Consider the following 55,997-nt stretch of genomic DNA (forward strand, 5'->3'; position numbering starts at 1 on the left):
CTCGGCGTCGTCCATGGCCCACCACAGCAGCTGCGCGCCGTGCCCGACCTGCGCCATCTCCTTGCCCGTCGACATGCGGAGGTCGGGATTGAGCCAGATCACGGCCCGGCCGGGGCCGATGTCACCGGCCGGCTCATCGGCGTCCTCCAGCTCCGTCCCCGACACCTGCAGCTTCGCCAGGTCCTTCGGCCAGCCGTCGAGCGGCACCGGCGGGAACACCCGCACCTCCGCGGACCCGCCCGTCACCGTGATGCCGTCGAGCGCCGACGCCTTGCGCCACTCCGCGCCGCGCGCCCGTCGCACCACCTTGCGGATCCGGGCGTCCTGCCAGTCCCGCACGGCCTGCGCCCACGGCCCGTCCCCGAGCGAGCGCTCGTCGGAGAGCATCACGAGCACCGCGCGCGCCGCGGTCTCCAGCGCGTCGGTACGGGACGGGGGAGCGGTCCTTTCGATCCGCACGACGAGCGGGAGAACGAACTGAGGGGCCTCGTCGCGCGTGCTGCGCTCCTGTCGGAAAGGGCTGTCGGGACGGCTGTCATGGCTGCTCACCCGGACAGTCTGCCAAAAGCTCATCCTGGAGGATGTTGGCGGAACGAAATCCTCCGGGCGACGATGCCCCGCATGAAGAGCGATCTTTTTGCCACCGAGAACATGGCGCAGCAGGCCTCCGTACCCGGCATGAGCCTGCAGAACGCCAAATCGATCAAGTACGCGGTCAACGGGGAGATGCTCGCGCGGCAGGGCTCGATGATCGCCTTCCGCGGCAATCTGCAGTTCGAACGCAAGGGCCAGGGCATAGGCGGCATGCTCAAGCGCGCCGTCACGGGCGAGGGCCTGCCGCTGATGGCCGTACGCGGCCAGGGCGAGGCATGGTTCGCGCACGAGGCCGCGAACTGCTTCATCGTCGACATCGAGCAGGGCGACGCGCTCACCATCAACGGCCGCAACGTGCTGTGCTTCGACTCCACGCTGTCGTACGAGATCAGGACCGTGAAGGGCGCCGGAATGACCGGTGGCGGCCTCTTCAACAGCCTCTTCAGCGGATACGGCAAGCTCGGCGTCATCTGCGAGGGCAGCCCCATAGTGATACCCGTGTCGGCGCAGCAGCCGGTGTATGTCGACACCGATGCGGTCGTCGGCTGGAGCGCGCAGCTGAACACCTCGCTGCACCGGTCGCAGTCCATCGGTTCGATGCTCCGCGGCGGCTCGGGCGAGGCGGTCCAGCTGATGCTCCAGGGCGAGGGCTTCGTCATCGTCAGGCCCAGCGAGGCCACCCCTCAGAAGGCCGCCGCCAGTTGAGACTGCGGGTCGCCGGCCGCCGTTGCGGACCGGCCGGGCCGTGGGTGCTGCGCGGGGTCGGCCTCGACCTGCCCGTTCCTGGCCGCCGGGGTCCGGTCCGGGCGGCCCGTCCTGGACTTGCTCGGGTACGCCCCCGCCGCGCTGGTGCCCGTCGCCGCGTGGGCGGTCCGGGTGTGCGTGAACCAGGAGCCCGCCGCGGCACGGGGCGTCGCGACGGCCACCCGGCAAGCCACGCGTCCACCTGGCCGCGCCGGCAACGGCCACCGGTTGGGCCGCGGCCCTCGGCTGCGTCGGTACCGGCGTCGTGGCGGTGGTCAGCGAGCCGATGAGCGGCGACAACCAGGTGCAGGTGGCCCTGCTGCCCGCGACCGTTGCGGGGCTGCCGGCCGCGGTGGTCTGCGTCCTGACGGGTGCCTCGGCGGGCGCCCTGTGCATCCGGCCGCTGCTGCCCGGCCGCGGCTGGTCGATCGCCGCCACCGCCCTGGCCTCGCTGCTGGTCCTGGTCGCCGCCGGCTCCCCGGCGGAGGCCGCCGTGACCGCCCTCGTCACCGGCTCCCGCACGGGCACCGTGCACCACGCGGTGGTGCCGCCGGTGCTGGTGGTCGCGGGCGGGGTGGCCGCGCTGGTGTGTCTGCTGAGCCCTCGACGCGACGACGGCGACCGAGGGCGACGGCGACCAGCGGCGATGGTGACCAGGGGCGACAGCGACGAGCGGCGATGGTGACCAGGGGCGACAGCGACGAGCGGCGACGGTGACTCGGGACGACGGTGACTAGACTCGTACGTATGAGCGACCTCTCTCCGTACTGCGAGCCCTCGGTCAGCGCGCCGTCCGCCACACCGGAACAGGCAGAAGGGCCGTTCGCGGACTGTGTGCTGTGCGGAGACCCGACCGAGTACCCCGAGTCGGTCAAGGGCGCCACCCTGTGCCCGGTCTGCGAATGGCGCGAGGCCGAGCGCACGGCCTGCTCCGGCTGACGCCTGCGGCGGGCCTGCTCCCCGGCATCCCCAGCCCTCGTTGCGGGGACGTCGGCGGGCGGGCCGGACCCTCTGGGGCCCGTCCGGCGATCGAGGACGGGCCGCCCGGACGGTGGCGTGCGTGCGCTGCCCTACTGTTCGCGCCCCGCCGCCATCAGTTCCGAGACCTTCACGAAGCGGTAGCCGCGCTTCCGTAGCACCGGCACGATGCGTTCGACCGCCCGCTCGGTGACCGGCGCCGCGCTGCGCGTGCAGTGCATGACGACCAGGGAGCCTGGCCTGACGCCTGCCAGGACCTGGTCGGCCACCGCGGCCGGGTCCTTGGCGAAGGCATCGCCGCTGATGACGTCCCACTGCACGGCGGTGACCTTCGTGGGCGCGAGGGCCCGCAGGGCGTCGTCGTCGTAACAGCCGCCGGGGAAGCGGAAGTACGGCACGACATTGCTCACCCCGGCCGTACGGAACACCTCGAACGCCCGCTCGACCTCCGTGGCCATCTGGTTCCGGTCGACCTCCGGCAGGCCGTAGCACGGGGACGCGAAGGCGTGGTGACTGTAGGAGTGGTTGGCGCTCTCGAAGAGCGGGTCGTTGCCGATGGACCGGGCCTGGCCGGGATACTCCTCCGCCCAGCGGCCGGTCATGAAGACGGTGGAGGGGACCTTCAGCCGGCGCAGCGTGGCGATGAGCGCCGGGTTGTCGAACCGCTCGCCGCGCGCGGCCATCGGTCCCTGATCCACCGTCATGACGGCATCGAAGGTGAGCGCGACGATCTTCTCCCCGGCCGCTGATCCGGCGGACGTCCGGTCGGACGTCCGGTCGGATGTCCGGTCGGACGTTCCGGCGGCCGTGCCGTCGGGGGCGTCGTCGGACTGCCGTGCCCGCTTGAACACCGGGGTCAGGCCCGCGGCTCCGGGCGCCATGGTGGGCGGCTGCGTCACGGCGACGGGCTGCTGCGTCGCTGACGGGGAAGTTCTGGCGGAGGGGCTGGGGGAGGGGACCGGTGGTGTGGCCCCCGCGGTCCCATCGGCCCCGACGGTCCCGCCCCCGCCTGTTCCTCCGCATCCGGCGAGCGCGACGACGAGCGCCACGGCCGCCGTCCACTGACGTGCAAAATTGGTCACTTGCGGAAAGTATACGATCATTCGCTGATGTCCTGAACGCCTCGCCCTGACATGCCGTCAAGAAGATTTCCCTGCCGCGGCGATGAACAGAACGACTGCCGCCATCCGTATGAAGGGCCGGACGCGTCCCCCGGTCGTCCCCCTCGACGACCGGAGTCCGTACCCCCCGCAGGAGGCGAAGAGTTGAGTCACAGGCGAATACCCAAGCGGAAGGCCATACTCGCGGGAGCCGGGGCGGTGGGCATCGCCGCAGCGGCCATACTGCTGCCGAATGCCAACGCCTCGCAGTCCGGGTCGGAGGACGACCGGCCGGGCTCTCCCGGAAAGATGAGCGCCGCGTCCGCCTCGGCGCTCCTCCAGCGGCTTGGCAAACAGCTCGGCGACTCCTACGGCGGCGCGTACTACGACGCCGCGGCGCAGCAGCTCGTCGTCAACGTCGTCGGCGACGACAGCGAGGCGGACGCCCAGGTCCGCCGGGCCGGCGCGGTGGCCAGGAGCGTGCAGAACAGCTCGACCGCGCTGAAGTCCGCCACCGACTCGCTGTCGCGCCGGGCCGCCGTACCCGGCACGGCGTGGGCCGTCGACCCGCGGACGAACCAGGTCGTGGTCACGGCGGACCGCACGGTCACCGGCGGGCGGTGGGACAGACTCGAGTCGGCGGTCGAGGCGCTCGGCGACGGTGTGGCCCGCATCCAGAAGTCCGCGGGTGAGTTCAAGCCGTTCCTCGAGGGCGGCGACGCCGTCTTCGGCGGCGGCTCGCGCTGCTCGCTCGGCTTCAACGTCACGACGCAGGACGGGCAGCCCGGCTTCCTCACCGCGGGACACTGCGGCGTCGCGGCCGAGCAGTGGTCGGAGGAAGCCGGCGGCGCGCCCGTCGGCACGGTCCAGGAGGCCGTCTTCCCCGGGGAGGGCGACTTCGCGCTCGTCACGTACGACGACCCGGGCACCGAGGCCCCGAGCGCCGTCGACGTGGGCGGCGGACAGCTCCTGGAGATCCAGCAGGCGGCCGACGCGGCCGTCGGCCAGGAGGTCTTCCGGATGGGCAGCACCACCGGTCTGCGGGACGGCCAGGTCACCGGCCTCAACGCCACCGTGAACTACCCGGAGGGGACGGTCACCGGCCTCATCCAGACCGATGTCTGCGCGGAGCCCGGTGACAGCGGCGGCGCCCTGTTCACCCGGGACGGGGCCGCGGTCGGTCTCACCTCGGGCGGCAGCGGCGACTGCACATCGGGCGGCGAGACCTTCTTCCAGCCGGTGACGACCGCGCTGGAGGCGGTCGGAGCGCAGATCGGCTGACATCGGTCACCACGAGGCGACCACGAGCGAACGAGGCGACCGCAAGGTGGCGCCAGTGTGCGCGAGTCGGCGGCCCCGGGCATCGGCGGATGCCCGGGGCCGCCGCCCACGTCCCGCCGTCACGGCTCAGGGCGCTTCCAGGAGCCCTTTCCTGCACTCAGCCACGTCGAAGTCCCCTGTCGGGTACCGCGGATCCGGCGAGGTGTCGGCCCATGGTGGCCGTCGCGGCGAGGCCCGCGGCCTTGCCCTCGGGACCGCCGGGTGTGGCCCGGGCGTCGTACGACGCCAGGTCGACGCTTTCGCCCGGTGGCACGCGGAGCAGGTCACGGAGCGGGCCGGGGTTCCGGCCGTTCTCCGAAGTCGACCAGCTCGTCGTCCCGCTTGTCGTCACCGCGCGCCCCTTCCCGTACCGGACCGATGCCTCGATCCTCTGCCGGAACGGGTACGCCCGCGAGCGGTGATGCTGAAGGACGGGATCTGACGTTCCATCGGCCGGGCGGGAGCAGGGATGTGACCCGCATGCGAGCAACACGCGTACTGCTGACGCACGCATGACGCATGACGCATGAGGTGTATCGCGTCACGCGTCACGCACGACGCGCATCGCATCACGCACGACGCCTACCGCAGCACGCATGCGGGCCACTCTGCCCGACAGGGCCCCTGCGTTATGCCAGCTTGGCGGTCAGGGTGATCGTCGTACCCGTCAGCGCCTGGCTGACCGGGCAGTTCTTCTTGGCGTCCTCGGCGGCAGCCTGGAAGGCCTCCTGGTCGAGGCCGGGAACCTGGCCCTCGACGGTCAGGTGGATGCCGGTGATGCCTTCGCCGGGCTGGAAGGTGACATCGGCCTTGGTCTCCAGCCGGGTGGGCGGGGTGCCCGCGCCGGTGAGGCCGTGCGAGAGCGCCATCGAGAAGCAGCTGGAGTGGGCGCCCGCGATCAGTTCCTCGGGGCTGGTCTTGCCGTTCGCCTGCTCGGCGCGCGACGGCCAGGAGACGGGCTGGCTCGGGATGCCCGAGGAGTCGAAGGTGACGACGCCCGAGCCCTTGAGCAGCTCGCCTTCCCAGACGGTGTGCGCCGTACGCGTGGTGGCCATGATGGATCCCTTCTCAACGAACACAATGAATCGGTTCCAACCGGCCCCAACCTACTGGTCCACGAGGCCCTTCGCGTCCCGGGCGAGGGCGGTCAGCCGAGAGATGGCGCGGAAGTACTTCTTCCGGTACCCGCCCTTCAACATCTCGTCACTGAACAGCCGATCGAAGGGGAGCCCCGATGCGAGCACCGGGACCTCCCGGTCGTAGAGCCGGTCGGCGAGCACGACGAGCCGCAGCGCAGTCGACTGGTCGGGCACCGGTTGCACGTCGGTGAGGCACACGGCGCGCAGCCCGTCGGTGAGCGCCCCGTAGCGGCTCGGGTGGACGCGCGCGAGGTGCTCCAGGAGCCTGGGGAACTCGTCGAGCGACGCGCCGTCGGTGGCGTACGCGGCCTTCGTGACCTGCTCGTCCGCGTACGGCGGCGGGGCCTCGGGCAGCCCGCGGTGGCGGTAGTCCTCGCCGTCGATGCGCAGGGGCCGGAAGTGCGCCGACAGGCCCTGGATCTCGCGGAGGAAGTCGGCGGCCGCGAACCGGCCCTCGCCGAGCTTCCCGGGCAGCGTGTTGGAGGTGGCCGCCAGCGCCACGCCCGCGTCGACGAGCTTGCCGAGCAGCGTCGACACGAGAACGGTGTCGCCCGGGTCGTCCAGTTCGAACTCGTCGATGCACAGCAGCCGGTGTCCGCTCAGCGTCTTCACCGTCTGCTGGAAGCCGAGGGCGCCGACCAGATTCGTCAGCTCCACGAAGGTGCCGAACGCCTTGAGAGCCGGCTCGGCGGGCGTCGCGTGCCAGAGCGAGGCCAGCAGATGGGTCTTGCCGACGCCGTAGCCGCCGTCCAGATAGACCCCGCGCGGCGCGGTCGGAGCCGCGGGCTTCTTCGCGAACCAGCGGCGCCTGCCGCTCCCGGTCGCGTGCGCACCGCCCAGGCCCGTGGCGAAGGCGCTCAGCACGGTGACCGCCTCGGTCTGGCTGGGCTGCTTCGGGTCGGGGACGTACGTGTCGAAGCGGACGGAGTCGAAGCGCGGCGGCGGCACCATCTCGGCGACCAGACGGTCGGCGGGGACGTGGGGCTCACGGGCGCACAGGGACAGCGGGACCGCTTCGGTCATGGGACTGGTCGACACAGTCCCCAACTCTACGGGCCGTGCCAGACTGCACGGTATGCGACGCCTGTTCCCTGTGACCGACCCGACAACCGACACCCGCGATCGGGAGTGGGGGCTCGACGAGCTGGCCGACGCCTACGCGTATCCCGCGGAGGACGGGGTGTGGCTGCGCGCCAACATGGTCTCCTCGCTCGACGGGGCCGCCCAGCACGAGGGCCGCTCGCAGCCGCTCTCCTCCGACATGGACATGCAGATCTTCGGCACCCTGCGGGCGCTGGCCGACGTGGTGGTCGTCGGTGCGGAGACGGTGCGCCAGGAGGGTTACCGCCCGGCCCGCGCCCGGGACGCCTTCGCGGCGCGCCGGGCGGCCGCCGGGCAGGGCCCCGCCCCGGCGATCGCCGTGGTCAGCGCGAGCCTCGACCTGGACTTCACCCTTCCGCTCTTCACCTCCCCGCTCGTGCCGACCCTGGTCCTGACCGGCGCCGCGGCCTCCCCGGACCGCCTGGCCGCGGCCGGGAAGGCTGGGGCCGAGGTGGTGATCGCGGGCGACGGTCGGGGCGTCGATCCGGCCCGAGCCGTACGGGCTCTGGCGGACCGGGGCCTGCGGCGGCTGCTCACCGAGGGCGGGCCGAGGATGCTCGGCCAGTTCATCGCGGCCGGGGTGCTGGACGAGCTGTGCCTGACCGTGTCGCCCACCCTGACCGCGGGGGACGCGCAGCGGATCGCGGGGGGCCCGTCGCGGGAGGTCCCTGAGCGCTTCGTGCTGGCATCGCTGCTGGAGGAGGCCGGGTTCCTGTTCACCCGCTACCGTCGGACCTGAGGGTCCGCGGAATTTGTCGTTCCGGTTATCTCGGGGCGGGCACTATTACTCTCAGGCCCCGTGCGTGCACGGGGAAGGATGGTTTCCGCAGAAGGGCTCCTGACGTGTTCACAAGCGTTCTGATGATCGAGAAGCCCCTCACGTCCACGGACGTGGAATTCGTCACGACCCTGCACGGTGACGAGTCCATCTCGTTCATCGTGCTCATGCAGCCGCGCGGCGACCAGGCGGATCTCCTGCTGCGCGCCATCGACGACGTCGCCATGGGCGAGCTGAAGGAAGCAGTCCGCGAGGGCGACGTGCCCGAGGGCGAGGAGGCCAGGAAGCCCGCGGAGCTCGCCCTGGAGCACTCGCTGACCGCGCTGCGGGCGGCCGGCTGCGAATCCGTCGGCCAGGTCGTCGAGGACCATCCGCTCAACAAGATGAAGTCCGTCGTCGAGGAGTCCGGCGCCGACGAGGTGATCGTGCTCACCGCTCCCCACTATGTCGAGGAGTTCTTCCACCGGGACTGGGCCTCCCGGGCGCGGCACAAGGTCGGCGTACCGGTGCTCAAGCTCTTCGCGCACAGCGAGTAGGCGCGGCGCCCGCCTCACTGCCCTGACTCGGAGCTGACGCGTCACGCTGTCGTCGTCGACGTCTCCGTTCCCCCCACCGCCGACACAGTGCGCCGACGCCGGGACACCGGCGGCACCGGGCCAGGAGCCGTCTCGACGAGGTGCCGGAGTGCGGTCGGCGACAAGCCGCCGCGCCCCGTGCCCGGCACCTGGGCAAGATCACGGTGTATGGGTGTCGCCTCCTGTTCGGCGCGGGCCTGGGCGGCAGCCGTCCGCCCGGCCCGGGGCGACTGCGGCGCCGTCTTCGGGCTGCCGCACCTGCCGTGAGCCCTGGCCACTGCCCTCGCCGCCCGCGCCCGCAGTGCGTGCGGGCCGCCTGTCTCTCCGCACACCTCTGGGGCCGCTGGACCGTGGGCAAGGAACTAGGCTGGGTGCCTCGCACGACGCCACACCGCACGACGCCACACCGCACAGTGCACCCGCACACCGCACGCTGCACACCTCGCACCCTGGGAGACACACGCATGGCATCCGGCATCCCCCACGCCATGGAACGGCCGCACTTCATCGGCATCGGCGGCGCCGGAATGTCCGGGATCGCAAAGATCCTCGCCCAGCGGGGCGCCAAGGTCGCGGGCAGTGACGCCAAGGAGTCCGCCACCGCGGAGGCGCTGCGGGCGCTCGGTGTGACCGTTCACATCGGACACTCCGCCGATCACCTCGCGGACGACGCCTCCTGTGTCGTCGTCTCCAGCGCGATCCGCGCCGACAACCCCGAGCTGGCCCGGGCCGCCGAGCTGGGCGTGCCGGTCGTGCACCGCTCCGACGCACTCGCGGCGCTGATGAGGACCGCGCGGACGATCGCCGTCGCCGGCACCCACGGCAAGACCACGACGACGTCGATGCTCGCCGTCGCCCTGAGTGAACTGGGCCTCGACCCCTCGTACGCGATCGGCGGCGATCTCGCGGGACCGGGGACGAACGCCCGCCACGGCGAGGGCGAGCTCTTCGTCGCCGAGGCCGACGAGAGCGACCGCAGCTTCCAGAAGTACGACCCGGACGTCGCGATCGTTCTCAACGTCGAGCTCGACCACCACGCCAACTACGCCTCGATGGACGAGATCTACGAGTCGTTCGAGGCCTTCGTCGCCAAGATCCCGGCAGGCGGCACCCTGGTCGTCGGCGAGCACGCGGGCGCCCGCGAACTCGCGTCGCGCGTCTCGGGCCGCGAGGACCTGACCGTCGTGTGCGTCGGCGAGTCCGCGGACTCCGACGTCCGGATCCTCGCGATCACCCCGAACGGCATGACCAGTGAGGTCACCGTCACCCTCCCGGACCACGGCGAGCTCACCTTCACCGTCTCCGTCCCCGGCCGCCACTACGCCCACAACGCCGCGGCCGCCCTCGCCGCCGGCGTCCGCACGGGCATCGACCCCGCCGACCTCGCCCGTGCCCTCACCGCGTACACCGGCGTCGGCCGACGCCTCCAGCTTAAGGGCGAGGCGAAGGGCGTCCAGGTCATCGACTCGTACGCGCACCACCCCACCGAGATGACCGCCGACCTGGAGGCCATGCGCGCGGCCGCCGGATCCTCGCGCCGGCTGCTCGTCGTCTTCCAGCCCCACCTCTTCTCCCGCACCCAGGAGCTCGGCACCGAGATGGGCCAGGCCCTCGCCCTCGCCGACGCCTCCGTGGTCCTCGACATCTACCCCGCCCGCGAGGACCCGATCCCGGGCGTCACCAGCGCCCTCATCACCGATGCGGCCACCGCGGCGGGGGCCCGGGTCACCGCCGTCCACGACAAGGCGACCGTCCCCGACGTCATCGCGGGAATGGCAGCGCCCGGCGATCTCGTTCTCACCATGGGCGCGGGCGACGTCACGGAACTCGGACCGGAGATCCTGACCCGCCTGGCGCCGTGACCCAGAGTGATTCGGAGCGAGGGAGAGCGAGCAATGGCGTACAACGTCGACAAGCCGGACGAGCAGTGGCGCGCGGAGCTGACACCGGCGGAGTACCAGGTCCTGCGCCAGGCCGGCACCGAGCCCGCCTTCCGCGGTGAGTACACGGACACCAAGACCAAGGGTGTCTACTCCTGCCGCGCCTGCAGCGCCGAGCTCTTCACCTCCGACACCAAGTTCGATTCCCACTGTGGCTGGCCGTCCTTCTACGACCCGAAGGACACGGACGCGGTCGAGCTGATCGAGGACCGCTCCCACGGCATGGTCCGCACCGAGGTGCGGTGCTCGACGTGCGGCTCGCACCTGGGGCATGTCTTCGAGGGCGAGGGGTTCGGGACGCCGACGGACCAGCGGTACTGCATCAACTCGATCTCGCTGCGGCTGGCGCCGGGCGAGGACTGAGGCTGCGGCCCGCTCCGGTCCGGCTGTCTGCCGGTGCCGTGCCGAGGCCGGCGACGCAGTGTGCGTCGCCGGCCTCGGCCATTCTTCACCTCAGCAGGTCGGCGGCCTCCTGGAAATCGGCGAGTGCCTCGGCGTAGCACTGGCCCGCGACGCGCAGCGTCGACCGGTCGGTCAGGGCTCTGGCCGGCATGGCGGAGCCGTGGTCCTTGTCCAGCTCGGCCAGTCGGCGTGCGAGCGTGACCCCCTCGTCGAACGGCGGACGCAGCGGTTCCATGATCAGGTAGGTCCGTGCCCACCAGTAGCGGGCTGATCGGATCGTCAGCCTGCGGTGCACGGCGACCAGCTCGGCGAGATGACGTCGTGGGTCGGTACGGGCAAGGGAGGCGAGGGCGGCGGCCTCGTGCTCGAGCGCGGTCCTACCGTCGAAGTACGCCTGCCTGAGGTCGGGAGACCAGCCGAGATCCGAGCCGAACGCCGGCGCCGGCTCGCGGGGCGATGCAGGCTGCTCGTCGGCTCGCCCCGACAAGCCCAGCAGGACCGCCCGCGTTCGCGCGGAACTGGTCCTGCTGCGATGGCAGGACCCCGCGACTCGTGGGAGAAGCCGCCCGACGTCTAACGCGGCAGGCGCGCCACCGCCCACTTCGCCTTCTGCGCCAGCGGCCCAAGAGCCTTGCGGGACGGCTCGGCGATCTCCCTGAGCAGCGTCCTGCCGTGGGACATGGCCTCGCGGGCGACGCTCGCGGCGTCGGAGCCTGCGCCGTCACCGGAGGCTGCGGAGGTGGCGTCGGAGCCCGGCTCGGCAGCGGCTTCGGCGGCGGAGAGGGCGAGGAGGAGGTACTCCTCCGTGACCCGTCCGCCGAACCGGCGTCGCCGCCGCCAGTCCGGCACCGCGTCCCGTTCCCGGGCGGCGGGCGGTTCGAGGCCGAGGTCCAGCTGGAGCTGGTCGGGGTTCTGGTCGGAGGCGCTCGCCGGGGCGGGCTCCAGGGCGGCGACGACCCGCTCCAGCGCACGCAGGGCCCCGGTCAGACCGGCCGCGCTGCGCTCGTACGCGGCCAGAACCAGCCCGGCCGACGCGCGATGCCATGCAGTGTCCTGCAGTGACACGACGTTGTACTGCGCACGCGCGGCCTGGGTGAAGTCGCCGAGCAGCGCCAGCTCCTGGGCGATCCCACTCAGGAGCTGCGCGTCGGGGCCGGTGTCGTCCAGCAACCGGATGAGGCCGACCCGGGCGAGTTCGGTACGGCCCTGGCGGCGGGCCAGCGTCACCCACGTCAACTCCGCTGCGGCGGACGGATCCTGGCCGTAACGCTCCGCGTCGAGCTCCCTCGCCCGGGCGGCGCGGGCCTCCGGCTCCTCCGGCAGCCACAGCGGTCCCCCGCGCAGCAGCGCGGCGTCCTCGGCCGGACCGTGGCGGCCCACCAGCACTGCCGCGAGGCGCAGCTCGTCGCTGTGACCCGTGTCAGCGGCCTCGCGCTCCAGCAAGTACCGCAGGACCGGGAGATCGGCGTCCCTTCGGTCGAACTGGGCTGCCCGCAGGACCGTCGCCCGCCGCACTGCATCCGCGGCCACGTCGTCCCAGGTGCCGCGGTCGCCCGCCGCCCGCATCGCGGCCAGATCCGCGCGGCCTGGGGCGAGGACGATGTCCCGGAGCGGGGTACGCGGATGGGGGTCGAGCAGTGCGTATGCCAGCCCTTCGTCGGCGTTGAGGAGCACATGCTCCGGCTCGGTGCGCAGCAGCGCGGCGTGCAGCATGCCGAGCAGTTCGACGGGGGAGCGCTCCGGGAGGCCGAGGGCGGTCCGCAGCTCGATGCGCTGCGCGTCCAGATCGGGTGCGTACGACTCCCGGATGCCGTCCTCCTGTTCGGCGACCGCCGCGAGGATGCGCTCCTCGCCCGCGTCCGGCGCGAGGGCGACGTAGTCGTACCAGCCGGGCAGCCCGATCAGGATCTCCAGCGCCTCGGTCACCGTGGCGCCGATCAGCCCGGCCTGCCCTTCGGACGAGGCGTACAGCACAGGTCCGTCCGTTCGGTCCGGTCCGTTCGGTCGGTCCGATCGGTCGGGGCCGCCGCACAGGAAGTACGTGCCGCCCGAGTCGTCGCCGGCCATCGGCTCCGGCGATGCGCCCGAGGCGAGCCGCACGGCTTCCCCGTGCTCGGCCCGCCGGAGGTCGAAGTCGAAGGGGAACGCCGCGAGTTGGGCGAGGCGTGGGTGCTCCCGGAGCAGGCGAAGCGGGTCGGTCGGGTCCGGCGCGGGGTCGGTCATGGGGTCGTACGCTACGCGGACGTCGTCGGCTGCAGCAGGTCCCAGCGGTTGCCGTACAGGTCCTCGAAGACGACGACCGTGCCGTACGGCTCGTGGCGAGGCGCCTCCAGGAAGCGCACCCCGGCCGCCGTCATCCGTGCGTGGTCGCGGGCGAAGTCGTCGGTGTGGAGGAAGAAGCCGACCCGGCCGCCGGTCTGTGCGCCCACACTCGCCAGCTGCTCGTCGTCCTTGGCGCGGGCGAGGAGAAGATCGGTACCGCTGCCGCCGGCACCGCCGCCATCGCTCCCGCTGCCGTTGCCGGGGCGGACGACGACCCAGCGCGAGCCGTCGCCGCGGTCCGTGTCCTCGACCAGCGTGAAGCCGAGAGCGTCCCGGTAGAAGGCGATGGCCTCGTCGTAGTCGCGGACGACCAGCGTGATCAGGGCGATACGGGGCAACTGGGCCGGCATCTGTTCTCCTCGGTGCGGGGGGCCCAGTATCGACCGTCTCGTCGACCGCTGTCGCGCGCGGCTCCGGGCACAATGCCTGGCATGGACCCGTCGATCGAGCAGCTCACCGACCGCGCCCGGCACCTCGCCCGCCCCGGTGCCCGCCGGGTCCTCGGTATCGCCGGGCCGCCCGGAGCCGGGAAGTCGACGCTCGCCGAGGAGCTCGTGGCGCGGCTGGGCGGGCTCGCCGTGCTCGTACCCATGGACGGGTTCCACCTCGCCCAGGCCGAACTGGAGCGGCTCGGACGGGCTCGGCGCAAGGGCGCGCCCGACACCTTCGACGCCGCCGGATACGCCGCACTGCTCGCCCGGCTGCGCGCCCCCGAGGCGGGCACGACCGTGTACGCGCCCGCCTTCGACCGCGGCCTGGAGCAGCCCGTGGCCGGCAGCATCCCCGTCGCGCCGGACCTCCCGCTGGTCGTCACCGAGGGCAACTACCTCCTGCACGACGAGGGGCCCTGGGCGCGGATCCGCGCCCTCCTCGACGAGGCGTGGTACCTGGACCTCGACGACGCTCGGCGCGTGCCCCGTCTCATCGACCGCCACGTCCGCTTCGGCAAGGAGCGCCCGTACGCCGAGCGCTGGGTCAGGGGCTCGGACGAGGCCAACGCCCGCCTCGTCGCACACAGCCGGCACCGCGCCCATCTGACGGTGCGGATGGACCAGCCGTGAATCGCTTGATCCACCGTTCTATGGTTCCCGCATGACGACGACGCCCCGCCTGGAGAAGATCACCCCCGGCAATCTCGACGCCGCGATCGGCCTGAAGGTCCGTCCGGACCAGGAGCATCTGGTCGCGCCGGTGGTGAAGTCCCTCGCCGAGGCGTACGTGCACCCCGGCGTGGCCTGGCCCCGCCTCATCCTTGACGGTGACCGGCCCGTCGGCTTCCTCATGGCCTTCTTCGGCATCGACTTCGCCGGCGACGGCACGGGCACGGACGTCCGTTCCGGCCTCTGGCGCCTCAACATCGCCGCCGGAGAGCAGGGCCGGGGATACGGCCGCTTCGCGGTCGAGTCGGTGGCCGCCGAGATCCGCCGCCGTGGCGGCATCCGGTTGACCACGACCTGGCACCCCGGCGAAAGCGGACCGGAGGGCTTCTACCTGGGGCTCGGCTTCCGGCCGACGGGTGAGACGAGCGGGGATCAACGCGTGGGCGAGCTGGAGTTGGCCCAGGACGGAGTCGGCCCCGGGAACCGGACCGTCCGCTGACCGCCGGGAACCGGCCGAGCATTGAGGGAGATCGGCGTGTGCGGCTGCCGTGGGAGCGCCGGCAACCGCTCACCGGCCCGCGCCCGTCGGCGCTGGGCCGTGTCGGAGAACTCCCGCCCGGCCCGCGACGCCTGGCACGCACTCCCCCCGCAGCTCTTCGGGCACGCGAGGTGCCCCGACGCCGCGTTGTCCCAGTCATCCGCGTAAGTCCGGTGCGAGGATGATCCTCCGCCTTGCGACTGCAGGCACCGGACGCCGCGAGCCCCGCCCTGCGGGCGGACGGCGCCAGTTCCCGCACACGGCCTAGTCGACGACCTTCTGCCACGCCGTCGTGCCGAGCAGTCCCGTGCCGCCGACATCGAGTCCGCCCTCCGGTTCCACCGTCTGCCGGTCGCCCCCGGCGGCCGGCGCGATCTCCACGTACACGCCGCTCCCGCGCTGTGTCGCCGGGTCGACGGCCGAGTAGCGCCAGACGAACACGCTGTACGCCGACTCTCCGGCCCGCAGGGCCACGGGGTGCGGTCCCGGGTCGTCGAGCGTGGTGATCGGTCCCGACCCCTTGAGCACAGTGACGTTCATGCGCTTGCGGTCCACGTCCCGCACCCGTACATCGGGATAGCCGTTCAGCCGCTGGTCGCGCTCACCGCAGTTGGTGAGGGTCACGGTCATGGCACGCAGCCCCATGGCGGCGGTCACCACGCCGGCCGACACCCGCACACCTGCGCCCGGGCAGCCCTGCCCGTCCTCGGACGGCGGCAGGCCGGCGGCACCTCGCGTGGGCGGCTGCGCACCGGCCGACGGACCGGTGCCCGACCGGTCCTCGGCCGAAGACCGGGGCTGCGTCTGCGCTGCGGTCCGTTCGGGGTCGACCTCGCGGTCCAGTTCTGCCGGGAGCCCGCACCCGGTGGTCAGGGCGGCCACCGCCGCCAGGATCAGCGCATGTCTCACAGATATGACGGTCACGCGGCGATCATCACACGCCGTCACCCCCCTCGGTCGTGATTCGCCGGACGCTCTGTACGGCCCGCGGCCCGAGCGACGCGTGGCGGGGGTCCGGGCCGCGCCCGGGCACGAAATGCTCCCCGTGCGCCGGGACACGACCCGCTGTGGTGCGTCGCGCCACGCGGCCACCCATTCGCGTCGCCACCGTATGCCGTCCGTCAGCCGCCGCCGGGGCCACGCCGACGGCCGGCCCGGCTCGGTGTCCGCCCCGACGCAACGGTCGCTTCGGCCGGGTTCACCGGCCACCCGTCAGATCATCATGTGGCACGGTACGTGATCACTCACGATCGAGCGCCACGTGTGCGGCAGGCCCTCGGGGCCGGCGAAGGCTGCCGCTGGTCCTGGTCCGCGTCGAGTTGGCGGTGAGCAGGGCCGAGCCCAGCGGTGTGAGGGTGTGGAGCACGGTGGTCGCGTAGCGCACGCTGGCGATCAGCCGCGAGTCGCGCAGAGCCTTGGTGTGGAAGGTGACGGTGCCGGGGGATATGCCGAGCGCGCGGGCCAGTTCATTTCCGGTGGCTCCCGTCGCGGAAGCCCGCAGTACGAGCGCGCGAGTGCGGCCCAGCAGCGTGGTCAGCGGGACCGCGTCGCCGTCGGCGATGTCCGCCGCCGCGGCGAGCCGCTCGTGGTGCAGGGGATAGACGAGCACGGGCGGCAACTCGGGGTCGGCCAGCACGACGGCTGAGCCCCAGCAGAAGTACGAGGGCACCAACCGCAGTCCCCTGCCGCCCAGGTGCAGGTCCATGTCGACCGTGGGATGGTCCGCCTCGAGGACGGGACTGCACCAGCGAAAGCCCGGCGCCGGCCCCAGGTCGGCGAGCATGTCCTCGATGCCCTTTCCCAGTAGGGAACGGGTGCGGAAGACGCGCTCCGCCTCTATGCGGGTGTGAATCGCCTCCTCGTACGGCGCGATGAGCGCGTCGTGGTACGCCCTCAGCCCTGCCGTCAGCTCGTTCCTGTGTTCCGGTGCGGCGAGCCGGGACAGCCCGCGCGGAGTCTTGGTCACCACCGCGGCCAGTTGGTCGAGTTCGGCTGTCACCCGGGCGGCCGGGGTGGCACGGATGGCGTCGAGGCCGGTGGCAAGACCCTCGCTTGCGGCGGAGGGGGTGAGGAAGTCGGGAAAGTAGGCGGCGCGAGGGAACAGTGGCAGCAGCAAATGCCGCACGGTGCGCGCCAGTGCGGGATCGCTCAGCTTTTCGCAGACGAAGCGCAGCCAGGCGGCATAGGTCCCCCGGCCGCGCCTCGTCTGCAGGCGGTGGAGTGAGGCCGCTGTCTCCCACAGGGGATCGGGCTCGGCGGGCAGGCGGATCCGGCCGAGATCGGGGCCGGAGAAGTGAATGCGGAGCACGGTACTCCTTCACGTGAGGTGCCTGTTTTGACGGAGCTCGAACAAGGTAGCTGCCTGTGAACAGTGGTGGCAATCTCTGTGAAGGTACGGCTCAGCCGACTTCACAATGCGGAGATTCGGTTGGAGTACGTGTTTCGGCATCGATCGAGAAGGGGAGAAAATGAAGCTGGCCAAGTTCTTTGCCACCGCGGCAGTGACGGGAATGTCCATTGCCGGTCTGGCGGCCCCCGCGAGCGCCACGGAGCGCAACGGAGTGTGTGAGACGGGGGAGTTCTGCCTCTGGTACAACCCGAACTACGTGAACGGCATCTGGGACATGTACTGGTCGGATCTCAACCTCAACGACAACTACTTCATCGGTAACTCCAGCCAGCGGGTCGGAAACAACTCCGCCTCGGCCAAGAACCGGGACTCGCTGCGCTGGTACGTCTACTTCGGGACGAACAGGACCGGCACGTCCGGCTGGTACGACCCCGGTGAGGTCAACCCGCAGATGACGAACTTCCGGAACCAGATCGAGTCGGCCTCGTACTGATCCCCCGGCCCGGCCGGCCGGCGGCGCTCGCACGCCACCCGGTCGGCCGGGGTGTACGCAACCACCCCTGGAGCCTGGAGACCAGCCATGCCTGCACCTGGGCGCAGAAGCCCCGCGCGACTCCCCTCTGCCGCCGCCGCCGGCGCCGCCCTGCTTGCGGCCTGCGTCCTCGCAGGCTGCTCGGCCGCAGCCGGGCCGCCGGGGGAACGCCTCGACGACCCCGGTGCGCAGTCCCTGCGCATCCCCACGGCCACGGAAGCCGCTCGCATGGACGTGCCGCTGGCCCGTTACACCGTCAGCCTGGCCGACGGGCGCGCCGTCAACGCGGCCGAGAGCCGCCTCGTCGCGCAGTGCGCGGCGCGCTACGGCCTCACGCTGACGCCTGACCGGCGGGAGGGCGGCGCGGAGCCCGGCACCAGCGTGGAGCGCCGGTACGGGATCACGGACCGGAAACTGGCCGCCGTGAGCGGGTACGGAATGGGGGACAAACCCGAGGAACGCACCCCCGAACCAGCCGCGAAGATCGCGGAACATCTTCGTACGGCAATTCTTTCCGGCCGTGGACCCGCCACCGTCAACGGCCTCGAGGTGCCGGACGAGGGGTGCAGCGGAGAAGCCCGCGGGGAACTCTCGAAAAGGGCGGCTCCCAGTCGGAACCAGAATTTGGTCCTCAGTCTCATGGACGAGAGTTTCTATGCCTCGCAACGTGACCCGAGGGTGCGCGAAGTGATTTCCGAGTGGTCCGTCTGCATGCGCCGAAGTGGTTATGACTACAACGATCCGCTGGACGCGGCAGGAGATTCCCGTTTCGGTACCGGAAGGACCCGGCTGGAGCGCGACGTGGCCTTGGCGGACATCGACTGCAAGGAATCGGTGAATCTCACCGGAATCTGGTTCGCCGTGGAGTCCGAATATCAGCGAGGGCAGCTCTCCGAGAACAGGGCACAGCTCGAGGACGCCCTTCGAGCCGGTCGTGCGCGGGTCGTCGCGGCACAGGGGATCCTCGATCGGGCCGGCCGCTAGACGCTGCCCTGGCGTCCGCTGCGGGGCGCCGTACTTCCTGACGTCCACGCGAGAACTCGCGGTCGGGGAACCACGGGCCGACGGCGGAAGTTCACGATGCATGTCTGTCATCCACCGCACCACCATGACGCCCGGCAAGCTGGAGCTCCTTGCCGCCTGGCTTCCTGCACAGCCCTGGTACCAGGGCGCGACGCGTGGGCCGGAGCTGGCCAAGGCCGGCGGTTTCCGGCTCGATGACCCCCAGGGCGAGGTGGGAATCGAGTTCATGGTGGTCACGGACAGCTCGGGTGACCAGCCGGTCTCGTACCACGTACCGCTCAGTTACCGCGGAGCACCGCTCGACGGTGCCGATCAGGCCCTCATCGGCACGTCCGAGCACGGGGTACTGGGACGACGGTGGGTGTACGACGGGACCCAGGACCCGGTCGTTGTCGCCCAACTGCTCGCCCTCATCCAGGGCCGCGCCGAACCGCAGGCTCAGAGTGCGACCAACACCCCTGACCCCACCGTCACCCGTCACTTCACCGGAGCCGCCCTCCCGGACGTGGTCGCGTCCTCGACCGTCGTCAGCGGTGAAGACGGCACCGACGTCGTGGTGGAACCCTCGGCGGAGTCCGAGCCGCACAGTGCGTCGGCGGGCTCGGCGGGCTCCCTGACCATCAAGGTGACGCGCGTCCTGCTGCCGGACCAGCAGGTCCCCCGCACCGACGCGGCCGGGGCCCGTGGTCACGTCGTCGCCGGCTGGAGCTCGCCGGACGGCGACGAGAGCCGTGGCCCCTTCGTCGTCCTCTGCGACACAGTGCGCTGAGGCGGACGAGGCGGCAGGGCCGGTCGCAGGGCCCGACCGAGGTCGGCGACCAGCCCGACCGGCCGGTCGACGCACCGGCGGGGCCCCGCCCCCGTGAGGTGCGCTCGTGGGACCTCCCGAGGGTCGCCCTGGGGCCTCCTGGGCCTGAAGAGCGCGGCCGGAGTGGAGGTCGGTAGGCTCGGAACCAGAGCACACATGAGGAGCGGGGGCTGACGTGGGGCTGTTCCGGCGAGGGCCGAAGCGTGACGGGGTCGACGCGCCCCGGGACGAGGAGTTCTCCTTCTTCTCGGCCGGGGAGGGCGCGCGCTTCCGCGGCCAGGTACGGGAAGCCTTCGCCGAGCAGGGCCTCGAGGTCACCGTGTACGCCGACGTCGTCACCGACAGCGCCGGGCGCCAGTTCGGGCTCGGCAACCTCGCCGCGGTCTGCCACAACGACGAGCGCGGCCCGCGTGCATGGCCCGAGGTGATCCGCGGGCATGTCGCCATGGTGCTGCGCACCATGGACGCCCCGTCCGCGCTGGACACTCTTCCGCCCGACCAGATCCGCTCCCAGCTCTATCCGCGCGTGATCGGCGCGGAAGGGCTCGACCCGACGACCTTCGGGTACGCGCGGTCCCTCGCCCCGGGACTGTGCGAAGTCCTCGCCCTCGACCTTCCCGAGAGCGTCATGATGCTCACCGACGAGGCCCTGGAGCCGCTCGGGGAGGTGCCGCGGCTGCGGGAGCGCGCGATGGACAACCTGCGCGGGCTGCCCATCGAGGGCCACGAGACCATCAAGGACGCCGGAGGCATGTGCTTCGAGGTGGTCGTCGGCGACTCCTTCTACACCGCGAGCCGGGTCCTGGTGCTGGACGCGCTCGTCCGCCAGGTCACGGGCCAGCACATCACCGCCGACGGCGCGCTCGTCGCGCTGCCCTTCCGGCACCAGGTCGCGTTCCACGTCATCCGCGACGCCTCCGTGATCCCGACCCTGAACGGAATGGCCGCGTTCGCCGCCACCGGGTACGAGGACACCCCGGGCGCCATCACCCCGTATGTCTATTGGTGGCGCAACGGCACGCTCACCCAGCTCAGCGACCGCGACGAGGACGGCGAGGGCCTCCGCATCGTCGTCGGCGAGGACTTCCAGGACCTGCTGGAGAGGCTCGTGGCGCAGCAGCGGTACGACGACGAGGACTGACCGAGGAGAGCCAGTGACCGGCACGACCGCATCCGGATCCGCACCCCTGTCCGCGCCCGCGTCCTTCACCGCCGAGGACTACCGCGCCCGGATGGCCCGCGCCGCCCGCTCCGCCGCCGAGGCGGGGCTCGCGGGCCTCCTCGTGACCCCCGGCCCCGACCTGGTGTACCTCACCGGCTACCGGCCCGTGACCACCGAGCGGCTCACCCTCCTCGTCCTCGCGGAAGGCCGGGACCCGGTGCTCGTCGTGCCCACCCTCGAGGCGCCCGACGCCGAGCACGCGGCCGGGGCGCCCGCGCTCACCCTCCGCGACTGGACCGACGGCAAGGACCCGTATGCCGTCACTGCGCCCCTGCTCGACGCGGCGGGCCGCTTCGGGGTCAGCGACAACGCCTGGGCGATGCATCTGCTGGGCCTGCAGAAACAGCTCCCTGGCACCTCCTACGAGGCTCTCACCGAGGCGCTCCCGATGCTTCGCGCAGTGAAGGACGCGGCCGAGCTCGCGCGTCTCGAAGCAGCGGGCGCGGCCGCCGACGAGGCGTACGGCGAGATCCTCGAGGTCCGCTTCTCCGGCCGCAAGGAGACCGAGATCGCGGCCGAGCTCGCCGAGCTGCTGCTGCGCTTCGGCCACTCCCAGGTCGACTTCACGGTCGTCGGCTCGGGCCCGAACGGTGCGAACCCGCACCACGAGGCGGGGGACCGCACCATCGTCGAGGGCGACATGGTCGTCCTCGACTTCGGCGGCCTCAAGCACGGGTACGGCTCCGACACCACCCGCACCGTGCACGTCGGCGAGCCGAGCGCCGAGGAACAGCACGTCCACAACGTGGTACGCGCCGCCCAGCAGGCGGGATTCGACGCGGTCCGGCCGGGCGCGGCCTGCCAGGAGGTCGACCGGGCGGCCCGCAAGGTCATTGCGGCGGCGGGGTACGGCGAGTACTTCATCCACCGCACCGGCCACGGGATCGGTGTCACCACGCACGAGCCGCCGTACATGATCGAGGGGGAGGAGCGGGAGCTGGTGCCGGGCATGTGCTTCTCCGTCGAGCCGGGGATCTATCTGCCCGGGCGGTTCGGGGTCCGTATCGAGGACATCGTGACGGTGACGGAGTCGGGTGGGCGCCGCTTCAACAACACGCCGCGGGAGCTGGCGATCGTGGAGTAGGGGGGCGGGGTGGGGCCGCCGCGCGGGGCCTCTGCCCCTCCCCGCCCCTTCCCGAACCGGCGGCAAACCCCCAGCTCCCACCCGGGGTCTCCGCCCCCGGACCCGCGGACCTCAAGCCTGTCGGGCGTTCGAGGACGGACACCCGGCCCCGCCCGCCGGTGCCGGGTGCACCTCACGACACCGGGTCGCGCACCTCACGACACCTGGTCCCATCGGCCGGTGCCGGGCGCACGTCACGCCCCGCCCGCCGTCGCCCGCCGCAGCCCACGCCCCCGCCGGCCGGCCGGTGCCGGCCACACCTCACGACACCCGCCGGTCCCGCCGGTGCCGGGCACGCCCGCCTCACGCGTCCCCGAGCACCACGCACGACTCGCCCGGCAGTTCCAGGACCCCGTCCGCGCCGGGGGCACGTACGCCGTCCCACACCGCCAGCAGCCGGGCCCCGCCGCCGAGGGGGATGGTGGCCGGGTCCTTGCCGAGGTTCACCGCGACGCGCAGGTCGCCGCGGCGGAAGACGAACCAGCGGGCGTCCTCGTCGTACGCGACGCGCACCGCCGCGAGGTCCGGGTCGGAGAGGTCGGGCTGGGTGCGGCGCAGGGCGATGAGTTCGCGGTGCCAGGCGAGGAGGCGGGCGTGGGGTTCGCGGGTGCGCTCCGAGCGGTCCAGGCAGGAGCGGTCGCGGGTGGCCGGGTCCTGCGGGTCCGGGATGTCGTCCGCGGCCCAGCCGTAGGCCGCGAACTCCCGCCGCCTGCCCTGCCGTACGGACTCCGCGAGCTCCGGGTCGGTGTGGTCGGTGAAGAACTGCCACGGCGTCCGGGCGCCCCACTCCTCGCCCATGAAGAGCATCGGAGTGAAGGGACCGGTCAGCACCAGCGCCGCCGCACAGGCCAGCAGGCCGGGGGAGAGATGCGAGGAGAGGCGGTCGCCGAGGGCGCGGTTGCCGATCTGGTCATGGGTCTGGGCGTAGCCCAGGAACCGGTGGGCGGGCGTGCGCGTGAGGTCGACGGGCCGGCCGTGCGTGCGGTCCCGGAACGTCGAGTACGAACCGTCGTGGAAGAAGACATGCCCCAGCGTCTTGGCCAGCGCGGCGAGCGGGGCGCGTGCGAAGTCCGCGTAGTAGCCGCGCGATTCGCCGGTCAGCGCGGTGTGCAGGGCGTGGTGGAAGTCGTCGTTCCACTGGGCGTGGAGCCCGAGTCCGCCCTCCTCGCGCGGCCTCGTCGTCCGCGGATCGCACAGGTCCGACTCGGCGATCAGGAACAGCGGCCGACGGACGTCGGCGGCGAGGCCGTCCACCGTCGCCGACAGCTCCTCCAGGAACGTCAGCGCACGGCTGTCGGCGAGCGCGTGGATCGCGTCGAGACGCAGCCCGTCCACGCGGTAGTCGCGCAGCCAGGCCAGCGCGCTGCCCAGCAGGTACGCCCGCACCTCGTCGGAGCCCGGCGCGTCCAGGTTGACCGCGGAGCCCCACGGGGTGCGGTGGGTGTCCGTGAAGTAGGGCCCGAAGGAGGGCAGATGGTTGCCCGACGGGCCCAGATGGTTGTGAACGACGTCCAGGACCACCCCGAGCCCGCGACCGTGCGCCGTGTCGACAAAGCGCTTGAGCGCCTCGGGGCCGCCGTACGGCTCGTGCACGGCCCACGGCGCCACACCCTCGTACCCCCAGCCGTGCTTCCCCGGAAACGGGCACACGGGCATCAGCTCCACGTGGGTGATGCCGAGGTCCGCCAGTTCGCCGAGGTGTCCGGCCGCCGCGTCGAACGTGCCCTCGCGCGTGAACGTCCCGACGTGCAGCTCGTACAGGACCCCGCCCGCGAGGCCCCGTCCCCGCCAGTCGTCGCTCTGCCAGACGTACGCGTCCGGGGCGACGACGGCGCTCGGCCCGTCGGGGCCGTCCGGCTGGCGGCGCGAGCGCGGATCGGGCAGCAGCGGACCGTCGTCCAGCAGGAAGCCGTACCGGGTCCCGTCCCGCGCCTCAGCCTCGGCCACCCACCAATCCTCCAGCACGGGATGGCGGTCCATCGGCAGCCGCGAACCCTCCAGCCACAGCACGACCCGGTCCTGGGCGAACGGCGCCCACACCTCGAACAGCACGGTTTCCCCTGTTGTGTCGACAGCACTCGATGCCACTCACACCCATCCTGGCAAGTCCGGGGTCTGGAGGCGGCCTACTCGCCAGTACTAGGGTCCGGCCATGACTCCGCCCCCCGTACCCTCCGCGAGCACGCTGCCCGTTTTCCCGCCCGGTTTCCTGTGGGGTGCGTCCGCGTCCGCCTTCCAGACCGAAGGCGCCGCCGACACCGAAGGCAAGGGACCTTCCGGCTGGGACGCCTTCGCTTCACAGGGCCGCATCAAGGACGGTGCCGACGCCGCGCGCGGCACCGGTTTCCACGAGCGCTACCGCGAGGACGTCGCCCTGCTCGCCGGCCTCGGCGCCGGGGCCTTCCGCTTCTCCGTCAGCTGGCCGAGGGTGATCCCCGGAGGCAGCGGCCCCGTCAACCCCGCGGGCCTCGGCTTCTACGACCGGCTCGTCGACGAACTCTGCGCCCACGGCATCACCCCGGCGCCGACCCTCTACCACTGGGACACCCCGCTGCCCCTGGACGAGGCCGGGGGCTGGCTGAACCGCGACACCGCCGCCCGTTTCGCCGAGTACGCCGCCGTCGTCGCCGAGCGCCTCGCCGACCGCGTACCCATGTGGATCACCATCAACGAACCCGCCGAAGTCACCCTGCTGGGCTACGCGCTCGGCGAGCACGCCCCCGGGAAGCAGCTCCTCTTCGACGCCCTGCCGGCGGCACACCACCAGTTGCTCGCCCACGGCCTCGCCGTCCAGGCCCTGCGCGCCGCGGGCGCCGGCACCGTCGGCCTCGCCGTCTCCCACTCACCCGTACGGACCGCCGGTGACACCGACGAGGACCGCGCGGGCGCCGAGATCTACGACATCCTCACCAACCGGCTCTTCTCCGACCCGCTCCTCACCGGCCGCTACCCCGACGGCTTCGACGAGCTCATGCCGGGTCCCGTCGCCGAAGACCTCGCGGTGATCTCCCAGCCGCTCGACTGGTACGGCGTCAACTACTACAGCCCCATGCTGGTCGGCGCGCCGGCGCCGGATGCCCTGGACTCGTACGCCGGACTCGGGATGCCCACGGGACTGCCCTTCGGCCTGCGCGAGATCGAGGGCGTCGAACGGACCGGTTTCGGCTGGCCCGTCGTCCCCGACGGGCTCCGCGAGCTCCTGGTCACCCTCGAGGAGCGCTACGGCGACCGCCTCCCGCCCGTGCACATCACCGAGAACGGCTGCTCGTACGACGGCCTGGACGATCGCTCCCGGATCGCCTTCCTCGACGGTCATCTGCGCGCCCTGCACCAGGCGGTCGAGGAAGGGGTGGACGTGCGCGGCTACTTCGTCTGGTCGCTGACCGACAACATCGAGTGGGTCGAGGGGGCCGCGCAGCGCTTCGGCCTCGTCCATGTCGACTACGAGACCCTGGAGCGCACCCCGAAGGCGTCGTACGCCTGGTACCGGGACGTCATCCGCGCGCAGCGGGCCACGGAGTCAGGGGACTGAGCGGATCCGCCACACGAGGACCCCGCCGAGGACCGTCACGACCGTGGAGGTGAGATACAGGCCCGCGTAGCCGCCCGCGTAGGCCACGATCGGCGCCGCGAGGGCCGGACCGAGCACCTGGGGAGCAGAGTTGGCGATGTTGATGACCCCCAGGTCCTTGGCCCGGTCCCCGGCGCTCGGCAGCACCTGGGTGATCAGTGCCTGGTCCACCGCGATGTACGCCCCGAAGCCGAGCCCCAGCAGCAGCGCCGCGCCCATCGCCACCGGCCAGGTGTGCCAGAACGTCAGCAGCAGCGAGGCCGCGGCCATCACCACCGAACTCACCGACACCAGCGCCTTGCGCCGCCCCCACCGGTCCGAGACCACCCCGCCGCCGACCGCCGTCACGACGACACCCGCCGTGTACAGCAGGGTGAGGACGAGCACGCCCTCGTCCGGGTTCGCGTGGTGCACCGCGTCCTTGAGGAAATACAGCAGGTACAGCGTGCCGATGGCATTGCCGAGCATCACCAGGAACCGCGTCAGCCAGGCCCACCCGAAGTCCGGATACGCGCGCGGGCTCACCCAGAAGTCCGTGAGCCGCACCGTCCTTGCGTGCCGTGCCTCGCGCGGCATCCGAGGATCCCGGGTGAGGAGCACGAACGGCAGGGCGGCCGGCACCACGAGGACCGCCAGCAGCAGATAGCCGGCCGCCGTTCCCGTCACGGCCGTCGTCACGAGCAGCGCGCCGACCACCAGCCCCAGCGTCTGCGGGATCCCGATCCAGCCGGAGACCGCCGCGCGCTGTCCCACCGGCACCTGGTCGGGGACGACGGCACTGGAGCCGGCGAGCATCGCGTTCAGCCCGAGCTGGGCCAGACACCAGCCGAGCGTCACTCCCACGATCGTGGTCTGCGCCGATGTGACGGCGAGTCCGACCGCGCCGGCCGCCGCCCCGCCCAGGATCCACGGACGGCGGCGGCCGAAGCGGCCGCCCGTACGGTCCGAGAGCGCGCCCGCCAGTGGGTTGGCGACGACGGCGACGAGCGCGCCGACACCGGTGGCCCAGCCGAGGGCGATCTCCTTCCCGGAGGGGTCGATGGCGTCGATCTGCTCGGCGAGCAGCACCTGGATCGGGGTCAGGAAGGCCATGTACAGGCCGAGGTTGGCCAGCACGAGTCCCGATATCCAGCCGCCGCCGACGCGGGTCTGCGGCTCCGTACGGGGATCGTCCATCACCATGGGCCGCTCGCCATCAGCTCGGGGGTGCCCGGAGCCTACGGACACCCCCGAGGCCGGACAAGACGTCGGACTCACACGAGGTGAATGCGCTCCTGCACCACCGGATGCCCGGCCTTGGTGAAGTTCGCCGCCATCGGGAAGTTGCCCTGGTCGGTCGCGCCCGCGATGAACTCCGCGCCCAGCTCGGCCAGGAAGTGCGTGCACTCGGCGAGCAGGTCGTACGCGTAGCCGCGGCCGCGCTGCTCCGGCACGACCCCGATGAAGCCGACGCACGGCCCCGACGGGTTGCGCGCGGGCACGTGCAGCCCGACCAGCTCGCCGTCCGGCGTGTACGCCAGCTGCCACCACTCGCGCGGCGACGGACACCAGTGGAAGAAGTCCAGCTCCTCCTGCGCGGCCCGGTCGAGACCGTCCTCGGCGATGGCGCGCAGCGCATGCGCGTCGAGCGTCACGGAGTGGATGCGGCGCAGGACCTCGAGGAAGACGCCGTCGTCGGGTTCGGGCCGGAACTCCAGCCGCCCGGGCCGCTCCGGCAGCCCGCACTCCGGCGTCCACCGGTACTGGAAGCGCTCCACGAGCACCTCCATCCCGGCCCCTTGCGCGGCCCGCAGCCGCGCCTCACCGGCGGCCCGGTGCGCCGGGTCCTCGCGCCAGCCCGGGGGCAGGATCAGCTCGTACTCGACCTGGAACGGGGAGGTGCGCAGCAGCTCGGTGCCCGCCTCCTCCTCGCCCTCGGCGACGTCGAACCAGTTGAGATTGACGGGAGTCGTGTCGTCGGGCCCGCCCCACCAGGCGGCCCGTGCGACGACCTTGCCCTCGCGCAGGGCGACCCGCTTCCACTCCGGGCGGTGCGTGGTACGGGCCAGTGCGCGGCCCACGCCGAGCGGATCGGGCAGGGTGTCGAAGAGATGTGCGTCGCGCGCCGAGAGCGCGCGGATGACCATGTCGGTCATGAGGAAGTCCTCCGGGAAGAAGCGTGCGTGATGCGCTCCCGGTCGGACGGTGTCAGACGTCGAACGCCGGGCGGACGGGGCGGGAGCGCGGGAATCGTGTGGACTGCACTGCACTCGCCTCCTTCCGTCGGTCACGGGCGTCGCGCTCAGGTTAGACGGCTCCGATGGAGCCGTCCAGCGCTTTCCCGCCGACCGCTCGGTGGGCGGGCAGGGGCGCGGAGGGCGCAGGTGCGGGCGCAGCGGCGGACGGGCCGAACCCGCCCGCCGTCACTGCCAGGTGAAGTTGAGGGACCGCTCGAAGTTCTCGTATCCGGCACGGGCGAAGGCCTCCGCCATCGGCACGTTGGCGAGATCCGTCGCCGCCCGGATGCGCGGCACCTTGAGCGCGGCGAGGATGCGTGTGCCCTCGGCGAGGATCTCGTCGATGTGGCCGCGCCCCCGGTGTGCGGGCAGCACACCGAGGTAGGCGATGATGTGGTGGTAGTTGTTGCGGGCGGGGACGACGAAGCCCACCGGCTCGCCCGTCTCCGGCAGTTCGGCGATCCGCCACCACGCGTGCGGCGAGGCGAAGCCCGCGAGTTCCTCGTCGTAGTGCTTCTCCGCGGCCTCGCGGGCATGCAGCCCCGAGGCGAGGTCCGCCCGGCTGTGCGCGTCGAGCGTGCCCTCCATCACCGGCGTCATCAGCGCGAGCAGGTCGTCGCGGTCGACGACCGGACGGAAGCGGAGCGTCCCGCTCGGTTCGGCCACCGGGGTCCCGGGACGCCACTCCAGACGCAACCGCTCGACCAGCAGCCGTGCGCCCGTCTTCTCCAGCACCTCCGTACGGGCCTCGACCACCGCGCGTGCGGCCGGGTCCGCGCGCCAGTCCGGCGGGACGAAGCGCCCGTACTCGGGGCGCGGCGCGCCCGCCGTCACGACCGCGGCCGTCGCCGTCTCCAGCAGCCGCAGTCCGGCCTCGGCCCGTTCGGCCGGGGGCAGTTCGTCGTCGACGTCGAAGACGTCCAGGGCGAGCGGCGCCCCGCCGCCGGCCGTGGTCCACCAGGCGATGCGGGCCAGTACCCGCTCGCCGCGGAGCGCCACCCACATCCACTCGGGGCGGCGCCGCCCGGTCGCCAGGTCGTCCGCGAGTTCGTGGTCGAGGACGTACGAGAGCCGGCTGAACAGCGCGAGTTCGTCCGGGCCGGCCAGTGGCCGTACGAAGATGCCGTGCGGCGAGGTCTCGGGCGGCGAAGTGCGGTGCTCGGACGTGCCCACTGCTGGTCCCCCATGGTTCGACGAGTGCCCGGACAGTAGCAGTGATCTTCTCCGGTCCTTCTGGACACTCGGGGCACTCGGCCCGACAATCACGATTGTGACGTCCTCCTTCGAGTTCCAGACGTATCCCGCGCGGCTCTCCGACGCCGAGCGGGATCGTGTCCTCGGGGTGCTCAGGGAAGGCGCCGCCCAGGGCAAGCTGTCGCACGACACGTTCGTGCGGCGGATGGAGCTGGCGCTGGCCGCCCGGCGGCCCGACGAACTGCGGGCCCTCACCGCCGATCTGCGGCCCGAAGGCGGGCTGTCGAAGCGGCTGTTCGGCGCGGTCGGCAGGATGTCCGCGTTCTCCGTGCGCCTCAGCAGGGCCTGGCAGGCCGAGCGGCTGCCCCCGCTGCTGCTGCCCGAGCCCGGCCCGTATCCGCTGTTCATCGGCCGGGATCCGTCCAACGGTCTGCGGCTCAGCCATGAGACGGTCTCGCGCCTGCATGCCGAACTCGTCCTGCGCGACGGTCTCTGGGTGCTGCGCGACCTGGGCTCGACCAACGGCACCACGGTCAACGGCCACAGGGTGACCGGGTCGGTCGTCGTCCAGGCCGGGGACATGGTGAGCTTCGGGCGGATGAGCTTCCGCCTCGCCGCGCGCCGGCCCGCCAAGCGCTGAGCACGCCGCGCGCCGAACTCGTCACGCTGCCCCGCCGAGCACCGAGTGCCGAGCCCGCCGCCCGCCGAGTACGCCGAGCGCGCCCGTCACTGCTGGTGCTGCCCGCGGCCCGCCGACGTCAGAAACGTCTCGCCGACCGCCTCCGCCAGCGTCGGCCGGGGATGGACGTACCGACAGCCGGCCGTTCCTGGACGGGGCCTGCGAGAGGGCCGGCGCCGAACCCCGTACGGCGGTGTGGACGGAGCACACCTCCACGGCCGTCCGTATGGCGGCCGTCAGGGCCGCAGTCGCCACCGCCCCGCGCACGTCGTACAGGGCACGCTCGGCGAGGACCGTGTGCTCCCGAGCGTAGATCCGCCGTCGCGCCGGGCCCTCACGGCCTTCTCGCGGGTCTCGCCGGCCGGTGCGGCGGAGCGCTTCACCGACCTGCTGCGGGCCGCCGTGCCGCCGCCCGTCCCGGGGGACGACTCACTGTCCGTGATGTTATGAATCGCGGCATTTCCGATGAGTGGGTAATTTCTGGATTCCGAGGAGGCGACGGAGAGGCCGGCCATGACCACTGACACACCGATGCAGCTCGGGATGATCGGGCTCGGCCGGATGGGCGCCAACCTCGTGCGCCGGCTGATGCGGGACGGTCACCGCTGCGTGGTCTTCGACCTGGACTCCGAAGCCGTACGGGCAATGGAGAAGGAGGGGGCGACCGCGGCATCCTCGCTCCACGACCTCGTCGACAAGCTGGAGCGGCCCAGAAACCTCTGGCTGATGCTGCCCGCCGGCGTGGTCCAGCCGACCCTGGGCCAGCTGGAGGCCCTGCTGGACACCGGCGACACCGTCATCGACGGCGGCAACTCGTACTACCGGGACGACATGGCCCGCGCCAAGCAGCTCGCCCCCAGCGGCATCCACTACGTCGACTGCGGAACCTCCGGTGGCGTCTGGGGGCTCGAGCGCGGCTACTGCCTGATGATCGGCGGCGAGGAGGAGCCGGTGGCCCGGCTGGACCCGATCTTCCGCACCATCGCCCCCGGCACCGGAAGCGCCGAGCCGACCCCGGGCAGGACCCGGACCGGCGGGACCTCGCCCGAGGGCTATCTGCACTGCGGGCCGAGCGGCGCCGGGCACTTCGTGAAGATGGTCCACAACGGAGTCGAGTACGGGATGATGGCCGCCGTCGCCGAGGGGCTCAGCATCATCAAGCACGCCGACGCGGGCCTGACATCGCGCACCGTCGACGCCGAGACCGCGCCGCTGCGTGAGCCCGAGGCGTACCAGTACCAGATCGACGTCGCCGAGGTCGCCGAGGTGTGGCGGCGCGGCTCGGTCGTCGGCTCCTGGCTGGTCGACCTCGTCGCCGACGCGCTGGCCCGCTCGCCCGAGCTCGACGCGTACACCGGCCGGGTCTCCGACTCCGGGGAGGGCCGCTGGACGGTCCTGGCCGCCGTCGACGAGAGCGTGCCGGCGCCGGTCATCAGCGCCGCGCTGACCCAGCGGTTCGAATCGCGCGGACTGGGCGAGTTCACCGACAAGGTCCTGTCCGCGATGCGCGGCGAGTTCGGCGGTCACGCCGAGAAGGCGGGGTGAACCGTGCCCAGCCCTGCCCAGCCGGAAAGCACGGACGACCCGGGGAGTCCGATGAGCGCGAAGAGTTCGCACACGCAGAGCCCGGGAAGCTCCACGAGCCCGGGGCGGCCGAACAGCCATGGCCTCCTTCCCGAGGACCACGTCATCGTGCTGTTCGGCGCGACCGGCGACCTCGCCCGGCGAAAACTCCTGCCGGGACTCTTCCACCTCGCCAAGGCGGGGCTGCTGCCCGCCCGCTACCGCATCGTCGGCTCGGCGCCGGCCAAGGCCGCGCTCAGCGACGACGACTTCCGCAAGCGGGCACGGGAAGCGGTCGCCGAGTTCGGCCGGTCGAAGCCCGGGGGCAAGGCCTGGCAGGCGTTCGAGGACGCACTGTCCTTCGGCGCGGCCGACCCCGACGATCCCGGGCCGCTCCTCGCCGCCGTACGGCAGGCCGAGCAGGACGTCGGGGGCAGTCCGCGGCGCCTGTTCCACCTCGCGGTGCCGCCGAGCGCGTTCGCGTCCGTCGTCGAGATGCTCGGCGCCACCGGCCTCTCCGACAACGCCCGGCTGATCGTCGAGAAGCCCTTCGGCACGGACCTCCCTTCGGCCCGGGCCCTCAACGCGACGATCCACGCCGTTTTCGACGAGTCCCGGGTCTTCCGCATCGACCACTTCCTCGGCAAGGAGTCCGTCGACAACATCCTGGCTCTCCGGTTCGCCAACGGTCTCCTGGAGCCCGTCTGGAACCGCGACCACATCAGCCATGTGCAGATCGACGTGCCGGAGAAGATCGGGATCGAAGGGCGGGCCCAGTTCTTCGAAGGGACCGGAACCTTCCGGGACATGATCGTCACTCATCTCTTCCAGCTCCTCGGCTTCGTGGCGATGGAGCCCCCGACCGCCCTCTCGGCCAAGCCCCTGCGGGACGAGAAGGAGAAGGTCTTCCAGAGCATGCGCCCGCTCGATCCGGCACACGTCGTCCGCGGCCAGTACGAGGGCTATCGCGACGAGCCGGGCGTCGACCCCCGCTCGGACACCGAGACGTTCGTCGCACTGCGCGTCGAGCTCGACAACTGGCGCTGGGCCGGCGTGCCCTTCTACCTGCGCTCGGGGAAGTCGCTCGGGCAGGGGCGGCACGTCGTGACGCTCGGTTTCCGCGAACCGGCCCTGCGCATGTTCCCGCTGGCCGCGCGGGGCGGCGCCGCGGTACGGAGCAACGAGCTGGTGATCGACTTCGACGACCCCGGCCGGATCGCCTCCCGCTTCCTGGTGAAGGACCCGGGCCCCGCCATGCGGCTGCGCGAGGCCGAGATGGTCTTCAGCTATGCCGAGTCCTTCAACACGATGCACGCGCTCGAGGGATACGAGCGCCTCATCCTGGACGCGATGCTGGGCGACCAGTCCCTGTTCACCCGCTCCGACGGCATCGAGCGCCTCTGGGAGGCGTCCACCCCGCTGCTGGAGGATCCGCCGCCCGTCGAGCCCTACGCACCCGGCTCCTGGGGCCCCGACAGCATCCGCCGGCTCATCGCGCCACACCGCTGGAGCCTGCCGGACCGGCACTGACACCCGAGGGGCCGCTCCCTCCCGTGCCGGCTGCTCCGGATGGCACCTCCCGCATCATCCGCACGGGCTACGCGTGGCGCGGCGGGTGCCGTCACCGACCCCCGGCGGCGGCCTCGTCCTTCTAGCCTCGACCGCATGCTGGGGCTTCCGGATCATGTACGCACCTGCCTCTTCGACCTCGACGGCGTCCTCACCCGCACCGCGAAGGTGCATGCGGCCGCCTGGAAGGAGATGTTCGACGACTACTTGCGCAGGCGCGCCGAACGCGAGGGTGTGCCCTTCGTGCCGTTCGACGACGTCCACGACTACGACGAGTACGTGGACGGCCGCCCCCGCGAGGACGGGGTCCGCACCTTCCTCGCCTCGCGCGGTGTCGAACTGCCTGACGGCACGCCCGACGACGGCCCGGACGCGGAGACCGTGAACGGACTCGGCACGCGGAAGAACGACCTCGTACTCCGCAAGATCCGCGAGGACGGCGTCGAGGCCTACGAGGGCTCGGTCGCCTACGTGCGCGCCGCCAGGGACGCCGGTCTGCGGCGCGCCGTCGTCTCGTCGAGCGCCAACTGCCATGACGTGCTGGTCGCCGCCGGCATCGCGGATCTCTTCGAGGAGCGCATCGACGGAATCGTCGCCCGGGAGCAGCGGCTCCGGGGCAAACCCGCACCGGACACCTATCTCGCCGCGGCTCGCGCACTCGGGGCCGAACCGGGTGCGGCGGCGGTGTTCGAGGACGCCCTGGCCGGTGTGGACGCAGGACGGGCCGGGCAGTTCGGCCTCGTCGTGGGCGTCGACCGGACCGGGCAGGCCGTGGAGCTCAGGCGGCACGGGGCGGACATCGTCGTGAAGGACCTCGCCGAACTGCTGGAGTCACCGTGATCACCCATTCCAGCTATGTCGTCGAGCCCTGGTGCCTGCGCGAGACCGAGCTGAGCCTCGACGTCCTCGCCCAGAGCGAGTCCGTCTTCGCCCTGGCCAACGGCCACATCGGGTGGCGCGGCAATCTCGACGAGGGCGAGCCGCACGGACTGCCGGGCGCCTATCTCAACGGCGTCCACGAACTGCATCCGCTGCCCTACGCCGAGGCGGGCTACGGCTATCCGGAGTCCGGTCAGACACTGATCAACGTCACCGACGGCAAGATCATCCGGCTTCTCGTGGACGACCACCTCTGCGACCTGCGCTACGGCGAACTGACGGCGCACGAGCGCGTACTGGACTTCCGCACGGGCGTCCTGAGCCGCACCGCGGAATGGACCTCACCGGCTGGGCACGCCGTGCGTATCACCTCGCACCGGATGGTGTCCTTCACCCAGCGGGCCGTGGCCGCGATCTCCTACGAGGTCGAGCCGCTGAATGCCCGGATCACCGTGGCCGTGCAGTCCGAACTGGTCGCCAACGAGCAGATGCCGCACGACACCGGCGACCCGCGGGTCGCGGCGGCCGTCGACTGCCCGCTCGCGCCGGAGGAGGACTTCGCCCAGGACACCCGGCTGCGCCTGGTGCACAGCACCCGCAACAGCGGTCTGCGGGTGGGGGCGGCGGCCGACCACATCGTCGAGGGCCCCGAGGGGACGGCCTGGTCCTCCGAGAGCGAGCCCGACGTCAGCAGGCTCACGGTCACCGCCGCCCTGGCACCGGGGGAGCGGCTGCGGCTGGTGAAGTTCATCGGGTACGGGTGGTCGGCGCAGAGGTCGCTGCCCGCCGTCCACGACCAGGTGGACGGTGCGGTCGCCGCCGCCCGGAGCACGGGCTGGGAGGGGCTGCTCGCCGAGCAGCAGGCCTATCTGGAGCGCTTCTGGTCCTGCGCCGACGTCGAGGTGGAAGGTGACGCGCAGATCCAGCAGGCCGTGCGCTTCGGGCTCTTCCACGTGCTCCAGGCGGCGGCCCGCGGCGAGGAACGGGCGATCCCCGCCAAGGGGCTGACCGGGACGGGCTACGACGGACACACGTTCTGGGACGTGGAGTCCTTCGTCCTCCCCCTGCTCACCTTCACGGCGCCCGACGTGGTCGCCCCGGCCCTGCGCTGGCGGCACGCGACCCTGCCCGCGGCGCGGGACCGGGCCCGTCAGCTCGGGCTGGCCGGAGCGGCGTTCCCCTGGCGGACCATCACCGGCGCGGAATGTTCTGCCTACTGGCCGGCAGGCACCGCCGCCTTCCACGTCAATGCCGACATCGCCGTGGCCGCGGAACGTTATGTGGACGCCACCGGGGACGAGACGTTCGAACGGGGGCCCGGACTCGAACTGCTGGTCCACACCGCGCGGCTCTGGCACTCGCTCGGCCACCACGATCCCGAGGGCGTCTTCCACATCGACGGCGTCACGGGCCCCGACGAGTACAGCGCCATCGCCCGCGACAACCTCTACACCAACCTGATGGCACGGCGGAACCTGATGGCCGCCGCGGCGACGGCGGCGCGACACGCCGACCGGGCGGAGGAACTGGGAGTCGACGACGAGGAGACCGCGGCGTGGCGCGACGCCGCGGCCCGGATCGCCGTCCCGTACAACGAGGCGCTCGGCGTCCATGAGCAGTCGGCCGGATTCACCCGATTCCAGCGCTGGGACTTCGACGCCACCTCGCCCGAGCAGTACCCGCTGCTGCTGCACTTCCCCTACTTCGACCTCTACCGCAAGCAGGTCGTGAAACAGGCCGATCTGGTCCTCGCGATGATGACGTGCGGCGACTGCTTCACGGCCGAGGAGAAGGCCCGCAACTTCGCCTACTACGAGGCGCTGACCGTGCGGGACTCCTCTTTGTCGGCGTGCTGTCAGGCGGTCATGGCCGCGGAGACCGGGCACCTGCGGCTGGCCTACGCCTATCTGGGTGAGGCGGCCCTGATGGACCTGGAGAACCTGGAGCACAACACTCGCGACGGGCTGCACATCGCCTCCCTCGCGGGCACGTGGCTCGCCCTGGTGGCCGGGCTCGGAGGGATGCGCCACTTCGGCGGGGAGGACGGCAGTCTCGGCGGTATCGGTTTCGCCCCCAGGCTGCCCGAGGTCATCTCCCGGCTGAAGTTCACCGTTCTCGTGCGCGGACGCAGGCTGCAGGTCGACGTCAGCGGATCGACTGCCCGGTACACCCTGGTGGAGGGTGACCCGCTGCGCATCATGCACCACGGCGAGCCGCTCACCGTCACGGTGTCCGAGCCGGTCGAGCGTCCCCTGCCGCCCGTGCCCGTGCTGCCCGAACCGCAGCAGCCGAGGTGCCGCCGCCCGGCCGACCGGGTGAGCGGGGCGACGGCCGAGGACGAGCCCGTCTGCTGAGGCTCACTCCTCGGTGTCCTCGGCGTCGGCCGCCCGCTCCAGCAGCGCCACCGGGCGGTCGGCGAAGAGCTCCGACAGCGCCACGGGCCCGCCGCCCGCGAACTCCCTCCCCGGGGCGAGGAGATCCGTCCACCGGCCGTCCGGAAGCATGAGCGACGTCTCGCCCCAGCCGCCCGCCTCGTCCAGCCGCAGCGAGAGCCGGGTCACCGCCGTGACCGCCTCACCGGAGCGGCAGAAGGCCAGGCAGTGCCGCGCCGCCGGGCCCACCGCTTCCACCGGCGCGTACGTTCCCAGTTCGCCGAACAGCTCCGGGCGACGGCGGCGCAGCAGCAGCGCCGCGCGTGTCACCTCGGTCTTCTCGTCGGGCCGCTGCTCCCGGAACGACTCCCGGTTGTCCGGGTCGACCAGCGCCAGATACGTGTGCTCGGTGCCCTGATAGAGCTCGGGCACTCCCGGCATCGTGAGGTGGACGAGCGCCGCACCGAGCGCGTTGGCCCGAGCGTGCTCGTCGAGTTCGCGGGCGAACAGCGCCAGCGTGTACATCGGCGGCCCGGTGGGCCCCGCCTCCACGAAGTCGCTCACGGCCTGCTCGTACGACGAGTCCGGCTCGGTCCAGCCGGTGTGCAGGCCGGCCTCCCGTACGGACTTGAGCAGGGCGGGCCCGATCCGGTCCGGGCGCGGGATCCCGAAGCCGAATGCCGTCTGCCACGCCACCCAGGCCAGATGGTGATCGGGCGCCTGCACCCAGGCCAGCCCGGTCAGCACCCGCTCCCACCGCTCCGGGCACTCCGACAGCACCGCGATCCTGGCCCGGACGTCCGCACTCCGTTTCGTGTCGTGCGTGGACAGCACTGTGCCGGTCGTCGGCCAGTCCCGGGCGATGCGGCCGCAGTACGCATGGAAATCCTCCGGGCTCACCGCCGGGCATCCCGGATCCCCGCCCACCTCGTTGGCGGAGATCAGCGGGGCGTAGCGGTAGAAGGCGGTGTCCTCGACGGACTTGGCGTGCAGCGCGGACGAGGTCTGGGCGAAGCGGGCGCGGAACGCGCCATGGTCCGGGCCCTCGCCGAGCTGACCGAGCGCCAGGTCGCGGATCACGTCGACCGCCTCGGCCTCGTCGGCGACGGCGAACACCGCCTTCGCGCGCTGCGCCGCGTCCGCCGTGAGGACGGCGTCGCCCCCGATGCGGTACGGCCGGTAGACGGGCACCCGTACGAGCAGCTCGCGGATCGCCGTGCGCAGGGCCCAGGGCGCGTGGTCGCGCAGTGCGGGATCCCCCGCGCACACGCGTTCGGCGATCCTGGCGAGGGCCTCGGTCTCCGCGGCCAGCTCGTGGGTCACCACCTTGCAGGCGGCACGCCGCACGGTCGCCCCCCAGTAGCCGCCGCGGTCCCCCGCGGGCGAGGCGAAGTCCCGGTATGCGCGGGCCAGTTCCTCGGCGCCGTCGGCGTCGGTGAAGATCCCGTCGATCCGGTGGAGCGCGTCGTATCCGGTCGTTCCGTCCACCGGCCAGGTGGCCGGGAGGTGCTCGTCCCGGGTGAGGATCTTCTCCACGACCGTCCAGCAGCCGCCCGTGGCCTCGTTCAGCCGGTACAGATACCCCTCGGGGTCGGCCAGCCCGTCCGGATGGTCGATCCGCAGCCCGTCGACGACGCCGTTCCGTACCAGCTCCAGGATCTTGGCGTGGGTGGCGTCGAAGACCTCCGGGTCCTCGACGCGCACCCCGATGAGCCCCGAAATGGTGAAGAAGCGCCGGTAGTTGAGCTCCGTGCGGGCCAGCCGCCACCAGGCCGGCCGGTACCACTGCGCCTCGAGCAGGTCCGGCAGCGGCAGTGTCTCGGTGCCCTCACGCAGCGGGAACAGGTGTTCCCCGTAGCGCAGGGTGCGTCCCTCCACCCGCAGCGCCGCGAGGTCGTCCCCGAGCCGCCTGCCCAGCACCGGCATCAGGACCTTGCCCCCGCCCGCGTCCCAGTCGATGTCGAACCAGCGTGCGTACGGCGAGGCCGGGCCTTCCCGCAGCACCTCCCACAGCGCGCGGTTGTGGCGCGGCGCGGCGGCCATGTGGTTGGGGACGATGTCGAGCACGAGTCCGAGGCCGTGCTCCCGGGCCGTCCGGGCCAGCGACCGCAGTCCTTCCTCGCCGCCGAGCTCGGCCCTTACGCGCCCGTGGTCGACGACGTCGTAGCCGTGCGCCGAACCGGGCATCGCCTCCAGCACCGGCGACAGATGCAGATGGGAGATCCCGAGGCCGGCGAGATACGGCACCGCTGCCTCGGCGGCCGAGAAGGGGAAGTCCGGCTGGAGCTGGAGCCGGTAGGTGGCGGTGGGCGTCATGCGAACGTACGTACCCGCATCACGGGGATCTCTGTCATCGGCTCATGAGCCGATACGGACGGACCTGGTCACGTTCACCTGATGTGACGAATGCCTCCGGCGGTTCACCGTCCCCGCCACGACCTCGCTACGCCGGCCTCCGCAGCACCACCAGACTCCGCCCGATCATCGGCACCCGCTCCCCGGCCGCCACCTTCGGCCCCTGCCCCGGCGGCACCCCCTCGGGTCTGGCGGTGTCCACGACCACCTCCCACTGCCGGCCGTGGTTGACCGGCACCGCGAATGCCATCTCCTCGGCGCTCGCGTTGACCATCAAGAGGAAGGAGTCGTCCGAGATCCGCTCGCCTCGCGGCCCCGGCTCCGAGATCGCGTGCCCGTTCAGGAACACCGTCAGGGCCTTGGCGTGCGCTGCCTGCCAGTCGCGCTGCTTCATCTCCTCGCCCTCAGGGGTGAACCAGGCGATGTCGGACAGCTCGTCGTGCGTGCCCTCCACCGGCCTGCCGTGGAAGAACCTCCTGCGCCGGAAGACCTGGTGGTCGCGGCGCAGCCACACCATCGCCCGGGTGAACGCCAGCAGCGAGCCCGGCTCCTCCTCGGTCGACGACGGCCAGTGCACCCAGGACAGCTCGCTGTCCTGGCAGTACGCGTTGTTGTTGCCGTGCTGCGTGCGGCCGAACTCGTCGCCGTGGCTGAGCATCGGCACGCCCTGGGACAGCATCAGCGTTGCGATGAAGTTGCGCATCTGGCGGTTGCGCAACTCCACTACCTGCGGGTCCTCGGTGTCGCCCTCGGCCCCGCAGTTCCACGAGCGGTTGTGGCTCTCGCCGTCCTGGTTCCCCTCGCCGTTCGCCTCGTTGTGCTTCTCGTTGTACGAGACCAGGTCGCGCATCGTGAAGCCGTCGTGGCAGGTCACGAAGTTGACCGAGGCGAGCGGGCGGCGGCCGTCGTCCTGGTAGAGGTCCGACGAGCCGGTCAGCCGGGAGGCGAACTCGGCGAGCGTGCGCGGCTCCCCGCGCCACAAGTCCCGCACGGTGTCGCGGTACTTGCCGTTCCACTCGGTCCACAGCGGCGGGAAGTTCCCCACCTGGTAGCCGCCCTCGCCGACGTCCCACGGCTCGGCGATCAGCTTCACCTGGCTGACCACCGGATCCTGCTGGACCAGGTCGAAGAACGACGACAGCCGGTCCACCTCGTGGAACTGTCTCGCCAACGTCGCCGCGAGATCGAAGCGGAAGCCGTCGACGTGCATCTCGGTCACCCAGTAGCGCAGCGAGTCCATGATCAGCTGGAGCACGTGCGGTGAACGCATCAGCAGGGAGTTGCCGGTGCCCGTGGTGTCCGTGTAGTAGCGGCGGTCCTCGGAGAGCCGGTAGTACGAGACGTTGTCGAGGCCCCGGAAAGAAAGGGTCGGTCCGAGGTGGTTGCCCTCGGCCGTGTGGTTGTAGACGACGTCGAGGATGACCTCGATACCCGCCTGGTGCAGGGCCCGGACGGCGGACTTGAACTCCAGGACCTGCTGGCCGCGGTCGCCCCAGGACGCGTAGCGGTTGTGCGGGGCGAAGAATCCGATGGTGTTGTAGCCCCAGTAGTTGTCCAGGCCCGCGTCCACCAGCCGGTGGTCGTTCGCGAACTGGTGCACCGGCATCAACTCGAGTGCGGTGACCCCCAGTTCCGTGAGATGCGAGATCACCGCCGGATGCGCGAGCCCCGCGTACGTGCCGCGCAGCTCATCCGGCAGTGCCGGATGCAGCATCGTCAGACCCTTCACATGGGCCTCGTAGATGACCGTGCGGTGGTAGTCGGTCCGGGGCGGGCGGTCGTCGCCCCAGTCGAAGTACGGATTGACGACGACGGACGCCATCGTGTGCGGGGCCGAGTCGAGGTCGTTGCGCGAGTCCGGCCTCCCGAAGTGATAGCCGTACACCGCCTCGCCCCAGTCGATACGGCCGCTCATCGCCCGTGCGTACGGATCGAGCAGCAGTTTGGCCGAGTTGCACCGGTGCCCGCGCTCCGGTGCGTACGGTCCGTGCACTCTGAATCCGTATCGCTGACCGGGCATCACTCCCGGCAGATAGGCATGGCGGACGAACGCGTCCGTCTCACGGAGCTCCACCGCCGTCTCCGAGCCGTCGTCGTGCAGCAGACAGAGCTCGATTCGGTGTGCGGCCTCCGAAAAAACCGCGAAGTTGGTGCCGGCGCCGTCGTACGTGGCGCCGAGTGGATACGCCTGTCCCGGCCAGACCTGCATAGATAAGACTCTTCCACTTCTGATCCGGGTAGTGGGGACCTCTTCGGCCAGATCCTCCCCGAAAGAAGGGCAACCTCCTAGGACTTATCGCCGTCCTACCGGGTGACCACAGGTAAGAGGGGGGAAATGTGCGCAAACTAATGCGTCGCCACCTGGGCAAGGTGGTGGCGGGCACGGCCATTGCGGTGACGGGAACCGCCGCGATGATCGGAATCACCCTGCCGGGCACGGCAGGAGCGGACGGCGGCCCGGGGGGCGGAACCGGAGGCGCCGCCGCGTCGCAGAGCACCGGTCAGGGACAGGCTGCGGGGGCCCCGGCCCTTGAGCCCGGCGTCGTGGCCGCAGCGGCCGACGAGGGGGAGAAGGGCATCGGCCGCGACCCGCTCACCGACGACGAGCTGAAGCGGGCCGAACAGCTGGCGACGGCCCCGGCCGCACGGGACGGCCGGAACGCGGGCGGCGGGCGCGGCCCGCAGCACCTCACCACCGATCTGGCCGAACCGGAGCCGTCCGATGCGGGGCTCGCGGCGCCGCCGCGCCGCGCCGTCGTCTCGTACTACGACTACCGGAACGACCGGCTCGTCACGTCGACGGTCAACCTCACCACCGGGAAGGTGGAACGGAGCGGTGCCCAGCAGGGCGTACAGCCGTCGCCGCACCGCGAGGAGCTGCGGGAGGCGGTCGGGCTGATCCTGGCGAGCCGGCTCGGGTCGGGGCTGAAGGCGGACTACAAGGACGCCACCGGCAGCGCGCTCACCTCGTCGGAGCCGCTCACCCTGAGCGGGTTCGTCTACCGCAAGGACCGGGAGGCGCGGATTCCGGAGCAGCTCGCCGACTGCGGGGTGCACCGCTGCGTGCGCGTCATCACCAAGATCACGAACGGGCCGTGGATCGACACGCGGGACCTGGCCGTGGATCTGAGCGCCCGAACGGTCGTCCGTACACCGGCCGCCTGACACCGCCGCCTGACACCGGCCGGCCGGGGTCTGCTGCCGGAGGCCGGCTGACGCCGCATCCGGTCCGACCACCGTCGCGGCCGATCGCATTCCCGTCCGTACGTCTTCTTCCGCACGAACGTTTGAGGGAGTTCCTCTTCGCATGGACAAGAGCAGATTTCCGCATGCCCGCAAGCCGGCCTCGGTGCTCGCCGCCGCCGTTCTGCTCGGCGGCGCACTGACCGCCGCGGGCCCGGGCGCCGCGACCGCCGCCACCGCCAGGGCGCCGCAGGCACCCGCCCCGGCGCTGCCGTGCAGCGCGCCCTACCAGGTCACGTCCACCCTCGCGGGCGGCACCACCTGGCGCATGTGCTGGCGCTACGACTCCTCCGCCGGCCTCGTCCTGGACAAGGTCAGCTACCAGCCGAAGGGCGAGCCCCGCCCGATCCAGGTTCTCACCAGTGCCAAGCTCGCGCAGATCCACGTCCCGTACGACGACGGGCAGGCCGAGTACGACGACCTCACCGGCTTCGGCTTCGGATTCGGCCTGCAGAACCTCAAGCCCACCGAATGCCCCGGCGGCACCATCAAGAAGGTCAAGGTCCCCGACGTCGGCCAGGTCGACGGCCTGTGCCAGACCACCCGCTCCCGCGGCCACGCCTACCGTCTCGCCAACGACGAGGGCACCAAGGTGTGGCAGGCGGAGGGCAAGGACCTGCTGCTCTACACCGTCAACAAGGTCTCCTGGTACGAGTACATCACCGAGTGGCGGTTCTCGTCCGACGGGACGATATCCGCCAACGTCGGCGCCACCGGCAGCCTCTCGCCGGGCGACTACGACGCGGGCGACGGCCGCGGCTGGCCCATCGGCAAGGGTGCGAAGGACTACGCCACCAGCCACAGCCACAACGTCTTCTGGCGGCTGAACTTCGGCCTGGACGGCAGCAGCAAGGACCGGATCGAGCAGTACGACTCGAAGGTCACCCCGCCCACCGGCAACGGCAGCCCGAAGACGAAGACCACGCGCACGCCGGTCACGAAGGAACTGGCCGGGGACGCCAAGGGGATGCGCTGGTGGCGTGTCGTCAGTGCGATCGGCAAGAACAAGGACGGCCACGCGCGCTCGTACGAGATCGTGCCCGGCCCGTCGGCGAAGCACCCCGGCCGCGCCTTCACCAAGCACGACGTCTACTTCACGCAGAACCGTGCCTGTGAGCAGTTCGCCAGCAACAACACCCTCGACTGCGGGCGGGGTGCGCCCGACAGTGTGGACAAATGGGTCAACGCGGAGATGCTGAGCAACCCGGTGGTGTGGGTCAACATCGGGTTCCACCACATCGCCCGTGACGAGGACCAGCAGCCGATGCCGGTCCACTGGCAGGGCTTCCAGCTCGCGCCCAGGGACGTAACCGCTATGAATCCGCTCACTCCGGCCGAACTCGCCAGTCAGAACGGTGCGCCTCCGTTGGGGAGTTGAGGGACCAGCCTGTCGATCCGGCTGCACCGGCTCCCGCTCGCGGAGTACCCTTCCTTGATCGTTGAAGACGGGTGTCCAGGAGCTGGAGGCGGTGCGCGGGTGAGCTCGGGAGGGCTGGAGCTACCCCCCGGTGACGCCGGTCACGAGGGGGACTCCGCCGACGTCCCGCCCGGCGCGGTGTCGCTCGCCCGGCCGGTCGAGATCGGAGCGGAACTGGACTGGGGTGCGGACGCCTGGAGCGAGGTGCGTACGCGCGCGCAACGGGCGGGGCGGGCCTATATCTGGCTGAACCTGGTGGAGCAGCGGCTGCGGGCCGTCGTGGCCGCTGTGCTCCGGCCGATCTACGAGCCCGTGCACGGCGACGAGTGGGTCGTCGCGGCCGCGGGCCCCGCGGGCCAGGAGTGGGTGCAGCGGGCCGTCGCCGTGCGGGAGGTGTCCCGGCGCAAGGGCTATCTGCTGGACCCCGCCGACGACAACGTGCTGAGCTTCCTCACTCTCCCGCAGCTGCGGGAGCTGATGGTCCAGCACTGGCCGTGCTTCGAGCCGTACTTCGACGACCGGCGCGACGTGGAGCTGGCCCTGGACGAGCTGGAGGTGGCGCGCAACGTCGTCTCCCGCAACCGCGCACTGAACGAGACCGTGCTCGCCCAGGCCGAACGGGCCTCGGCGCGGTTGCTGGAGATCCTCGGCAGCGGCGCCGGGGTGCCCTCGGCGGACCGGCTGCCCGTGGACGCGGTCGAGGACCTGGTGGGCGACCGGTACGCGGACGTGGTGTCCGTGCACCCCGACCGGGTGCGACTGCAGCGGCAGCTGCCGGCCGAGGACCTCTTCGGGGGCGCGCGGCGGCTCGACGCCATCGGCATAGGCCTGAACCTGCTCGTGCAGAACTTCTCCGGGCGACGGCTGGTCCGGCTCGCCGAGTCAGGGTGCCGGGTGCGGCTGCTCTTCCTCAACCCGGCGAGCAGCGCGGTGAAGCGGCGCGAGCGCGAACTCGGCCTGAAGAAGGGCGAGCTGAGCCGCACGGTGGAGATGAACATCCTCCACATGCGGCGGGTGCGGTCGAAGCTGCGCGACCCCGGGGCATTCGAGATCCATGTCTTCGACGAGACACCCCGGTTCACGGCCTATCTGGTGGACGGGGACGGACCCGACGGGCTGGCGGTCGTGCAGTCGTATCTGCGGCATGCGCGCGGCATGGAGGCGCCGGTTCTCGTGCTGCGGGGCGGGGGCCGGGCCGTGGTGAGGTCGGGGCAGGACGCCGAGCACGGGCTGTTCCAGACGTACCGGGAGGAGTTCGAGTCGGTGTGGACCGACTCGCGCCCGGTGTCCTGACTGTCAGTGCCACGTGCGAGAGTTTCCGTCAGCACCACGATGAGGGGGGAGCACCGCACCATGACGTGGCACCGTGAACCGCTGGCCGGCTTCGACCTGGAGACGACAGGCACCGATCCGCTGGACGCGCGCATCGTGACCGCGGCGGTCGTGGTCCTGCGGGACGGCGAGACGACCGAGCAGCGGACCTGGCTGGCGGACCCGGGGATCCGCATCCCGGCGCAGGCGTCCGCGATCCACGGCATCAGCAGCGAGCGGGCGGCGGCGGAAGGCCGCCCGGCGCGCGAGGTCGCGGACGAGATCGCCTCGGCCCTCGCGGGTCACTGGGCCCAGGGCACTCCGGTCGTGGCGTACAACGCGGCCTTCGACCTCACCCTGCTCTCGGCGGAGCTCGCCCGCCACGGGCTGCCGTCCCTGCCGGAGCGCCTCGGCGGCACGGAGATCGGCCCCGTCGTCGATCCGTACACGATCGACCGCGCCGTCGACCGCTACCGGCGCGGCAAGCGCACCCTCGAAGCGGTCTGCGGGGAGTACGGCGTCGTCCTGGACGACGCTCACGAGGCCCTGGCGGACGCACTCGCCGCGGTGCGGGTCGCCCACGCGATAGCCGTCCGGCACGGGTCGGTCGCGGCGCTCACGCCTGCGGAGCTGCACGCCCGGCAGGTGCGCTGGTACGCCGAATGGGCGGCGGACTTCCAGGACTTCCTCCGGCGCAAGGGCACACCGGACGCGGTGGTCGACGCGTCCTGGCCCCTGCGACAGCCGGCGGCCACCGTCCGCTGACGGCGGCCGTGCCCGCGCGGCGGCTCCACTGCGGGGGCAAGCCTGCCCCGTGCCCGGTGCCGGCTGGGTGGCCGGGGTGTCCGTCCGGGATGTCCGTCCTCAAGCGCCGGACGGGCTGAATCGCAGCCGGTACCGGCCGGTCGGCCCGGGTGTCCGTCCTCAAGCGCCGGACGGGCAGATGCAACCGGTGGCCGCCCGGTCGGCCCGGGCGGCCGTCCTCACACGGCGCGGGCTTGGTCTGCGTGGGCCCGCCGCAGGCGCGCAGGTGCCGCCCGGACGTGCTATCCCGCAGCCCCGCGCCGGGACTCCGCCTCGCCGATGAAGTCGAGCAGCACCGCGTTGACCCGCTCCGGAGCGTCCAGTTGGAGCCAGTGCCCCGCGTCCTCGACCCGTTCGTACCGCCAGGAACCGGCCACATGCTTCTCCGTGCCGGTCATCGACCGCTCGGTCAGGAAGCGGTCACCCGTGCTCCACATCCCCAGCACGGGCCCGGGCAGCGACGGCAGCGGCAGCTCGGGGCCGAACATCACCTCGGGCGGCAGGCCCGCACGGTACACCGACAGAGCGGCGGTGAGCGCGCCCGGCGCGCGCAGGCGGTCGACGATCGCGTCGGCGTCCGGGTGCTCGGCGAGCATCTCGCGGAATTGCGCGAAATCGTCGCGGGAGAGCCACTCCTCGGCGATGCCCGGCAGCTGGAACAGCAGCATGTACCAGGACCTCTGGCGCTGTTCCCAGCCCGCATCCCGCAGCGCCCCGAGGTGGCCCACGGACAGAATGCTCAGGCCGGTCACCCGCTCGGGCGCGGCCATGGCCAGCTGCTGGACCATGCCGGAGCCCCAGTCGTGACCGACGAGATGGACCCGCTCCACCTCCAGCCGGTCGAGCAGTTCCAGCAGGTCGGCCACGGACCGGGCCGGGGCGTAGGCGTCGGTGCCGTCCGGCCGGTCCGAGCCGCCGAAGCCGCGGAGGTCGGGGGCGATGGTGCGGTATCCGGCGGCGTGGAGGGCGGGCACCTGGTGGCGCCAGCAGTCGTGGGTGTCCGGGAAGCCGTGCACGAGGAGAACGGCCGGTCCCGCGCCGCCTGTGCTGACCTCGAGGGTCACCTCTCTGAGTTCGACGCGCATCCAACACTCCAATCGTGGAAGGGTGGTGATCAGAACGGGTACCAGCGCACCTCCGTGTCACCCTCGCGCAAGGACGCCACGCGGCGGCGGAATTCGGCCAGCGCCCTGGGGTTGGACGGAGCGTGCTGCGCCACCCATGCGCAGCTCGCCGTCTCGCGGGCGCCGCGGAGGACCGGGCAGCCGGGCCAGTCGCGGACGTCCCAGCCGTAGGCGGCCGCGAAGGCGTCGTACGCCTCGGGGGCCAGGCCGTAGCGGTCGCGGGCGAGGGCGAGGACCACGAGGTCGTGTTCGCGCAGGTCGGAGGAGAAGGTCTCCAGGTCGACCAGGACCGGTCCGTCCGGGCCGACATGTACATTGCGGGGGAGCGCGTCACCGTGGATCGGACCCGGTGGCAGATGCGGGGTCAGTGCGGCGGCCGCCGCGGCGAATCCGTCCCGCCGTTCGCGCAGATACGCCGCGTCCGCGGCGTCGATCGCGTCCCCCGCCAGCCGCAGCCACCGCTCGACGCCCCCGAGCAGCTCCCGTCGCTGCAGCGCGAACGGCGCCGCGGGCAGTTCATGCACCTGCCGCAGCAGCGGCGCCAGGTCCCGCGCCTCGGCAGGACGTACGGCCTCCGGCAGTCGGTGCCACAGCGTCACGGGATGGCTCTCCACCAGCCGTGCCTTCGGCTCAGCGGCTCGTACGGCAGGGACGCCCGCCTTCTCCAGCCACCCGGCCACCGCCAGCTCGCGCTCCGCACGCTCCAGCAGTTCCGCGCTCCGCCCGACCTTGACGACGACGTCGCCCGCGCCGAAGACCGCGTTCTCCCCGAGGGCCAGCAGCGTCGCGTCCTGCGCCGCCAGTCCCGCCGCCTCCAGCACCTCGCGTGCGCGTGTCTCGTCCATGGTCGGAATTCTCGCATCCCCGCAGGTCCGACGGCGGGTGGCGGGCGGCGGGTGGCGGGTGGCGCCCGGGGCGCGTGGCATCGACCCGCGCCGCACGGCGGGCCGGCCTCAGTCGTCCGGTGCCGGCGGGGCGCCTGCCTGCCGCCCGATCAGCCGCGGCAGGCCGGCACGGTCGGAGCCGACCTTGCGGTATGTGTCCGGCAGCAGGTCCAGAGAGGCGGACGCCTTGTCCTGATCGGAGCCGCCGACCAGCGGTACGCCGATGACGGCGACGTTCTCCCTGTCGTGGACCTCCACGTCCACCGGGCCCTGCGACGCGCCCGAAGTCACCGCCTGCGCACGGAAGTCCGCGATCGCCTGGCGCGCGGGCCCGGCATTGATGTCCTCGGCCTTCACCACCACCTGGGCCGGATCGGCCCCGCCGGGGAACGCCGCGTTGACGCGCTCGTGCATCTGTACGATCGACGGTGGGTCGCCGAGCTCTTGGTCCAGCGTGAGGTTCTGCGTGTGCGTACCCGTCGCGGGGAGCGTGATCGCGACCAGCGTGCCCGCCGCGACCGCCAGGGACAGCTTGGGCCGGCGCAGCACGCCGCCGTCCTTCCCGGCCTCGACGCTATGGGCGGATGCGAGCGGGCCTGTCGTGCTGACAGCGGAGTCCGCCCCCGGTCCGACTCCTCCTTTCCGCTCCGGTCACCTCGTCGTCAGGAATGAGGAGCGGGCTGAAGCCCCCTATTCGTAACGGCAGTTGAGGCGGCCGAGTCCGACTTGCGGCACGCTGGTCGTTTTCTTATTACAAAGACTTGTTGACTGAGTCACAGCTGTATGAAGGTCTTGATCTGGGCGCGTCAATCGGTCAGGGTTTCGAGGCAGCCCCGGGAGATTTTCCTCCCGGAGGCCCAACCCCCCACAAAAGATGACGAGGAGACCCCTCTTCATGGCAACTCACAAGCGCTCGAGCAGGATCAAGCTCACCGCGGCGATAACCGCCGTGGCCGCAGCCGCCGGAGTGACCGTACTCAACACCTCGTTCGCCGGAGCGGCCCCCACGCCCGCTCCCGCAGAGGGCACGGTCTACGGCGCGAACGCCGAAGGCGCCGTCGCAGGCAGCTACATCGTGCTGCTGGACGAGAAGGCCAACAAGGCGCAGCTGGCCAAGGAGTACGGCGGCAAGCTGCAGCGCACCTACAACTCCGCCATCAACGGCTTCTCCGCCAACGGACTCTCGGAGACCGAGGCCAAGCGCCTCGCCGCAGACCCGGCCGTCGCCAAGGTCGTCCAGAACAAGAAGTTCACGATCAACGCGACCCAGGACAATCCGCCGTCCTGGGGCCTGGACCGGATCGACCAGGCCGACACCGCGGGCGACAGCAAGTACACGTATCCCGACGGCGCGGGCGAGGGCGTCACCGCGTACGTCATCGACACCGGAGTCCGTGTCTCCCACAAGGACTTCACGGGCCGGGCCACCCACGGCTTCGATGCCATCGACAACGACGGCACCGCCGACGACGGCAACGGCCACGGTACACACGTGGCGGGCACCATCGCCGGCGCGGCCCACGGAGTCGCCAAGAAGGCGAAGATCGTCGCCGTCCGCGTCCTCGACGACAGCGGCTCCGGCACGACCGAGCAGGTCGTGGCGGGCATCGACTGGGTCACCCAGAACCACCAGGGCCCGTCCGTCGCCAACATGAGCCTCGGCGGCAGTGCCGACCCGGCGCTCGACGAGGCCGTTCGCAAGGCCGTCGCCTCCGGCGTCACCTTCGGCGTGGCCGCGGGCAACGAGTCGAGCGACGCGAGCCAGGGCTCTCCTGCACGCGTCGAGGAGGCCATCACCGTCGCGTCCTCGACGAAGGACGACGAGCAGTCGGACTTCTCCAACTTCGGGTCGGTCGTGGACCTCTACGCTCCGGGCTCGGACATCATCTCGGCCTGGAACGACAGCGACGAAGGCACGAAGACCATCTCCGGCACGTCGATGGCGACCCCGCACGTGGTCGGCGCCGCAGCGGTCTATCTCGCCGCCCACCAGGACGCCACCCCGGAGCAGGTCGCCACGGCGCTGACGGACGGCGCCACGCCCGACAAGATCGGCAACCCGAGCGAGGGCACGCCCAACAAGCTCCTGAAGGTCGTCGAGTGATCCACTGATCGACTGATCAACCGAATCGACGACCGCCGATGAGCCGACGGCCGCCGTGCCCTCCCCCACGGGGCGCGGCGGCCGTCCTATGGTGTGACCATGGCGACCACGGCGAGGACCTCCACGTACGCGCTGCTCCTGCGCGGCATCAACGTCGGCGCACACCGCAAGGTCCCCATGGCCGACCTCCGCACGCTGCTGACGGAACTGGGCCACGGCGACGTCCGTACGTACCTGCAGAGCGGCAACGCCGTCTTCACCGGCGGGACGCGCGACGAGGGCGCGCTCGCCGCGGACATCGGGCAGGCTGTCGAGAAGCACTTCGGCTTCACCGTCGACTGCCTGGTCCGCGGGGCTCCCTATCTCAGGGCCGTCGTCGAGAACTGCCCTTTCCCGGCAGCCGAACTGGAGGGCAGGCAGCTCCACGTCACGTACCTCTCGGAGCGCATCGACCCCGGGCGGCTCGCGTCCATCGACGTGAAATCCTTCCTCCCCGAGGAGTTCCGGCTCGGCGAGCGCGCGCTGTATCTGTACGCGCCCGGCGGGCTCGGCCGCTCCAAGCTCGCGGACGTCCTCGGCAGGCCGAGCCTCACAAAAGGTGTCGTCGCCACGACCCGTAACTGGAACACTGCCGTCAAGCTCGCCGAGATGACCGGAGGCACCGCGCGATGACCGACTCCGCCACTGCCTTCGGCCCTGCCGTCGCCGCCGCCATCGAGGGCGAGCTCCGCCTCCTCGACCCCGTCGTACGCGCCGAACCCGCGCTGCTCACAGAGCTGCTGCACCCGGATTTCCTAGAGTTCGGCGCGTCGGGGCGCCGCTGGACCCGCGACGCGATCATCGGACTGCTCAGCGGAGAGGGTTCCCAGACGTACAAGGCCGTCACGGCGTCGGAGATGACGGGCACCCAGCTCGCGCCCGGTGTCGTGCACCTGACGTTCATCACCGAGGTCAACGGACGCCGCGCCCAACGCAGTTCACTGTGGCGTCTGACCGGTGACGTGTGGCGGCTCTACTTCCACCAGGGCACGCTGATCAGTGCCGACGAAAGCTCCGACGCCAGCTGAAGCCGCCGGGCAGGCGGACGGAAGCACTGCTGTGACCGCCGCTGTCCCGCGTGACACGAGCCCGACGCGTGCCGACGCTCAGCGACCACCCGTGCGTGCCGAGGTTCAGATGGACCAGCTTCGGGATGATCGTGATCCGCTTGTGGTAATAGATCGACATGTCGGCCTCCTTGTCGCCATGGTGCGCGAAGAGCTCGGCACGGTTGTCACGGCACCGCCACGGTCGTGTCACCGTGGCTGCCGCCTCCGCCGCTACCGCTGTTCCAGGGCACACATGTCCTCATCCGACAGCGGGATCGCGGCTGCGTCCGGGTTCTCCTCCGGATGGGCGAGCGAACCCGTGCCCGGGACCGGGGCCGGGCACAGCGCGGGGGAGTGGCGCAGCGGCCGAGCCACCGGATGTCGGTGCCGCGGCCTATCGTCGATCCCATGTACGACGACGGTGACGGGCCGCCACGGGCCGGCGACCCGCGCGCGACGGAGACGCGCGCGGCCGAGGTGCGGGTCGCCTTCGAGGGTCTGCTGCAGATCCGCCGCCTCACCAACACCGACGCCGCCGACCCGGAGGCGACACCGGCGGTCTGGGAACGCGGCCGCATGGTGCGTGCCGTCGCGCTCGCGCTGGAGGCATCCGGCATCGCCCCGTCCGCGGTCGACGCGTCGTCCGGGCAGCGGATGGCGACGGGATACCGCGTCCGTGCAGGGGAGGACGAGCCGGACACGGTCACGGTCGAGTGGCTCGGACCGCACGGCAGCGGGGCCGCGGCCCAGGAGGAGAGCGCGCTCACCGAATGCGCGCGCGTCCTGGAGCGGCTCGGCTGGGACGCGCTGCTGTACCGGGGACGCGGTCGGCATCGCTTCCTGGAGGTTCGGGCACCGCATCCCGGGCGGTGATCCATGAGTCCCGTCGCGGAGGACCGGCGCACGGACCGTACGGCGGTTCAGCCGGCGGTTCAGCCCGCCGCCACGAGGCGCTGCGCGACCTGCGCCTCGTCGTAGCGCTCCAGAAGAAGTCGCGCCAGCTCGGGCGACGGTCCCAGGACATCGGCCAGGACGTCGGCGCCCGCCGCGTCGGCGCCGTGGGCGATACGGTCCGGGAGGCGGCCCGGGGCGATGACGTACGGTGCCACCGCGACCCGGGCGACGCCCTCGGCGCGCAGCGCCCGTACCGCGTCCTCGGTACGGGGACAGCCCGCGGCAGACGCAGCGGAGGCGAACGCAGGCCGCACGGCGCACCATCCGGTGTGCCGCAGCTCCCGCGCCACATCTGCGATCACTGCGATCGCCTCCGGGTCGGAGGAGCCCGCCGAGGCCAGGACGACCCCGGTCGAGCGCTTGTCGTACGAGGTCAGCCCGGCCTCGTACAGCCGCCGTTCCACCGCGGCCATCAGCAGCGGCGACGGACCGAGGACATCGGCCTGGGTGATCCGCAGCCGCCGGTACCTTGCCCTGGCCTCGTTCAGGACTGACGGGATGTCTGCCTTGGCGTGGAAGGCGCGGGTCAGCAACAGCGGCAGCGCCACCACCTCCCGCACGCCGTCGTTCGCCATCCGCTCCAGGACCTGCGGCACGGACGGCGCGTTGAAGTCGAGGAACGCCGTCGAGATGCGCAACTCAGGCCGCCCCGCGGGCCCTTGAGCGCCCGGGGGGACCCCCAGCGACCGTACGTGCCGCACCAGGGCGTGCACCGTCGCGGCGTGCCGCGGGTCGCGGCTGCCGTGGGCGATGACGAGCAGGGCAGGGCTGTGCATGGGAAACGCTCAGTTCCTGACGAGCAGACCGCGGCTGCGCAGGACCCGTCGCTCCAGCGGGCTGAAGATGAGCAGGTCGATGGCGATACCGACGATCAGGATGAGGATGATCGAGAGGAACACCCCGGGCATGTCGATGTTGTTGCGGGCGTTCTCGAGCAGCTGACCGAGGCCCAGACCGAGGTCCGGCGAGGACGCGATGATCTCGGCGGCCATCAGGGAGCGCCATGAGAAGGCCCAGCCCTGCTTCAGGCCCGCCAGATAGCCGGGCAGCGCCGCGGGCATGACGACGTGCCAGGTGCCCCGCAGACCCGTGGCTCCCATGGTCCGCCCGGCGCGCAGGAACAGCGGCGGCACCTGGTCGACGCCGGAGACGAGGCCGTTGGCGATCGACGGTACGGCGCCGAGCAGGATGACCGCGTACATCATCGAGTCGTTGAGGCCGAGCCAGATGACGGCCGGCGGCACCCATGCCACCGACGGCAGCGACTGCAGGCCCGACAGGATCGGGCCGATCGCGGCGCGCACGAACTTGACCCGGGCGACGAGCAGGCCGAGCGGCGTGCCGATGGCCAGGGCCAGCAGGAAGCCGAACAGACCGCGCGAGACGCTGGTCCAGACGACCTCCAGCAGGGTGCCCTGCAGCCACATGTCGGTCAGGCCGTTCCAGACCGCGGACGGCTTGGGCAGCTTGTCCTCGGTGGTGACCTTCGCGGAGACGAGGAGCTGCCAGACGACGAGGACGAGCGCGATCGCCACGGCCGGTGGCAGGACCTTCTTGACGAGGACCTCACGGACCGGTGTACGGCTGATCTCGACCGTGTCGAGTGCGTCCAGACCTGCTTCCAGACCGGCGAGGTCGTCCTGCTTCGGGGCGGTGTCAGTGCTGGCCATGGCGGCGGATCTCCCCACGCAGTTCCTCAGTGATCTCGATGGACAGCTCCGCCACGGCCGCGTCCTCGATGCGACGCGGCTGCGGGATGCCGACCGTCCACTCCCGGGCCACCCGGCCGGGCCGCGAGGACAGCAGCACCACGCGCTGCGCGAGCCGTACGGCCTCGCGGACGTTGTGCGTGACGAAGAGCACCGACAGGTTCCCCGCGGCGGAGCCGCTGGTGTTCGCAGTCGCCCAGATCCGCGTCAGTTCGCCGTGCAGCACATCGCGGGTGATGGCGTCGAGCGCCGCGAACGGCTCGTCCATCAGGAGCAGTTCGCTGTTCTGGGCCAGCGCCCGCGCCAGGGCCACGCGCTGGCGCATGCCGCCGGACAGCTCGTGGACCCGCTTTCCGTACGCGCCGCCGAGGCGGACCAGCTCCAGCAGCCGCTCGGCCTCCGGACGGCGCTCGGACTTGGGGAGTCCGCGCAGCCGCAGCGCGAGTTCGATGTTCTTGCCCGCGGTCAGCCACGGGAAGAGGGCGTGCTCCTGGAACATCAGGGCGGGCCGCCCGCCGGGCGTGTGGATCGACCCGGCGGTCGGCCTGTCGAGCCCCGCGACCAGGTTGAGCAGGGTGGACTTGCCGCACCCCGAGGCCCCCAGGATGGTGACGAACTCGCCCGGCGCGACATCGAGACTGATGTCGTCCAGGACGAGCTGGGCCCCGGCCGGTCCGGAGAAGGACTTCGAGACACGCTCGATGCGGGCGGCGTGCGACACCGCCGTGGCGCCCTCGGCAGCCTTGGCAATCGCGGTAGCCATGGTCGTCACCTCCTGGGGGATTCGGTGTGCGGGTTACTTGGCGCCGAGACCGGCGTCGGAGAGCTCGGGCTTGCCCTCGGCCTTCAGCACCTTGTTGAGCAGCGTCAGGTCGTAGATGCCGTTCAGGTCGGGCTGATCGATCAGCTCGGCCTTGACCGCCCACTCGGACTGCGTCTTCAGCGTGGAGGCCAGCGGGTCGTCGGTGATCCGGATGCTGGGCCACGCCGGGTCGATGACCTCGGCGGCGAGCTCCTTGCCGGTCTCCTCCTTCAGCGCCGCGTTGGCGGACGCCTTGGCCTTGTCCGGGTTGGCGTTGATCCAGGCGTTGGTCTTCACCGTGCCGCGCAGGAAGGCCTCGACGACGTCCGGGTGCTCCTTGAGGAACGTCTGCGAGACGATGATGTTCGTGATCACGAACTTCTCGTCGGGCCACAGGGCGGCCTCGTCGAGGAGGACCTTCGCGCCTTCGGACACCAGCTTGGAGGCGGTCGGCTCGGGCACCCAGGCGCCGTCGATCGAGCCCGACTTGTAGGCGTCCGGGGTCACCTTGTTGTCCGTGCGGACGACCGAGACATCGCCCTTGCCGCTCTCGGAGTCGACCTTCCAGCCCTGCTCCGCGATCCAGTTGAGGAACGCGACGTCCTGCGTGTTCCCCTTCTGCGGTGTGGCGATCCTCTTGCCCTTGATGTCGTCCAGGGTCTTGATCCTGTCCGGGTTGACGACGAGCTTCACACCGCCGGAGGCGGAGCCGGAGACGATCCGCAGGTTCTTGCCCTTGGACTTCACATAGGCGTTGATGGACGGCGAGGGGCCGATGAAGCCGATGTCCAGCGAGCCGCCGTTGAGGGCCTCGATCTCGGACGGGCCGGCGTTGAAGGCCTGCGCCGCGATCTGTGTGCCGCCGAGCTCCTTCTGGATCAGGCCTTCCTGGAGGCCGACCAGCGCGGTGGCGTGGGTGAGGTTCGGGAAGTAGCCGACGCGGACCTTGCCGACGGAGAGCGTGTCGCCCTTGGCCGCCACTTCGGTCTTCTTGTCGTCCTTGGCCTCGGAACCGTAGCCGCAGGCGGTGAGCGCCACGGCCAGCAGCGGGAGGGCGGCGGCAGCGGCGAGGCTGCGCCGCAGGGTGATCGGGGCGCCCCCACGGCGGCGCAGCCAGGAGTGGGGGAGGGGCGTTCGGGGCTTGCGGCTCGTACGGGTGGCAGGCACGGGAGGTGTTCCTCTCGGAGGCCCGGTGCTTACGTCCCCCGGTGATTCCGGGTGTGTCGGGACGTGGCCGGGAGATCGGCTGGTCTCTGTCGTCGTCTGTGGTGCGTTCGGGGCGTCGCGCTCGTCATCGGGCACATCGCGCGACACCTCCGGAGCCCGCGCCGAGGATGCCGCTGCCCACGCGGCCGCCCTCCTTCGCGAAGGTTGCGTACACGTCGATCGCCATCAGAAATCCCACCCCTCGTCGTCCTGGACGGGCGCGGTCTCGGCGGTGGCGAAGGACTCGCCCGCCATGCCGGCCGCCAGGGTCGTACCGTCGGCCGGGTCGATCAGCAGGAACGACCCGGTACGGCGGGAGTCCGCGTACGCGTCGAGCGCGAGGGGCTCGGCGGTACGGACGCGGACCCGGCCGATGTCATTGGCCACCAGCTGCCCGGGAGCCGGGTGCTGGGAGAGATCGTCGAGCGTGAGGCGCGAAGGAATCTCCTTCACGATCGCCTTGACCGTGCGGGTGGTGTGCTTCAGCAGCACGCGCTGGCCGACGGCGAGCGGCTGGTCGGCGACATGGCAGACGGTCGCCTCGACGTCCTGCGTGGTCGCGGGGGCGTCACCGCTCGGCACGACGATGTCGCCGCGCGAGATGTCGATGTCGTCCTCCAGCAGGAGCGTCACCGACTGCGGGGTCCAGGCCACGTCCACGGGCTCGCCGAGCAGGTCGATCCCGGAGATCTTCGAGGTCCGTCCCGACGGCAGTACGGTCACGCTCTCGCCGACGCGGAACGTGCCGGCCGCGATCTGGCCCGCGTAACCGCGGTAGTCGGGGTGCTCGGCGGTCTGCGGACGGATCACGTACTGCACCGGGAAGCGTGCGTGGCAGCTCGTCAGATCGTGGCTGACCGGCACGGTCTCCAGGTGCTCGAGGACCGTCGGTCCCCCGTACCAGTCCATGGTCGCGGACACGGCCACGACGTTGTCGCCGGCGAGCGCCGAGATCGGGATGGCGGTGATCTCCGGGACACCGAGTTCGCTCGCGTACGCCGTGAACTCCTCGGCGATCGACGCGAAGACGGACTCCTCGTAGCCGACGAGATCCATCTTGTTGACGGCGAGGACGACATGCGGGACGCGCAGGAGGGCGGCGATCGCGGCGTGCCGGCGGGTCTGCTCGACGACCCCGTTGCGCGCGTCGACCAGGACCACGGTCAGCTCGGCCGTCGACGCGCCGGTGACCATGTTCCGGGTGTACTGCACGTGCCCCGGGGTGTCGGCCAGGATGAAGCGGCGCCGCGGTGTGGCGAAGTAA

General features: G+C 71.6%; 55 protein-coding genes and 2 pseudogenes (2 of these 57 cut by a window edge). 30 read left to right on the forward strand and 27 right to left on the reverse strand.

Features of this window, described 5'->3' with window-relative positions; translation table 11 throughout:
• On the reverse strand, positions 1–549 hold the 5' portion of the coding sequence (locus ABT078_RS00215; protein ID WP_502981112.1) for a peptidyl-tRNA hydrolase. It extends 168 nt beyond the left edge of the window; 549 of the gene's 717 nt are visible here — the first part of the coding sequence; the start codon lies at positions 547–549; the stop codon falls past the left edge of the window.
• A gap of 72 nt (positions 550–621) precedes the next feature.
• Between ABT078_RS00215 and ABT078_RS00220 the strand changes: the two genes are divergently transcribed.
• Positions 622–1,299, forward strand: a complete 678-nt coding sequence (locus ABT078_RS00220) for an AIM24 family protein (protein WP_351222150.1) — start codon at positions 622–624, stop codon at positions 1,297–1,299.
• Here the strand turns inward: ABT078_RS00220 and ABT078_RS00225 are convergent.
• Positions 1,278–1,532, reverse strand: a complete 255-nt coding sequence (locus tag ABT078_RS00225) for a hypothetical protein (protein ID WP_351222152.1) — start codon at positions 1,530–1,532, stop codon at positions 1,278–1,280. The genes ABT078_RS00220 and ABT078_RS00225 overlap by 22 nt on opposite strands.
• Before the next feature lie 71 nt (positions 1,533–1,603).
• Between ABT078_RS00225 and ABT078_RS00230 the strand changes: the two genes are divergently transcribed.
• Together ABT078_RS00230 and ABT078_RS00235 are read left to right on the forward strand one after the other, a co-directional pair.
• Positions 1,604–2,023, forward strand: a complete 420-nt coding sequence (locus ABT078_RS00230) for a hypothetical protein (protein WP_351222154.1) — start codon at positions 1,604–1,606, stop codon at positions 2,021–2,023.
• A gap of 62 nt (positions 2,024–2,085) precedes the next feature.
• Complete coding sequence (locus tag ABT078_RS00235) at positions 2,086–2,277, forward strand: hypothetical protein (RefSeq protein WP_351222156.1); 192 nt, start codon at positions 2,086–2,088, stop codon at positions 2,275–2,277.
• A 131-nt stretch (positions 2,278–2,408) separates the two neighbouring features.
• On the opposite strand, the gene ABT078_RS00240 is transcribed toward ABT078_RS00235, so the two are convergent.
• A complete protein-coding gene (locus tag ABT078_RS00240; RefSeq protein WP_351222158.1) occupies positions 2,409–3,419 on the reverse strand; it encodes a polysaccharide deacetylase family protein in 1,011 nt (336 codons plus the stop codon).
• A 162-nt stretch (positions 3,420–3,581) separates the two neighbouring features.
• Here ABT078_RS00240 and ABT078_RS00245 point away from each other — a divergent pair, with 162 nt between their 5' ends.
• Complete coding sequence (locus tag ABT078_RS00245; RefSeq protein ID WP_351222160.1) at positions 3,582–4,697, forward strand: S1 family peptidase; 1,116 nt, start codon at positions 3,582–3,584, stop codon at positions 4,695–4,697.
• A gap of 157 nt (positions 4,698–4,854) precedes the next feature.
• Here ABT078_RS00245 and ABT078_RS00250 read toward each other — a convergent pair whose 3' ends face one another.
• From ABT078_RS00250 to zapE, 3 genes are all read right to left on the reverse strand, one after another.
• Positions 4,855–5,088 carry a hypothetical protein gene (locus ABT078_RS00250; protein WP_502981113.1) on the reverse strand — a complete coding sequence of 78 codons (234 nt, stop codon included), beginning with the start codon at positions 5,086–5,088 and terminating at the stop codon, positions 4,855–4,857.
• Between the two features lie 277 nt (positions 5,089–5,365).
• Complete coding sequence (locus ABT078_RS00255; protein ID WP_351222162.1) at positions 5,366–5,791, reverse strand: OsmC family protein; 426 nt, start codon at positions 5,789–5,791, stop codon at positions 5,366–5,368.
• Between the two features lie 51 nt (positions 5,792–5,842).
• Positions 5,843–6,898, reverse strand: coding sequence for a cell division protein ZapE (zapE, locus tag ABT078_RS00260; protein WP_351222164.1), 1,056 nt, complete (start codon positions 6,896–6,898; stop codon positions 5,843–5,845).
• Positions 6,899–6,950: 52 nt separating this feature from the next.
• On the opposite strand from zapE, the gene ABT078_RS00265 reads away from it, so the two are divergent.
• The 4 genes from ABT078_RS00265 (at position 6,951) to msrB (ending at position 10,632) form a co-directional block, all read left to right on the forward strand.
• A complete protein-coding gene (locus ABT078_RS00265; RefSeq protein WP_351222166.1) occupies positions 6,951–7,715 on the forward strand; it encodes a pyrimidine reductase family protein in 765 nt (254 codons plus the stop codon).
• Positions 7,716–7,819: 104 nt separating this feature from the next.
• Positions 7,820–8,290 (forward strand): indole-3-glycerol phosphate synthase, encoded by a 471-nt coding sequence (locus ABT078_RS00270; RefSeq protein ID WP_351222168.1) that lies wholly within the window; start codon positions 7,820–7,822, stop codon positions 8,288–8,290.
• A 503-nt stretch (positions 8,291–8,793) separates the two neighbouring features.
• The gene (gene murC, locus ABT078_RS00275) at positions 8,794–10,191 is read left to right on the forward strand and encodes a UDP-N-acetylmuramate--L-alanine ligase (protein WP_351222170.1); all 1,398 of its coding nucleotides are present in this window, start codon (positions 8,794–8,796) and stop codon (positions 10,189–10,191) included.
• Positions 10,192–10,224: 33 nt separating this feature from the next.
• On the forward strand, positions 10,225–10,632 hold the full coding sequence (msrB, locus tag ABT078_RS00280) for a peptide-methionine (R)-S-oxide reductase MsrB (RefSeq protein WP_351222171.1): 408 nt from the start codon (positions 10,225–10,227) through the stop codon (positions 10,630–10,632).
• Positions 10,633–10,717: 85 nt separating this feature from the next.
• Here msrB and ABT078_RS00285 read toward each other — a convergent pair whose 3' ends face one another.
• The 3 genes from ABT078_RS00285 to ABT078_RS00295 all read right to left on the reverse strand — a co-directional run bounded on the left by ABT078_RS00285 (position 10,718) and on the right by ABT078_RS00295 (position 13,331).
• The gene (locus tag ABT078_RS00285; protein WP_351222173.1) at positions 10,718–11,158 is read right to left on the reverse strand and encodes a hypothetical protein; all 441 of its coding nucleotides are present in this window, start codon (positions 11,156–11,158) and stop codon (positions 10,718–10,720) included.
• 86 nt (positions 11,159–11,244) lie between these two features.
• Positions 11,245–12,894 carry a hypothetical protein gene (locus ABT078_RS00290; protein ID WP_351222175.1) on the reverse strand — a complete coding sequence of 550 codons (1,650 nt, stop codon included), beginning with the start codon at positions 12,892–12,894 and terminating at the stop codon, positions 11,245–11,247.
• Positions 12,895–12,905: 11 nt separating this feature from the next.
• Positions 12,906–13,331, reverse strand: coding sequence for a VOC family protein (locus ABT078_RS00295; RefSeq protein WP_351222877.1), 426 nt, complete (start codon positions 13,329–13,331; stop codon positions 12,906–12,908).
• Positions 13,332–13,424: 93 nt separating this feature from the next.
• Between ABT078_RS00295 and ABT078_RS00300 the strand changes: the two genes are divergently transcribed.
• Positions 13,425–14,054: a nucleoside/nucleotide kinase family protein gene (locus ABT078_RS00300; protein ID WP_351222177.1), complete on the forward strand. Its 630-nt coding sequence runs from the start codon at positions 13,425–13,427 to the stop codon at positions 14,052–14,054.
• Positions 14,055–14,085: 31 nt separating this feature from the next.
• Entirely contained in the window at positions 14,086–14,592 is a 507-nt protein-coding gene (locus ABT078_RS00305) for an N-acetyltransferase (RefSeq protein ID WP_351222179.1), read from the forward strand.
• Positions 14,593–14,895: 303 nt separating this feature from the next.
• Here ABT078_RS00305 and ABT078_RS00310 read toward each other — a convergent pair whose 3' ends face one another.
• Both ABT078_RS00310 and ABT078_RS00315 read right to left on the reverse strand, forming a co-directional pair.
• Positions 14,896–15,555: a DUF4232 domain-containing protein gene (locus ABT078_RS00310; RefSeq protein WP_351222181.1), complete on the reverse strand. Its 660-nt coding sequence runs from the start codon at positions 15,553–15,555 to the stop codon at positions 14,896–14,898.
• A gap of 316 nt (positions 15,556–15,871) precedes the next feature.
• Entirely contained in the window at positions 15,872–16,939 is a 1,068-nt protein-coding gene (locus ABT078_RS00315; RefSeq protein WP_351222183.1) for a winged helix-turn-helix transcriptional regulator, read from the reverse strand.
• Positions 16,940–17,099: 160 nt separating this feature from the next.
• On the opposite strand from ABT078_RS00315, the gene ABT078_RS00320 reads away from it, so the two are divergent.
• From ABT078_RS00320 to ABT078_RS00340, 5 genes are all read left to right on the forward strand, one after another.
• A complete protein-coding gene (locus ABT078_RS00320) occupies positions 17,100–17,474 on the forward strand; it encodes a peptidase inhibitor family I36 protein (protein WP_351222185.1) in 375 nt (124 codons plus the stop codon).
• Between the two features lie 267 nt (positions 17,475–17,741).
• Complete coding sequence (locus ABT078_RS00325) at positions 17,742–18,497, forward strand: hypothetical protein (RefSeq protein WP_351222187.1); 756 nt, start codon at positions 17,742–17,744, stop codon at positions 18,495–18,497.
• Between the two features lie 100 nt (positions 18,498–18,597).
• Positions 18,598–19,305 (forward strand): maltokinase N-terminal cap-like domain-containing protein, encoded by a 708-nt coding sequence (locus ABT078_RS00330; RefSeq protein ID WP_351222189.1) that lies wholly within the window; start codon positions 18,598–18,600, stop codon positions 19,303–19,305.
• Between the two features lie 214 nt (positions 19,306–19,519).
• A complete protein-coding gene (locus ABT078_RS00335; protein ID WP_351222191.1) occupies positions 19,520–20,485 on the forward strand; it encodes a DUF1444 domain-containing protein in 966 nt (321 codons plus the stop codon).
• A 91-nt stretch (positions 20,486–20,576) separates the two neighbouring features.
• The gene (locus ABT078_RS00340) at positions 20,577–21,650 is read left to right on the forward strand and encodes an aminopeptidase P family protein (RefSeq protein ID WP_351222879.1); all 1,074 of its coding nucleotides are present in this window, start codon (positions 20,577–20,579) and stop codon (positions 21,648–21,650) included.
• A gap of 342 nt (positions 21,651–21,992) precedes the next feature.
• Here the strand turns inward: ABT078_RS00340 and treZ are convergent, their stop codons facing one another.
• Positions 21,993–23,741 (reverse strand): malto-oligosyltrehalose trehalohydrolase, encoded by a 1,749-nt coding sequence (treZ, locus tag ABT078_RS00345; protein WP_351222881.1) that lies wholly within the window; start codon positions 23,739–23,741, stop codon positions 21,993–21,995.
• Between the two features lie 100 nt (positions 23,742–23,841).
• On the opposite strand from treZ, the gene ABT078_RS00350 reads away from it, so the two are divergent.
• Positions 23,842–25,221 (forward strand): GH1 family beta-glucosidase, encoded by a 1,380-nt coding sequence (locus tag ABT078_RS00350; RefSeq protein WP_351222193.1) that lies wholly within the window; start codon positions 23,842–23,844, stop codon positions 25,219–25,221.
• Here the strand turns inward: ABT078_RS00350 and ABT078_RS00355 are convergent.
• From ABT078_RS00355 to ABT078_RS00365, 3 genes are all read right to left on the reverse strand, one after another.
• On the reverse strand, positions 25,210–26,442 hold the full coding sequence (locus ABT078_RS00355) for an MFS transporter (RefSeq protein ID WP_351222195.1): 1,233 nt from the start codon (positions 26,440–26,442) through the stop codon (positions 25,210–25,212). The two genes, ABT078_RS00350 and ABT078_RS00355, sit on opposite strands and share 12 nt — an antisense overlap.
• 71 nt (positions 26,443–26,513) lie before the next feature.
• On the reverse strand, positions 26,514–27,395 hold the full coding sequence (locus ABT078_RS00360) for a GNAT family N-acetyltransferase (protein ID WP_351222197.1): 882 nt from the start codon (positions 27,393–27,395) through the stop codon (positions 26,514–26,516).
• Positions 27,396–27,662: 267 nt separating this feature from the next.
• Complete coding sequence (locus ABT078_RS00365; RefSeq protein ID WP_351222883.1) at positions 27,663–28,598, reverse strand: GNAT family N-acetyltransferase; 936 nt, start codon at positions 28,596–28,598, stop codon at positions 27,663–27,665.
• Positions 28,599–28,746: 148 nt separating this feature from the next.
• On the opposite strand from ABT078_RS00365, the gene ABT078_RS00370 reads away from it, so the two are divergent.
• The 6 genes and pseudogenes from ABT078_RS00370 (at position 28,747) to ABT078_RS00390 (ending at position 35,714) form a co-directional block, all read left to right on the forward strand.
• Positions 28,747–29,310, forward strand: coding sequence for a DUF1707 and FHA domain-containing protein (locus tag ABT078_RS00370; RefSeq protein ID WP_351222199.1), 564 nt, complete (start codon positions 28,747–28,749; stop codon positions 29,308–29,310).
• A gap of 178 nt (positions 29,311–29,488) precedes the next feature.
• Positions 29,489–29,799: pseudogene (locus ABT078_RS42570) on the forward strand (LysR family transcriptional regulator); the annotation flags it as partial.
• A 63-nt stretch (positions 29,800–29,862) separates the two neighbouring features.
• A complete protein-coding gene (gene gnd / locus ABT078_RS00375) occupies positions 29,863–30,894 on the forward strand; it encodes a phosphogluconate dehydrogenase (NAD(+)-dependent, decarboxylating) (protein ID WP_502981115.1) in 1,032 nt (343 codons plus the stop codon).
• Between the two features lie 144 nt (positions 30,895–31,038).
• Complete coding sequence (zwf, locus tag ABT078_RS00380) at positions 31,039–32,442, forward strand: glucose-6-phosphate dehydrogenase (RefSeq protein WP_351222887.1); 1,404 nt, start codon at positions 31,039–31,041, stop codon at positions 32,440–32,442.
• A 135-nt stretch (positions 32,443–32,577) separates the two neighbouring features.
• Positions 32,578–33,321: an HAD family hydrolase gene (locus ABT078_RS00385; RefSeq protein WP_351222201.1), complete on the forward strand. Its 744-nt coding sequence runs from the start codon at positions 32,578–32,580 to the stop codon at positions 33,319–33,321.
• Complete coding sequence (locus tag ABT078_RS00390; protein WP_351222203.1) at positions 33,318–35,714, forward strand: glycoside hydrolase family 65 protein; 2,397 nt, start codon at positions 33,318–33,320, stop codon at positions 35,712–35,714. The genes ABT078_RS00385 and ABT078_RS00390 overlap by 4 nt, the downstream gene beginning before the upstream one ends.
• A gap of 3 nt (positions 35,715–35,717) precedes the next feature.
• Here the strand turns inward: ABT078_RS00390 and treY are convergent, their stop codons facing one another.
• Together treY and glgX are read right to left on the reverse strand one after the other, a co-directional pair.
• Positions 35,718–38,048, reverse strand: coding sequence for a malto-oligosyltrehalose synthase (treY, locus tag ABT078_RS00395; protein ID WP_351222205.1), 2,331 nt, complete (start codon positions 38,046–38,048; stop codon positions 35,718–35,720).
• Positions 38,049–38,175: 127 nt separating this feature from the next.
• Entirely contained in the window at positions 38,176–40,296 is a 2,121-nt protein-coding gene (glgX, locus tag ABT078_RS00400) for a glycogen debranching protein GlgX (protein WP_351222207.1), read from the reverse strand.
• Between the two features lie 140 nt (positions 40,297–40,436).
• Between glgX and ABT078_RS00405 the strand changes: the two genes are divergently transcribed.
• From ABT078_RS00405 to ABT078_RS00420, 4 genes are all read left to right on the forward strand, one after another.
• A complete protein-coding gene (locus ABT078_RS00405; RefSeq protein WP_351222209.1) occupies positions 40,437–41,252 on the forward strand; it encodes a Tat pathway signal sequence domain protein in 816 nt (271 codons plus the stop codon).
• A 142-nt stretch (positions 41,253–41,394) separates the two neighbouring features.
• Complete coding sequence (locus ABT078_RS00410; RefSeq protein WP_351222211.1) at positions 41,395–42,708, forward strand: copper amine oxidase; 1,314 nt, start codon at positions 41,395–41,397, stop codon at positions 42,706–42,708.
• Positions 42,709–42,807: 99 nt separating this feature from the next.
• Positions 42,808–44,040 carry a DUF5919 domain-containing protein gene (locus ABT078_RS00415; protein WP_351222213.1) on the forward strand — a complete coding sequence of 411 codons (1,233 nt, stop codon included), beginning with the start codon at positions 42,808–42,810 and terminating at the stop codon, positions 44,038–44,040.
• Between the two features lie 60 nt (positions 44,041–44,100).
• Positions 44,101–44,823 carry a 3'-5' exonuclease gene (locus ABT078_RS00420; RefSeq protein ID WP_351222215.1) on the forward strand — a complete coding sequence of 241 codons (723 nt, stop codon included), beginning with the start codon at positions 44,101–44,103 and terminating at the stop codon, positions 44,821–44,823.
• A gap of 281 nt (positions 44,824–45,104) precedes the next feature.
• Here ABT078_RS00420 and ABT078_RS00425 read toward each other — a convergent pair whose 3' ends face one another.
• The 3 genes and pseudogenes from ABT078_RS00425 to ABT078_RS00435 form a co-directional block, all read right to left on the reverse strand.
• Positions 45,105–45,947 carry an alpha/beta fold hydrolase gene (locus tag ABT078_RS00425; RefSeq protein ID WP_351222217.1) on the reverse strand — a complete coding sequence of 281 codons (843 nt, stop codon included), beginning with the start codon at positions 45,945–45,947 and terminating at the stop codon, positions 45,105–45,107.
• A 29-nt stretch (positions 45,948–45,976) separates the two neighbouring features.
• Positions 45,977–46,831, reverse strand: a complete 855-nt coding sequence (locus ABT078_RS00430; protein WP_351222219.1) for a phosphotransferase enzyme family protein — start codon at positions 46,829–46,831, stop codon at positions 45,977–45,979.
• A 186-nt stretch (positions 46,832–47,017) separates the two neighbouring features.
• Positions 47,018–47,419: pseudogene (locus tag ABT078_RS00435) on the reverse strand (hypothetical protein); the annotation flags it as partial.
• A gap of 346 nt (positions 47,420–47,765) precedes the next feature.
• Between ABT078_RS00435 and ABT078_RS00440 the strand changes: the two are divergent.
• The 3 genes from ABT078_RS00440 to ABT078_RS00450 all read left to right on the forward strand — a co-directional run bounded on the left by ABT078_RS00440 (position 47,766) and on the right by ABT078_RS00450 (position 50,041).
• Positions 47,766–48,974 (forward strand): S8 family peptidase, encoded by a 1,209-nt coding sequence (locus tag ABT078_RS00440; RefSeq protein WP_351222221.1) that lies wholly within the window; start codon positions 47,766–47,768, stop codon positions 48,972–48,974.
• A gap of 99 nt (positions 48,975–49,073) precedes the next feature.
• Entirely contained in the window at positions 49,074–49,646 is a 573-nt protein-coding gene (locus ABT078_RS00445; protein ID WP_351222223.1) for a DUF1697 domain-containing protein, read from the forward strand.
• Complete coding sequence (locus ABT078_RS00450; protein WP_351222225.1) at positions 49,643–50,041, forward strand: nuclear transport factor 2 family protein; 399 nt, start codon at positions 49,643–49,645, stop codon at positions 50,039–50,041. The genes ABT078_RS00445 and ABT078_RS00450 overlap by 4 nt, the downstream gene beginning before the upstream one ends.
• Here ABT078_RS00450 and ABT078_RS00455 read toward each other — a convergent pair.
• Positions 50,010–50,201, reverse strand: coding sequence for a DUF4236 domain-containing protein (locus ABT078_RS00455; RefSeq protein ID WP_351222227.1), 192 nt, complete (start codon positions 50,199–50,201; stop codon positions 50,010–50,012). The genes ABT078_RS00450 and ABT078_RS00455 overlap by 32 nt on opposite strands.
• A gap of 92 nt (positions 50,202–50,293) precedes the next feature.
• Positions 50,294–50,437: a hypothetical protein gene (locus ABT078_RS00460; protein WP_351222229.1), complete on the reverse strand. Its 144-nt coding sequence runs from the start codon at positions 50,435–50,437 to the stop codon at positions 50,294–50,296.
• A gap of 33 nt (positions 50,438–50,470) precedes the next feature.
• Here ABT078_RS00460 and ABT078_RS00465 point away from each other — a divergent pair, with 33 nt between their 5' ends.
• Positions 50,471–50,935, forward strand: coding sequence for a hypothetical protein (locus ABT078_RS00465; RefSeq protein ID WP_351222231.1), 465 nt, complete (start codon positions 50,471–50,473; stop codon positions 50,933–50,935).
• 59 nt (positions 50,936–50,994) lie between these two features.
• Here the strand turns inward: ABT078_RS00465 and ABT078_RS00470 are convergent, their stop codons facing one another.
• The 5 genes from ABT078_RS00470 to ABT078_RS00490 all read right to left on the reverse strand — a co-directional run.
• Entirely contained in the window at positions 50,995–51,792 is a 798-nt protein-coding gene (locus ABT078_RS00470) for a sirohydrochlorin chelatase (protein WP_351222233.1), read from the reverse strand.
• A 9-nt stretch (positions 51,793–51,801) separates the two neighbouring features.
• Entirely contained in the window at positions 51,802–52,686 is an 885-nt protein-coding gene (locus tag ABT078_RS00475) for an ABC transporter permease (RefSeq protein WP_351222235.1), read from the reverse strand.
• The gene (locus ABT078_RS00480; protein WP_351222237.1) at positions 52,673–53,488 is read right to left on the reverse strand and encodes an ABC transporter ATP-binding protein; all 816 of its coding nucleotides are present in this window, start codon (positions 53,486–53,488) and stop codon (positions 52,673–52,675) included. The genes ABT078_RS00475 and ABT078_RS00480 overlap by 14 nt, the downstream gene beginning before the upstream one ends.
• Before the next feature lie 33 nt (positions 53,489–53,521).
• The gene (locus ABT078_RS00485; RefSeq protein WP_351222889.1) at positions 53,522–54,616 is read right to left on the reverse strand and encodes an aliphatic sulfonate ABC transporter substrate-binding protein; all 1,095 of its coding nucleotides are present in this window, start codon (positions 54,614–54,616) and stop codon (positions 53,522–53,524) included.
• Between the two features lie 303 nt (positions 54,617–54,919).
• Positions 54,920–55,997 carry the 3' portion of a sulfate adenylyltransferase subunit 1 gene (locus ABT078_RS00490; RefSeq protein ID WP_351222239.1) on the reverse strand. Its footprint extends 263 nt past the window's final position, so only the last 1,078 of its 1,341 coding nucleotides appear in the window; its start codon lies off the right edge, out of view; it ends in the stop codon at positions 54,920–54,922.

The organism is Streptomyces sp. NPDC002133, assembly GCF_040296405.1.
GTDB lineage: Bacteria > Actinomycetota > Actinomycetes > Streptomycetales > Streptomycetaceae > Streptomyces.

Coding starts and splice junctions, on each gene's coding strand:
- ABT078_RS00220 (WP_351222150.1), top strand. CDS start 622: ATGAAGAGCGATCTTTTTGCCACCGAGAACATGGCGCAGCAGGCCTCC.
- ABT078_RS00235 (WP_351222156.1), top strand. CDS start 2,086: ATGAGCGACCTCTCTCCGTACTGCGAGCCCTCGGTCAGCGCGCCGTCC.
- ABT078_RS00240 (WP_351222158.1), bottom strand. CDS start 3,419: ATGATCGTATACTTTCCGCAAGTGACCAATTTTGCACGTCAGTGGACG.
- ABT078_RS00255 (WP_351222162.1), bottom strand. CDS start 5,791: ATGGCCACCACGCGTACGGCGCACACCGTCTGGGAAGGCGAGCTGCTC.
- zapE (WP_351222164.1), bottom strand. CDS start 6,898: ATGACCGAAGCGGTCCCGCTGTCCCTGTGCGCCCGTGAGCCCCACGTC.
- ABT078_RS00265 (WP_351222166.1), top strand. CDS start 6,951: ATGCGACGCCTGTTCCCTGTGACCGACCCGACAACCGACACCCGCGAT.
- murC (WP_351222170.1), top strand. CDS start 8,794: ATGGCATCCGGCATCCCCCACGCCATGGAACGGCCGCACTTCATCGGC.
- msrB (WP_351222171.1), top strand. CDS start 10,225: ATGGCGTACAACGTCGACAAGCCGGACGAGCAGTGGCGCGCGGAGCTG.
- ABT078_RS00290 (WP_351222175.1), bottom strand. CDS start 12,894: ATGACCGACCCCGCGCCGGACCCGACCGACCCGCTTCGCCTGCTCCGG.
- ABT078_RS00300 (WP_351222177.1), top strand. CDS start 13,425: ATGGACCCGTCGATCGAGCAGCTCACCGACCGCGCCCGGCACCTCGCC.
- ABT078_RS00305 (WP_351222179.1), top strand. CDS start 14,086: ATGACGACGACGCCCCGCCTGGAGAAGATCACCCCCGGCAATCTCGAC.
- ABT078_RS00320 (WP_351222185.1), top strand. CDS start 17,100: ATGAAGCTGGCCAAGTTCTTTGCCACCGCGGCAGTGACGGGAATGTCC.
- ABT078_RS00325 (WP_351222187.1), top strand. CDS start 17,742: ATGGACGTGCCGCTGGCCCGTTACACCGTCAGCCTGGCCGACGGGCGC.
- ABT078_RS00330 (WP_351222189.1), top strand. CDS start 18,598: ATGTCTGTCATCCACCGCACCACCATGACGCCCGGCAAGCTGGAGCTC.
- ABT078_RS00340 (WP_351222879.1), top strand. CDS start 20,577: ATGGCCCGCGCCGCCCGCTCCGCCGCCGAGGCGGGGCTCGCGGGCCTC.
- ABT078_RS00350 (WP_351222193.1), top strand. CDS start 23,842: ATGACTCCGCCCCCCGTACCCTCCGCGAGCACGCTGCCCGTTTTCCCG.
- ABT078_RS00355 (WP_351222195.1), bottom strand. CDS start 26,442: ATGGTGATGGACGATCCCCGTACGGAGCCGCAGACCCGCGTCGGCGGC.
- ABT078_RS00360 (WP_351222197.1), bottom strand. CDS start 27,395: ATGACCGACATGGTCATCCGCGCGCTCTCGGCGCGCGACGCACATCTC.
- gnd (WP_502981115.1), top strand. CDS start 29,863: ATGACCACTGACACACCGATGCAGCTCGGGATGATCGGGCTCGGCCGG.
- ABT078_RS00385 (WP_351222201.1), top strand. CDS start 32,578: ATGCTGGGGCTTCCGGATCATGTACGCACCTGCCTCTTCGACCTCGAC.
- treY (WP_351222205.1), bottom strand. CDS start 38,048: ATGACGCCCACCGCCACCTACCGGCTCCAGCTCCAGCCGGACTTCCCC.
- glgX (WP_351222207.1), bottom strand. CDS start 40,296: ATGCAGGTCTGGCCGGGACAGGCGTATCCACTCGGCGCCACGTACGAC.
- ABT078_RS00405 (WP_351222209.1), top strand. CDS start 40,437: ATGCGTCGCCACCTGGGCAAGGTGGTGGCGGGCACGGCCATTGCGGTG.
- ABT078_RS00410 (WP_351222211.1), top strand. CDS start 41,395: ATGGACAAGAGCAGATTTCCGCATGCCCGCAAGCCGGCCTCGGTGCTC.
- ABT078_RS00420 (WP_351222215.1), top strand. CDS start 44,101: ATGACGTGGCACCGTGAACCGCTGGCCGGCTTCGACCTGGAGACGACA.
- ABT078_RS00425 (WP_351222217.1), bottom strand. CDS start 45,947: ATGCGCGTCGAACTCAGAGAGGTGACCCTCGAGGTCAGCACAGGCGGC.
- ABT078_RS00430 (WP_351222219.1), bottom strand. CDS start 46,831: ATGGACGAGACACGCGCACGCGAGGTGCTGGAGGCGGCGGGACTGGCG.
- ABT078_RS00440 (WP_351222221.1), top strand. CDS start 47,766: ATGGCAACTCACAAGCGCTCGAGCAGGATCAAGCTCACCGCGGCGATA.
- ABT078_RS00445 (WP_351222223.1), top strand. CDS start 49,074: ATGGCGACCACGGCGAGGACCTCCACGTACGCGCTGCTCCTGCGCGGC.
- ABT078_RS00450 (WP_351222225.1), top strand. CDS start 49,643: ATGACCGACTCCGCCACTGCCTTCGGCCCTGCCGTCGCCGCCGCCATC.
- ABT078_RS00455 (WP_351222227.1), bottom strand. CDS start 50,201: ATGTCGATCTATTACCACAAGCGGATCACGATCATCCCGAAGCTGGTC.
- ABT078_RS00465 (WP_351222231.1), top strand. CDS start 50,471: ATGTACGACGACGGTGACGGGCCGCCACGGGCCGGCGACCCGCGCGCG.
- ABT078_RS00470 (WP_351222233.1), bottom strand. CDS start 51,792: ATGCACAGCCCTGCCCTGCTCGTCATCGCCCACGGCAGCCGCGACCCG.
- ABT078_RS00475 (WP_351222235.1), bottom strand. CDS start 52,686: ATGGCCAGCACTGACACCGCCCCGAAGCAGGACGACCTCGCCGGTCTG.
- ABT078_RS00480 (WP_351222237.1), bottom strand. CDS start 53,488: ATGGCTACCGCGATTGCCAAGGCTGCCGAGGGCGCCACGGCGGTGTCG.